The sequence below is a fragment of the Dyadobacter bucti genome, from assembly GCF_005869225.1.
GTDB lineage: Bacteria > Bacteroidota > Bacteroidia > Cytophagales > Spirosomataceae > Dyadobacter > Dyadobacter bucti.
Genome location: NZ_SWFP01000007.1, coordinates 173,015 through 228,441 on the forward strand (window position 1 = coordinate 173,015; position 55,427 = coordinate 228,441).

A 55,427-nucleotide genomic window follows, 5' to 3' on the forward strand; every position below is an offset into this window, starting at 1 on the left:
TCAAACCAAAAAACAAAAAGTTCTTTGTGCTGGGCGGGATATATTCAAATTGGAAAAACGAAAAGACATTCAGCATTGTGACAACGGATGCCAGCCCGAAAATGGAGGAAGTCCATAATGATGGGAAGCGGCAACCACTGGTATTGACCGGTGATGCTGCGCTGGCTTGGCTGGTGCCGGATCTAACAAAAGACGAAATGAAAAACTTAATGTTGTTCCAGTACCCTGATGATGATTTGATTGCTTACAGAACGGTCGATGGTATCTACAATTCAAGGCTGGATACAAATGTTCCGGCAGCTATTAAACCTTATGAAAGGCCACCATTCAACGTGTTGGATATGTTTGGAGTTAACTAATCGGTTACTCGTTTGCAGCATTTGTCCCTTTTTCGATTAACACGAAATCTTGACCTGGGTAAAACCAATAGTCGTTATGAGCCGCACAGATCCCGGAAATATAACTCTCATTCAAGCGGACTTTGATTAGCTTTTCCACCATTTCGCTAGCCTTGTCAACACCGGTAACTTGTAAGCAACGAAGCAGGAATTGTCCGAAGAAATTGACTTCGCCGGTGGCCGGAGAAGCGAAGAGGTCCCGACCACCGAATAAAAACACGTCGCCGTTAATTTCGATTTTTAACGCAGCTGATAAGTATTCGTTCTCGATAAGGTAAATATCAACGCCAATGATTTCACCGGTAGTAACAATTGAGTCTTCCATGTAGTTGAGTTATAATGCAAAACAATTATATAAATAAAGTATGCCATGCCCGAAATTCCAGAACTAAATGTTTTAAAAAACAATCTGTTGAAGAGATTCAAGGGGAAGAAGGTTGAAGAATTCCGGATCCTTTGGAAGAAAAACATCAAAACACCGGAAGAAGAATTTGCAAAAACATTTCAGGGCGCCAAATTGATGGATATAACCAGGGAAGGAAAGATACTGTTACTCCGCTTTGACAATGATCAGATCTTGGGGATACATCTACGATTGACTGGCAGGGCTTTTTTGATACCAGAAGAAGAAGACACGAAGTTCCCGATCATGATGATGCTATTCAAAAAGGATGGCTTCGGCATAAATGATTTTATGGGCCAGGCTCAACCCGAGATCAATCCTACGATTCCAGATGTCCCTGACGTGTTATCGAAAGATTTTACCCTTGACTATTTGAAGGCGATTATTGCAAAACGGAGCAACAAAGCCATAAAGACAGTATTGACGGAGCAAAAACTTCTTCGGGGAATGGGGAATGCCTATACTGATGAATCACTTTGGGCGGCAAAAATAGATCCTCGATCTATTGCTTCGAAAATTCCGGATGCAAAGTTGAAGGAGTTTTTAGACTGCCTCCATGAAGTGTACTCGGATGCCGAGAATGAAATCGATATAGCCACAGGCAAAGATTCACTGATGATAGAAAAGCGCGAGTTCATGAAAGTGCACAATAGCAAGCGCAAGCAGGATCCGGAAGGGAATGACATTGAGAAGGGAGAGGTCGCGAAAGCTAAAACGTATTGGAGCAAAGCACAGCAGCTTTATGAGTAGAAGACACGGCGTATATATTTTTTATTAAAGACTTAATGCAAACCTGATATGTTGTGAGACTGACAAAAGCTCTATCTGAAATCGAGGCAGAATATGGGGCTAAATTTCAGGATCCAAAGTCCTACGTCGCTTTCGAGTGGTTTACTGGAACGGATTACCCACCCCTACCGATTATCGCAAATGATCAAATGAAAATCATTATGATAGCGTATTGGGGATTAAGCAGTGAAACAAAATCAGAATGGGCAAATGAATGGATCTGGAGAATCCAGCTTAATCAAGTTCATTCAAATGTAGCAGTTCGCTCAAATATTGCAAATAGGTGCCTAATTTTAGTCGATGGTTTCTTTCAGAACCGGTTAGTTGATAAAAAGATTCGGAGATGCCTAGTTACAAAGGCTAACAAGACGGTTTTCGCTTGCGCAGGAATCTACGAAGACCAGACTGACCACCAAACCGGTGAAAAGATCCGGAAATTTACTATTTTGACGACCGGAGCCAACGGCTTGATGGCCATCGTCGACAATCGACAAAAACGAATGCCTATTGTATTAGATAAGGACGAAGAATCGAAATGGCTGGATCCTAAAAGCGACATAATGGACTTTTCAGACAGAAGGAAAATAGAGCTTGTTGCTGACTATGCCCCATCAGAGAAGATAGTAAAGCCTGGCTACTCGTACAATTTATTCGATTAAACACCTTTCAACAGAGATCAACTCAACACCCGAGCATTCGATAAAAAAATACCTATGATTGATTATCCACAATTTTCGATCGTCAATGCTGACAATTTAAGTTTTGACATCGATCATTCAGTATTAGATAGAGTTAAAAGAAAAGAGTTTGGCCGTTACGTTGGAATTTCAGTATTATCCAGGTTTGAAGGATTCGATAAAGGACTGTTACCCATTGTTACCAATATCAAATTGGTTGGCCTTATCGGCGAAAACCAGTTCGAGGCGGTTGATTCCTTTTACGTATCAATTTTTCAGTTTTCCGACCAGCGGAGTATCCTTTTAGGAGTTAACGAAGATTCCGTGCGTATTCTACAGAAATGCCACCAGTTAGCCCAAGCACACGCTTATTCAATATTTTCATTGCTTTGTAAAGAAAATGGCGTACCACAATCCGGTATGGAACTAACACCGGAAGAAAACTCAGTTGAAGGCATTGAGGAATTTTTAGAACAAATAGCCCTTCCGGCAGAATAAAGATATTTTATGGATTATTTCATTTCAGGCACTGTGCCGGCTCCCATCGAATTCAATCAGAACTCTTATGGTCTGTATTTACTCGGAGAGTACGGGGAATCGAGTGCGATAGGATTTAAGTCAGGCATCAATGATTTCAAAAAAGGGACATTGTCAATTAGCGTTCAAATCGAATTCTACGCGGATCGTGACGGTGACGGAATTTGGGTAGCTCGCGGCAGACAAGTGTCATTCTTCGAATTCGAGAATCCTGGTCTATTGAAGAGAGGCCCAACAAAGAAAGCTATTTCGATTTTGAAAGAGTGTACCGACTTAGCGCAGGCGTACTGTTATGCAAACTTTTCTTTTGAAGGGTCAAGGAACAAACTACCGATGATGCCCTCAATAGTACAGCCGTTTATCGAGACCGAAAAGGCAATAATGGACTTTCTAGCAAAGCACAACGAATTGAAGAAAAAGTAGGCAATAGGAACATCAGGTAGTTAAATTCTAATAGTTTTTCTCGGGTGATGTTAATGGGGTTAGTTGGTTCAGCCAAGTGCAAACTTTTCCTCTTTCGTTAATTTACTAAGAGCCTTTTTTCGGAGCTCATCACCATTGTAGGGCATGCATTCTTCGAAAGTGTCGAAGATAATAAATTCTAATCTTTCAGCCGGAATAGAACCACCATACCCGCCGGTTATATCAGCCAGCTTTGAATGGCTAAAAATTACTCTCTCGCGGCTCACCTTATACACTCTGGACTTCAAATGATCTGGAAGAGATTAAACATCCAAAGAAACAGATCTGCTGAGCGGGTGTATAGTGACAATCAGGTGATCTTTAAAAAGGTAGCGGCTTCTCTTATCCGGCAGTACGGTATCGAAGTCACCTTTGAAGATTACACAGCAGCAGCTGAAATGCTTATTTTTTCCCTGGCAGAAGATCCTGTTGTTTACTACCAAGTGATGCTGAGTACAGGACACACCCCAAGACCAGTTTCTTCCCCTGATGGTGGCGTAACAATCGTAGATGCTGATCCCTCTGAGAGAATGACCCACACCCAGGCCGAAGAGCTCATGCATAACATCTGGAAGCATAGAGGTATGGCTTTAATGCATATCAGGGAGAGGTTTGCAAGGGATTTACCTCAGGCGGAGTAGCCGAGTGAACGGATGAAATCGACCAATTTGAATGGGTTCTCAATACTTAACATTTTGTGATCGTAGCTTACCAAAATATTTCCATTGTACTCAATTGTCATGACCATTGGGATTCCAGAACTTCCTATTTTAATCTCATATTGAAGCTTTATAAATCCAAGATTTGACGTTATCCGAGGTGAATTCCGGCCTTGAAACTGGTAATTAAATATCTTCTCGCAGCTTTCCAGATCCCCTGCTAGTTCGCTAAGGGGTTTGTAGGTGGGTTTCTCGAATACAACTTCAATTGTTGGTGATTTCATTCTTTTTATAAAATAAGTGACTTGATCTCAATGAAATCATTGAACTCGATTGTAATTGGTTGCTCGGAGACATCTTTCAATATGCTTGTAAGAGTTCGAAGACTGCTGCCGTAATAGGTGTTTTGGAAATAAGGCTCCTTGCTTTCAACTGATAGCCTTTCACCGAAACCTCCAATGGTTAAATATCCATTCTCAATCTTCGCAGAGTAAGCCCCTGTAACAGGTCGGAGGGCTTTAAGGAAATTGTACAGCATATCGCTGCTACAAATGATCTGGGTTTTATTATTCATTTTCTTCCAATTTTCTGTTTATACCATGTGATAGCAGACTCCCAAGATTCCTGAGTATTATTTCCTCCGTTTTCTTTGTACCAATCACTCCATGCATGGCTGATTTCTTCTTCGCTGGGATCGATACAGGAGAGGGCGTAGGCTTTCGCAACAGACTCAACGAGTTCTAATTGTTCGTTCGTGAGTGGTGCAACATGAGCTTTCCGCTTCTCGTCGGCAAAGATCTCTATGAATTTTTTCATGGTAGTTCGATTGGTAGGTTTTCAAATATTTTTTCAAAAAATGCACTACCCTCTGCTATTCTCTCCCTATCCGCTTTCACAGCTTCCCGGGCGTAGTGGTCGGCGAAAAGTTCGGCGGCTTCTTTATAAAACCGATATATTGCATTTGGGTATCTTTGTTCCAAGTACCAGAAAGAATCAAATCCGTGCGACTTTGCCACGTCCTATTTGAAGTCGTCAAATGTTTTCTTTTTCATGTTCCGTTTGGTGAAGGGTTAAAGCCTAACTTTCTTAAAAAATTTCACCATTTCAATACAACGATCGCAAGTTATCTTCCCAATTTTATCCTCAAACTCAGCCGCTCCTTCCCCGAATCCAAATACCTCACCGCCGCATAATGTTCTGTGTGCATCTCCGAATGAATTTACTAAATGCCATTCACTCCCCCATATAGGATCTCCTTGTTCATTTGTTTCAACGGCCTCGCCATCGTCTGTTGTTAAAAATCTTACTACGTGACTCATAGGGGACGGGTTAAAATTTTGGATCTTCATGATATGTGACAACAGCACGTTTTTCTTTTTTTATTGGCTGATATTTCTCTGGCAGAAACTCTCCAAATTCCTCAATAAATCTGTATTTCAATATTGAATGATACGATTTGTTGACATTAAACTCTCCACACTTAAACATATTCCAAAACTTTCCACGACTAAAAATCGGATTGGCTTTTGCTGGCTTCTCCCAATCTTTAACCTCTGTTTTTGCTTTTAAAAGCATATCTGAAATAGCCTCGTTGCTGATCGTTTCAGATAGTTCTCTTGCTCTTGTTTTGTTCATCTGTATTATCTATTTAGTGTTTAACCCTGCATCATTGAGGCGGGGAGGATTGAACTGTTACTTCGCGTACGAAGTTTGGATTGTTGTGTGAATTGACGAACTGCAAAACCACTTTCCACACTGCTTCGATTTTAGTATCGCCTACTGACCTGAATATCAAAACTCCACCGGGATGACCAGATAGTTTTTTAATCTGAGCAACATTTGCGTAACTATGAACTACAAACGAATCCTCGCCTATTGCTTCGATCTTTTCAACTACTGACATGAGCCAGTTCCAGTCCGAATGATATTTCAATCCATTGTTTTGATACGCATGTTCCATAGCGTATAAATACGGGTCTTTCGATTCCCTGGCTTTTTCTAGGTACCGATTAAAATCGGCAAGTAGCTTATTTCCTTCAATTGTGTCCATACCTTTCTTTTGTTTAACCCTGTGATACAGGGAGGGGGTTAGTAATAAATTTGGTAGCTATATCGGTAGCAAAAACTACAATGTCAGTTAGTTCATATTCATACTTGATCCCTTCGATTATTAAAGAATATCTTTCCATAATAGTTTTTGTGGTTTGGTTTAATATCCGGAGGTGATTAAAGGTCTTGCCAGTGAGTGGGAGTGTAGTATACGTACATATTGCATGTCAGATCAGTAAACCACAAACGGCCTTGCCGTACTAATCTTTGCTCATTTCTATCGCCACGTTCATCGCTGATTTTGGTTTTAATCAAGCGACCTTCGGGTGCTGTTTGGATTGGTTGCCACTCGCATCTCTTTGCTTCTTGTGCTATTGTCTCCATAACTCAGGATTGGGGTTGATTGGTTGTCATATTTCAGTAACACGGGTATAACCATCGCTAATCAGGCATCCCATGGCTAATATTTCAATTTCATTATAGGTGAAAACAAGAGCCTTTTCGCTCTTTTTGGAAACAATCCATTCTTGATCTAGGAGGCCCAATAACTCTACCACATCTGAAACCTGGCTTACCATATCCATAAGAAATGAAACGCCATGTATTAAGTAGTACACATCGCTATTGTAAACCTTGATTGGCTTTGGCAGTTTCTTGCCGGGCACTTCTCCCATTCCATTACAGACATCACATGGGTGCTCATGCTTACACTCCCCACATTCAACATAACCTTCTCCTGAACAGGAAGAACAATCAACGGATTCGCGTTCAATTACTTCTTGGACATATTCATCCGTCATGAATTCACGCAAGAATTGAAAGTTGACTGAAACCGGACTGCATGGAATCAATTTCTCTAAAACTGGAATGAACTTGTCAGATTCTAGTCCGGTGTAATAATCAGCACAGTCCACTCGATCATGTGGCGCGCTTACGATCATGTGATAGTCTGTAACTAGATATCTTCCATGAAGAACACAAGGCTTACTTGCCCATTCGTGGGGGTTCTGGTCTACTTTAAGGAGATTCCTTAATGCTAAATCATCAATCAATGTCTCCATAACTCTTATGTTTAAACGTTTACTCTTTTTGTCTCCTCTAAAATTTAATCACGGTTCTGAGTGATTCTCGTGAGTGCAACTTTCAGATCAAGGGCGGCTCTCTTAACTGCGCCCGATTTATAAGTGCCTTCGACGTACTGATATTTCTGATCTTTTTGATTGATCACTTCGGCCTTCAAATCGAGTAAGCGGGACATAAACCTTTGCACTTCACTTTCGATTGATTCTATTTTTTCTATTTTCATTGTCTGATATGTTTAATGGTTATAGTCTTTTTGTCTCCTGGATCACTGTTCCACAATTGCGGATGAAGTCTAGTGGTACAGCTCCAACTTCGACCGATTGTACGCCTTCTTCCTTCTCACCTCGTCATTGTAAGCCGCCACGATGTCCTCAACGATCTTACACTTCACACCCGGATCATACGAACGGCGTAGTTTAGTTTCCCACCCATTTGTTTCTTTGCGCTGATACTGAGCCTGGTTCTGCCCTTCCTGACGGGTGATTATTACCCGCTCGTTATTGGAAATTGATACGTTTGTCATGATGTAACTTTTGGTTAATTAGGTAAATCGATCTGTGGATAAGCGCTTGTTCACCATCCATTTAAAACTGCTTTCGATTGATCCTTTCTTTTAATCTCGAAAGTTTTTGGTCAATAAAAACCTGAACATCTTCCTCGCCGACGATGAAGTTTGCTTGCTGGATCATGATATTCACATCAGCGACTTCCGATCTTAGATTGTTCAAGTTTTCCGGATTGTAAGGGTCGTTTCTCTCTAAATATTTGCCGATAGCCATGGCCAACTCTAAACATTCCTCTCGAACCATTTGAAGCTGTTTTTTCTCACCCCAGGTAATAATTGCCAAGTCTGTTATCTCTTTGTCGATAGTCATTGTTCTTCTTTTGATTGTGTAACTAATTCAAATCCGCATACTTCAAACTCAGCACCCTCGACCAGATCAATCCGAGCTGCTTCGCCCTCTTCGGCTGCATCTTGCACATATCATGGTGCTCTCGGCAAAGCGGGATCATGAATTTCTTCTGGTTTATCAAAATCCCCCGACCACCTGAATGATGACAATCAACTGCTTCGCTTTCACATCCTGGATACACACAAATTGAATTTTCTGCTTTCCATCCCGGAAGCTCTTTGCTGTACTTCCGATTCGCCGCGGCTACCTTTTTACTTTCTTTCCTGATCGGCTGACGTGGCTGCTTTGCTTTCTCCTTCCGTTTTGCCTGGGCCTTCAAATACTTCTCATCCGTTCTCAGCGCCTGATGCCAAGCAAGTTTACAATACCCACCACCGAACACGGGAAGAGTACAGTCAGGATGTTTGCAGGTTTTCATTGTGCAGGAACAGTCCTTTCCACAAACTGCAAATCCCCATCATGCGAGATCCTGAGCGGTATGTCGAACCGTTTGAAGTTCTTTGCGATTTCCAGCCAGAACAACTCCCTTTGACCGGCCGGAATCTCACCGCAAGCCATAGCCAGAACCAGTAGGTTGTGAAACAAATCTGTGATGCCCTCCATTTGTTCAGCTGCGGCACCGATATCTGAACCTTCTACCGATACATCCCAAACCGTCTGTTTTGCATGCTTTTCAAGCTCAGCCAGGAAACTATTGCCGGTTTGTTTAAGCTTCCTGCGGAACATGTTGGTGTGCTGCAATTGGTCGAGCATTCTGATCAGATAATGGACGGCGGCCGAAGTCGTTAGCGCTATACCCTTTTCGGTTTCAGTGAAGGGGCGGAGTTGTTGGGTTTGTTGCATGATGGATGTGTTAGTCTTCGGTTTCACTTTTCAAAACCTCCAAGAAGTCAGAGACTTTCGCGGTAATATTATCCATGAAATCATTGGCGTCTTCAAGTGTCTGACAGATATCTTTTAGCTTATCATGGACGATTAACCGCTGGGCCGTGGAGATTACAGATTCATCTTTCACCCCCGATTTCGTTGATTTCAGCAGCTCTGACATCGACCGGATCTTCCCTGAATCTTTTGCATCGATCGCGTCCTGCAGCATGATCTGGTTCGCCTTGAACATGTACCCCCACTTCTGCTCCTTGGTCAAATTCAGGTAGTCGAAGTCATTGAGAAGACTGTAAACAATTCCTCCGTAATCCTGGAATCCCGGCCCATCCGGCCCAGATCTTTCAAGCGCTAATTTGAGGGCCGAGAGTTTACTTGCAAACTCCTCCTCTACCGTCAACTCCCTGACTTCTTCCACTTGGTGGGACAATTGGGCCAGCTTTTTCATAACCGGCTTCTTCGTTTCTTCGATGTAGGCTTTGATCCACTGGACAAAGTTCGAAGGTGTGAAGATTACAGGCTGTCCCTGAGCGGTGTACTGTCCGTCCAATCCGTTTTCAAGCGCCCGGAAGATCTCCGATGATGTCAGGTTCGGGAACTTCATCAAATCTCCGTTCAGCTCACGGTTGATGACCTTTTGCTCGTCTTCGTCCTTGGGTTTGCTTCCCAATCGCGTACTAGCTTTAAGCACAATCGAAGGTATCATCCGGGCCATTTGCTCACTGGTCATCTGGCAGATCTTTGGGTTCTTATCCGCAGTCAGAGAAGCGGAAACGATTGAAATCTCCGACTGGCTCAGCTTACGAGCGACCTGCTCCGGGACAGTATTCTCAAATGCATCCCTGATCGTTAAATTGCTCATCTTCAAGTACTATTTAAAATATCCTGATAGGTCAAATACCCTCCTTCGTCCTGGATTTTCTGGTTGGCAGCCATCACTGAATCGTAGGTTTGTCCGATCTTTCCTCTGGGCTTTTCACTCTGGCTGTTCTGTTTCTCCCGAGTGATTTTTTGCTTCCAGCTTGGTAGCCAGTACAGAAAGTGCTTCTTGACGTCGGATTCGGAATGGACGACATAATTCACGGCTTTTTTATCCCTGACGAACGTGTCAATCGCGTCAAAATAATCCGATTGGCTGATTTTGTTCCCAATACATGCAGCCTCCATCAGCGTACTTGATGCCTTCAAAATTTCCTCCAACTCATCCAGAGTCGGGAGGGTCTCGCGCAACTGGGGGGGATTTTGTTTTATTTCTTCCCGGAAATCATCCCTGTTTTTTTTTATGAAATCAGGCAATGGATCATTTTCAGGTGTCGTCGTCGAATCAACTTCGTTTCGCGCTTCAGTAACTAGTTTGTTATCTACGTCTTCAGTTAATTCTTTACTTTCCTTTACTTTACTTTCTTCTTTTTTACTTTGTGGTATTTCTGTCACAGAAACTCCGGTTGATTCCTGTTTTTGTTGCTTTTTAGCTTGATTCTGCGCCATTAACTTCGCTTTATTCCGCTTCTCATAAACCGAACGAAGGTTGTTATCAAGGGTTTTGCTAAAAACTTGATCATTTTCAGAAAACAAAAGTCCCAATTTGACGCAGTAATCGATCACATCTTTTATTTCTGTCACAGAAACTCCGAAGTCCCCAGAAAGCAGCTCTAATTCCAACTCGTTGTCATTCCACCTGTTTTCCTCCGACGCAGTCAGCACTTCCAGAAACATGACCCATATTGCATAACCTGCTATTCCGAACTTTGATCTTATAGCTCTGACCTTTCGATGATTTCTCATATCGTTGTCATGGCTGAAATAATCAGCGTTATTTTTTGACGGTCTAGCCATAAAAGGTGACTTATACTAAGGGAAAGCAGACAAACGATTATAACTATACGTAACTCAAAACTGCCAGTTCAACAAGGGCTCAATGACCTGAACCGACTCGACTATCGACAATGGAATGGTCTGCGTTTTCAAACCGGCAGTCGTTCCAACAACCTTTCCGTGGTAATCCTGAATGCTCTTCTCTCCTTCGTATTCAATCTCAATCATTCCTCCGAAACTTCCGGAGCCTATGACTTCGCTTTTCAGGTTACCTTGGAAGACCAGCGGAGGGGCTGCATTGGGCGGGTTGCCTCCTTTGGTACTGACCTGAACCTTCTGCCCTACTTCAATTCGAGATGTAAACATATTTATATTTTGTTTTAGAATATCTTTAAACTATTAAAAAAATTCAATGTAATAACCGAACACGAATTAATGCACCTTATTACCTGTTAATGACTATTAATCATTCAAAAAATAGGAGTCAAATATAAATTAAATATATTCTGTTTTCAAATGTATTAATTTCTATTTTTTTCGATATCTAGCAGGATCGTTTTTTAAGACCCGGCTGCGGCTAGTACTTCTGACAGAGGCCGCAAATTCGCGGGTACCTCCTCGGCTTCCTCTTGTGAAACATGTGGGAACACTTCGAGAATTGTCGTAAGAGCGACCGATTCGACATCGTACGGGATCAGGAAGTTTCTCATGTTCTCTGTGATCCGGTCAAGGGCCTGTTGGACGCTGTCTGCGTTGACCAGCATGTTATTCACAATTCGTTTTTCTTTTCCATTGCGCTCATCGACTGAATGGTAGATAACCTTCGCTTTGAACCACTTTTCGCCTTCTTCATAGGTGAATATGTCTGCGAGTGGCATTCTCGTGATTCCGGTGACGGAAAAGTCACTTGCTCCGGTAGTGATCAGCTTGTAGGCTTTCGCCTCCGCTTCGGTGAAGGACACAGAATCTATCAGAAAGCACTCTGTGATTGTCTTTAACGCTCCGGCTTCATCCTCCTTTTGATAGCGGATGTTGGTTTTGTACCAGGTAGGCATGGTTGTGATTGGTTATGGTTAAGAAACAAATGTGTTGGTATAGGATTCGACGCTGTTAAAGTGTTGTATTAGTTATGTTCCTCAAATAGTGAGGTTTGGCAGTATCGACGAAATGGCTTATATGTAATTTCCATCCATTCCAACATCTCACCAATTCCGCATTTATTAACCATTACATTATAGAAAATCGGGTGACTTACTGCAAGCCGTTGAATACGATTGGGCTTGCCTTTCGGTTCGAGGTGTAGCCCGAAAAGACAGATAGTGCAACCCGTTTGCCTCTCGGCTGGAAGGTTCCGCATTGCGAGTGATCCGTCCAGCTGTTTCACTTCGACAGTTCTGTCATAATACACAGAGCAGAACCGGATTAAATGCAAGTCAGCGTAATCCCAAATGTCCTTTTCAGTCCAAATTGACAGCGGCCTGCAAGACTCTTTCCCTCTATCCCAAGTAATACAACCCGTTTTCATGTAGCTGACAGTTCTCTGATCAGATTCTTCAGCTAGCGTACCGACGATGGGAACGCGTCCGGTTTCCTTTTCATACCGTCTGAAAGGCTCCTTTTTAAAAATATCGCAGCATTTATCACTGACCAGAAAAGGCGCGTCCAATACTTTCAGCCAGCGATCCGGAATTTTGGACGCCTTGCTCACCGTCCCGTCTCGTTTGATTCCGGTAGTGTAAAGCCTCAATGTCGCTTCGTTTTTCGGATTGGGATTCGACAAATAACCTTTTGCCCTTCGGATCATCATAGCAATTTTCTTACTACCAATTGCCGCGCCCACTTCCTTTATCACCCTGGTAAATCCCATTTTCGGTTTCAGGATGATCACGCCATCGAACGTTTTTACATGTTCATCTATTTCAGGGAATTCTATGCCGGTTTTGCAATGCACATCAGGCGGTGACGGTTTTCCCTCAATCAGCGTCCGGTAAAGCAAACGGTATTCCATTCGAAGAAACTCACCCATCCGACCATCATGCAGGTCATCGATGATATGTTTCATAACCTGGCTATCCTTGCCGCCTGAAAACGCTTTGTAAACCCCGCGCTGCCCGAATATCTCAACGTAATCAATATATCGTTCAATAGCCCATTGAACCTTGTCCCAAAGCGGGAGCGCTTTTCGTTCATTAAGTTCTTTCCGGGATACCTTGTAATTGATCATAATGGTTCGACTCTGTTAAGGTTTATGATCTATTATTTTAAAAAGCCATTCAACCAAAAGCACCGGAGACAAGAAGATACATACAACTCCACCGGCAGCAAGCCAGATGAGCCCCAAAACGAATCTTACAAACTTTACCATGGGTTTTGAATAGTTAAAGGTTGAATACGCTCCCAGTTCCAAAAGCTCAGCGCACCTTTTGCTGGTATGGGTGCAGGAAACACAAACGGGTTCTCACATTTCCAGTAATACCGGTTTTCGCTGAAGTCTCCGAGCATTCGTTCCAGGGATTCGATTTGCATCGGTTCGTTAGTCGAGAACGTATCGGTGATATTCACACTTCCGATTACCATCCCCTGTTGGCTGCAAATTGTATGATACTCGCTGCCTGGGAAGAACTTGTCAGGGAATTCCTTTGTCAGCCAATTAAGCCAGAAAAGTCCGTCTGGTGTTATCCGGGCCGATGCGTGGATTGCGATCTCTCCTCGGTATTTGGTATTCCACGACCGGGTTTCGAATTTCTTAATGCCCAAGATGAGTAGGCCGGCATAGGGTTGTTGGATGGAGATGGCTTTCATGATTCGACGGATTCGGTTAAATTGAAATACTCCTTAACCCGCTCAATTCCGATTACATCGAGAAATTTATCATCGTCGATCCACTTTAGAATATTCTGGATTGTGAATTGATCGAGGATTTCTCCATCGCTGTGCCCTTGAATTTCCAGTCTGATTTGGCTACGACCAGCTGTCTCTATGTTCGCTTTCTCGCAATCAATTGATATTGTTCTCGGCATGATTTCTCTGTTTAACTGTTTACTTCAAAAACTCCCGAAGCCTCGGGGCCAGATGCCTTGTGAGCATGTCTGACAACATCAGATTACTTCCTAAACCCTTAACCTTTTCTTTTGAGGTCGTTAGCCAATCGGCTGCCCGAAGTATGTCGGGACATGTACTACTACTCAACGTTCGTTATTTCAGAAGGGAACACTCCCAAAATTTTCGATCACAAGCCCGGGTATTGCCACGTAAGTTTTCTTCCCGGTCATTTCCTGTACTTCCTTCTCAAATCTTCCTGCATGGCTGTTACTATCAGATAAGTGAATCAGGACAATATTGTTGACCTTCGATAAATCGTTCGCTTGAAGCAACTCTTTGCACGTTCTCAGACTCATGTGCGATTGAATGACCCGATCCCGCAAGAACTTCGGTGATACTCCGGCAGCAACTTTGTCCCGTAAGATCTGTTCGCAATAATTCGCCTCTATCATGATGTTGGTTAATCCCGGGAAAGTGTACTGACAGTAGTATGTGTCAGTCAAAAACAGCATGGTTCCTAATTCCTTGTGACGGATCAAAAATCCCAGTGGCTCGGCGGCATCGTGATTGACATCAAAAGCTTTTATAGAAAATTCACCGAAGCAGACCATGTTTCTATTTGAATTAAATGATACCGCATTATGGTGAACCCGAACACCCTCTGCATTTAATGTCCCGTCGGAGGCTGCGACTTTTATTCCTGAACTCAAAACTTCATGAACCGCTTTCGAGTGATCTTTGTGGTTGTGGGTTAGTGCGCAGCCAACAATCTTGTTCACTTTAAACCCGACTGCCTGTAATACTTGCTGAAACCTCACGCCACATTCCACCATTAATATTTCACCTGTTGACGATTCAAGAAGGTAACAGTTACCGGATGATCCGCTGTTGATTACTGTCAGCCTCATTAGAAACCAGGTCCGTCAATCGTCGCTTGCGCAGGCTCAGGCCTCCTTGAATTGTTGTTGACTGGTATCCCCTCTTGTTGCGTAACCTGGATCGTAACTGGCTCGGATCCTTGCGGCAATTGTTGTTGAGCTGATGGAATCTCTGAATATTCATCAAACTTGATTTCTTTCCTGTTGGCGCTTTGTTTGATTTCGGCCTTTACTCCTTCGCCTACCTGATCAATGTCTGAATCTTCTTTGTCGAAAAGGATGCTGTCATCCGAACTCCTGATCAAGAGCTTGCAGGCCCGGTTGATAACCGATTTTTGGGCCATCTGATCTGAGAATTTTGTATGTGCTGGCGAGTTCCCCTTTGCGGCGCCCTGCCCCCAGGCATTCAGTACCTGCTCCTTGCTCATTATTTCAACGTCACGCGTTCCATCTTCCAACTCGAATATGGCGTATACACCTTTAAAGGATGATGTTCCAAATTTTTCGAGAGATTGTGCATGCCGCAAAACCTTTCTTCTACCAGTTTCCGGGTTAACTTCCCATTCAAATTCGTCTCCTTCAAAAATAGTGTTGGCTTTGATCCATTTCAGGCTACCATACCTTTTTGCAAGGGCTATATTTCCTGTATACTCCGGATCACATGAAAGAGTATTCCCGTAGACGATAAAGTCGCATTGCTTTTTGAGTGGAGACAAGCCCCATACGACCATTTTTAATAGAGCGTTTGCAATGCTTGCCTGTGAGCAGACTTCAAGGGCCAATTTCCCATTTCTATCCTTAACCTCCTGAATGATGATCCAGGCGGCCTTCAAAGCGTTTCCCACACTGTAGTCTTTCGGAAGTTGAAGTTCACCCGATTCGGTAAAGGCTTCAATTTTGGTCATTACTGCACCGGTAATATCTTTTTCGGTCGGTTTTGCTACCGGCGCAGGTGTTTGGGGCGCCGGCGTATTTTGTGGTTGACTTGACATGATTGGTTAAAAGTTAAATGTGATTATTTATTTAAGCAGTTTGAAATTTTGATGCACCCGAGTGAACTGTCAGGGTGGCCCCTCCTTTCACAATCAGGTTGATGATCTGCGAATCCGTTTCAGGGATTTGAACTGTGGATTCCCGGTTGTCAATCCAGATTGGAGCGTTGACCGAATAGAACTCTGAGAGCGCGTTGATGATGTCAATACCCACCTGGATTTTCCCGGCTGTGTTTAAATCAGACCATGGCACGCCGTTGAAAGTGGTATCGCAGGTTTCTTCCTCACCCCCATTCACCTGCGGTTTGAACATCCGGAACCTTGCAAGTTTGAATCTGCTGTTGATACGCTCTTCAAGCATGTTCATCTTCGACTTGGTGAATGCATCAATGACAAACTCAGATCCTTCATATTCGGCGATAATCTGGGCCAGCGAACGTTCAGACTCTTTAAGCTCATCAATTCTGGCATCCGTTCTTTTTATTTGCTCCTCTCCTGCCAACTTTTGGTTTAGCTCAGCGATTTGCGAAGAAAGAGTTGCTTTCTGCGATTTAAGCCCGCTGTCCTCGGGGATAGATTCATCCGGTTTATTTGATTCCTCCAAATCTGATTGAAGGTCATTGATGCGAATGAGAAGTTGGGCATAATCCGAGTTGGACTCCAACAGCGATTTCAATTCATCCTTTTCATCCTGACGATCATTCCGAGAGGTGGCCAGTTTCTGAAACTCTTTTTTTGCTGCTTCTAGCTTGGATGTGATCTCTGATTTTTCTTCGTCTCTTTGTTGAATAAGCGTGTTATTCGATTCGATTTCCACTTTTGCCTGAATTCCTTTATTGCGGATTACTTCCAGTCTTTTGACTTTATCAGCATTGAAATTTTCTGTTAAAATCTTCCTCGACTCTTCTATGTCGTCGGATTCGTAAGCCCGTTTACATGTGGGGCAACTCATTTCCAAATCGTCGAATACCGGTTGCTTTTCATTTTCGCTCGCCCATTGATCCCGGGTAGGCTGCAACGAAGCCTCTAATTCCGCATTTTTCCTGGTGAGAATGTCTATTTTAGTTTGAACCGTGGACAATTCAAGTTCAAGCGATGATATCTCTCGGCGAATTTTGAGAGGCTGTTCATCCTGCGTCCGGTTTCTTTCACGGATTTCCTCTTTAAACCTGAACTCGATAGCGGTTAAATCAGACTTTAAACTGTAAAATTGGTTTTGCTTGCTTTGTATGAGTTGCAAGCGGCTTTCATTTGCCCTCGCTTTATCACTGATTTGCTCATCGAGTTTTGCCACCTCTCCGGTAAGCCTCTTGATTGAAGCGCGGATAGCGTCGTAATTCTCAGGTTGTGGCTTTGATCTTTCTGCCTCATCAATACGAGAGGGAATCATTTTCAGATCATCGTTAGCCTTCTTGCGTTTTGCCGCAATTTCCTTTTTGTATTCTGCGAGCGTTTTCCCCTGGTTGAGAATACTCGTAAGGTTCATAATCTCCTGCTTATTCGAAAGTGTCGAAATGGAGTCCAGCACGTCCGAATCGTTGATATGCCCAGCAATCGAAAGTAGCGCAGCCCTGCGATCTTGCCACTTCAGAGAATTGAAATAGAGCGGGTTTGTGATCAGCTTGAATACTTGCTCATCCAGAAGTGTCTCAATTTTGGACATGTATTCTTTTTGCTGCATAGGAACATCGTTCCAGTAATATAGCGTTTCATTGCCGACGAACTCGGGCTGCTCCGCTCCTTTTACTTTCTGCCACTTTTCTTGAAACACCCTTTTCAAGATCATTTCAACGCCACTTGCTATCAACACGGCCGAAACTTCGCAGGATACTTTTTCTTTTGACTTGCCGACAAAATCCAATGGCTTGATATTGAAGTCCTTCCTGTCAGCGCTGTCCTTACCGAAAAGCAGCCATGTGAATGAATCGAAGAGCGTTGTTTTTCCGGTAGCATTATCACCGTAGATGAATGTTTCATCCGAGAAATCAAATGATTTACTCTTGATCCCTTTGAAGTTTGTGAGGCTTAGGTGCCTTAATTTAATATCCATTTTTATAATGATTTGCGGTATAGATAATAATTACGTTAAATGCTATACGTCTCAAACTTTCGTGTTCTTCGCTGCGAGAAATCCGGCTGCAATCGCGCATGCAAGGCAAAAAATGAAGATTGCGACGAAGTTTGAGTAGGTGAAATGTTTGTAATAGAATGCAGTTGCCGGGCTGACCATTTCGGTCAGAAACAAATGGTTGAATTTCATGACTACAGGTGTTTTCTGATTTTAGGGATTAGAAAAGCAAAGGCGACAATCAAGACTATTGGGAGATATCCAAGCTCCTTAGTCCAAAGGGTGGGATTCTGGGCAACCCAGCTGATAATCCCGGCAGCGTATTCGTTCAGTGTGACCGCCAGCGCGAGACAGGCGAGTAAAGCTAGTTTCTCCATTTTGGGCCCCTGAATCTTTGAAAGTGAATGTATGCGTAGATTAAAAAGTTTGGCGTCACTGCGATTACCCCGAGGATGCTGACGAGTGACCAGATGAGCTTTGAAGGCGATAACCTTTCAATAATTTTCGTTTTCATTTCATATAGGAGGAGTTAAGTTGGTTTACGTTTGTGGATCCGGTTGTCGGAAAGAAACTGATCAAGGTCTTTTTTACGGTACGTGATCTTTTTCCCGTACTGGGAGAATGGGATCACGTGGTTATTTTTCAAAACATGCAGCCGGCCGGTTGAATAGCCCAGGTACAATGCAGCTTCCTTGTGAGTGAAAACATTAGGGTCTCGTTCCTGTTCGTCCACTTTCTGCTTCATTCCTTTGACATCCTTTTGAATGTTGATAAGCATTTCAGTCCACTGGCTCCAAACGGCCCTGTCGAGAATGATTACGGAATCTGACATTGTTTTTCGATTTTAACCTGTTTACGGTACTTATCCATTGCCTCAATCAAATCATCGATAGATTTGTAAAATGCTGCCCTTTCGCGGGGATCTTCTTCTGGTTCCAAAAGACTGTCAGCGAACATGCTGAACAACCTGGCTTTGTTTACTTTCTTACCACCGTCGTTGTAATACAGAAACTCGGCAACTGCTTTTTCGAGGATCTTTACCGATTTGGGATGAGTCTGCATTTTCATTTATTGGTGGGTTGATGAATTCTTTAAGCCAATCCGCTGGATGTATCGATCATTTCAAGTATTCCGTTGACTAGGTCGAGTCTTCCTGCAGGTGGGTGTTCTGGGCTTGCTTTCAAACTGTCCTGGAACATGAGCCACAGCTGCATTTTCAATTCATTTTTCTGGCCCAGGCGGAAGAGCTCAGCGATTGAAGTTAAAAGCGGGTCTTCTGGGAAGTGGTTTAGGGAAGTTGTCATGTTACTGAGCGGATAGAAACTTATGAATGAAGTACTGTTGTCCTTTACCATTGACCTTTACCGTGGGTTTCAAAAAGGCACTGGCTGATCCTTCGTGTATTACTGTCTCCTTTACCCGGAACACTTTAAGATCAATTGCCCGCTGCGTTGGCCAGTACTGGATCTCGTACTTATTTTTCTTGGTGCTCCAACGTTTGCGTCTTTCCAGATAACCGCCTACCACCATCCATTCGTACAGCCGGTGTTCACCGATCACAAATCCGTTTTGAGCAATCAGCTTTGCCAAGTCCCTCATTAAGATGTCGGTTTCGCTTGTGGAAACGGCATCGGCGAAGGCAACTTTTGGTTTGTCGGCTTCAATTTGCTTGGTGGCTTCGTTTAATTGGAGAATTGCTTTTTCCTTTTCAGTTTCGGCTTCCAGTGCCATTTGCAAAATTTCCCTCCGAGACAGCTCTTTCGATGTGACAATTTCTTTCAATCGCTTTTCGCAAGCGATAAAGTACTGGCGGGCCTGTTTTCCTTTTTCTGAACGTTGGATCATCGCGATTTCCTTGGCACAATCCAGTGTCAGTATAAAGTCATGCTTCATAACCCCTTGACTTACAGTCGTCTCTTTTTTGAGATAGTCAACATCCTTTTGGAATCCGTAATCAAACATTCGGTGAATCCAGTCAATGAAATTCGATTTGGGACCAAGAAAACTGTAAAGTTCCCGACCGTCTACAACTTGATTCCCTTTGGGAGTGCAACTCACTTTGATCAGCTCGTCCATTGTTCTTAAACAAGTTGAAGTTTGGTTTTTGTCAATTCAAGTACTTTGGCCTGAGCCTTCAAAATATCCATCATCGTCGTTGCTCGGACGTACTTTTTGCCGTTAACCGCTCGTGCATAGGTCATACGCGACACACCGCTCATTGTAACCGCTTCTGTAACTTTTCCAAGACTCTTCAACTCCTGGTGCCGCTGACGTATATTTTCCTTAAAATCGATGTCCATTTGGCTACCTTTGTTAGTATAATTTGTGTATAATTGAATTAACATGTACAAAGATATGCGAGATTTCTCGCATTTGCAAATAAATATGCAAGAAAAATCGCAAATAAAACGAAATATCTTGCAATTCCTTGAATATAAAGGGATTGGAAAATCAGAGTTTTATCGACAAACAGGGATAACACGCAGTGTGCTAGACCAAAACAACGGAATGAGCGAAGATAATCTTGCGAGATTTCTTGTAAAGTTCCCCGAGGTGAGAGCTGAGTGGCTTATACTTGGAGAAGGGGAAATGTTGAAAGCAGAAAATAATTCAGAAAATGCTGCAACCACAATAGAAAAAAAATCGAACCAAGTCGAGGTATTAAAAACCGAGTTGCTCGCCGCGAATGACTCAATCAAATTGATGCAGCGCCAGATAGTTACATACTTAGATATTATAGATGATCTTAAAAAAGAGAATAAGGAGCAGCAGGACAAATTCTCTCAATTACAGGAAACCGCATCCAAGTTGGCCGAGGAAATACAAAAGTCACAAAAGCTCAAAATGCTTAAATTATAGTGGATGATTTATCAGTTAGATATCATGAGTCCAACGAAAGGATAAAACTCATGGAACGGCAAATTTCTGGGTATCTTGATGAGATTGAAAGACTCAGAGCAAAGGTTGAGATTGAAGAAAAAGCCTATGCCGCATTAAATGGATTATTCACGAAACTCATAGATCAAAAGATGGCAAAAGGGCAGTTTGGCTCACTTTCATAATTTAGAATTCAATAAATAGCTCACAATAAACCCTAATCTATCAATGGAAACAAATGAAACTATTAAACAGATGCAACGCCAGATCTCATGTCACATGGATATTATTGAGCGACTGAAGCGCGAGAACCAGGAGCTCCGAAAGAGTAACACCAATCTAAAAAATACTCCGATGGTTTTTTCTGAAATGTAGTTTGCCCTTCTGGAATTTAGTTTGGTTGCTGTGAAACGGAAATAGAACTATATCGACTTAGATCGTAATAAAACATCAAAAACAAAATAACAATTGAATAACCCACTAGTTTAAAATCAGTTACATTATACACCGATAAGAATAATTATACTTGAAATTGTACCATTTGACATTTTCATATTTACCCCCTCTCAATACTTATACGCGCATGAAGAATTTAATCTACTTAGCAATCACTCTAACCATATTAGGTGCCGGAGGTTACTATTACTGGTCGACACAAAAGGTAAAAAAATACGAGCAAGGTGCTCAGGAGTCTGTACAAACCATGTTACTGACAGCTCAGTTAGGGGAATCGGTTATCGATCTGTACTCGACTGTTTGGAGAAACGCTATTTATAAAGAGGGTGGATATTTTAATAGGGAAAGCGAGTACTATTTAAAAGATTTCAATGAAGCATTGTCGGCTGCCCAGGCAAATTCTGTCAAGAGTACTGACATGATACTGAAAAGCACAATGCACATTGACTCGTTGGTAAAATCTCTAAATGACCCTCCGGCAAAATACCAAGCTCTCCACGTCAAACTGATTGATTTATATGGGATCTATAATGAGTATGTTTCATTAGCTATCGCCCCAAAAGGTTCGTTAACCAGCTTTAATGATAAGACCAACGAACTTTCAAGTGCCTTACTGAAGGTTAGAAAGGAAATACTGGTCCAGATGCCAGATCAAAAAATTGAGTAATCACTCCTTAAACCGATCCGTAACAGTATTGAAATCCCTGAGAACAAATAGATTTCTAAATAAAAATATTTCCTAAAATGCCAGAACCCTCTCCCAGTCTATCAGCAATAAAAGATGCCCTAAGCAAAATAAATATCGACGACTTGCAGATTCAATATGATAAAGTGACCAAAGGACAGCTTACGAAGACCAGGTTCAGCAATTTGAATCATTTTAAACAGGCCATTGATAGCATTGAGTCCTTGGGGTTAAGATTTCATTTTATCAATCTATTAAAAGAGTCAGAAGTATATCTAACTAATTATGATAGTTTCTCGGTGGAGGGATTATCTGGACAAGGAATAATAGATTCATCGTACATGCTACATAGCCAGATAGCTTCAATATTAGATTTCTTGAACCAAACGATAAAAGCCGACCCACCCGAAGCCATTCGAATCAAGATCCCAGAATCGGACGATTTCCAAGAGATGGCTGTGCATTTAAATGATTTCAAAAAAGCTATTTCGATACCGATTCTTCACCCGGATGTTAACGGGCAAGTGAAAATTTTAAGAGGAGAACCGGGCTCGGTTTTGCTAGTCGTTTGGCTTGGAACATTAAAAGCCTGTAAAATGGTCGCCGAGCTATGTTGGTCAACAATGGTGATCATTCAAAAAAAGGAGGAGATAGAACGATACAAGGAGCACACCCGCACACTAGAACTTGAAAATGATTACAAAGAGGCAATTTTAAGAGCCCAACAAAAGCAATTAGATAAGTTCACTGAAATAGAAATTACAGGGATTTTGGATAGAGAAGATATCACTCCTAATCCTGAATATATTCAAACCTTGAAGATGTCTATTAATACACTCGACCATCTATTCAGAAAAGGAGCAGAAATTCAACCAGCATTAGGTGCACCGCAAGATGTGATCAAGCAATTCCCCAAGATGGAAAAGATGTATCAAATCGAATCGAAGGTCAAGCAAATAGCTGAAATAGCAACCCCGGAGGCGGAAGTTAAAAAAACGAGAAAAAAGAAAGGAGTTAATCCTTAAACCGATCCGTCCAGGGAGGCTGAACTATCCAAAGTCCGACAAGAGCCGCGCAGCAAATGATAAGTATACATTGAGCAGGAGCGCTCAGCTTAAAAAATAAGGATGTAAGATCTTCCATAGTGTGAGAAAATTGATCTCAAAGTTAATAGGATTTTAGAATATATGTATTTCCTGGTATTATGAACATAATTGAGTTCAAGAATGAACTAAGCCGAATTAACTTCGGCCCACATAACTTCGCAATTGATAGGTACTTCGACCCGAAAAAATCAACCAATATGGTGAAGGTGTCGGGATTTAAAAATTTCCGGTGGTCATTGGACGAGTTAGAAAGAACTGGAGCATTCAACTCTATAATCAACGCGCTCAAAGGGACCACGTTGCTAACAATTGAAGACGACACCTTCTCCCTCCCAGAGGAGGTCTATTCAGTGAGTGTCCCGTACTTAAATGACCTAAATAATTCCTACAAAGCATTTGTCGAGTTTCTGGAGCACAATTTCCCTGAACCAGAGGGTGAATCAATTAGAATTAAGCTTCCAGAAACAGAAGATTTCGACGAATTAGAGAAAACCGCCAATCTTTTAAAACACGCACTTTCAACTCCGTTAAAACTGCCTGAGATTAACGGATCATTAAGGATAATCAGAGGTGAACCCGGATCGGTCTGGCTGTTGGTAGGGATAGGCGGTTTGATAGCTATGAAATTGATTGCTGAATTGTGCTGGGCTGCCGCAGTTGTTAGAAAAAAGAAACTAGAAGGGGACTTTCTTGCACAGCAAGTCAGGGAACTTGAAATGAATGTCGATCAAAAGGAAGTCGTCTTCGAGGCGCAGAAGGTTTATATTAACAAACTTATCGAGTCTGAGGGGGAGGCGCTTCTAACGAAAATGGACCTCCCAGAAGGACACATAAAGTCCATAACTCATGCAATAATTTGTTTAGAAGAAATTTTCAAAAAAGGTGGCGAGGTACATCCAAGTTTAACGACCTCTGAAAGTGTCGCAAATTTATTTCCATCTAATTCAAATTTCCACATTCTCGAGTCTCATATAAAGCAACTTGGAGACCGTACCAACTCCGAATCTAACATATAATCCACACATGGCAGAAGAAGTACCAAAGGATCAACCTACTGAACCAAAGAAAAAAAGATTCCGCAGATCAACCACACCGAAGAAGAAGCCGGTAAAGACTGCGGATCTGCCCGATTCGATTGAAATTTTTGAAAGGTTTAACCAGGTAGTCGATTACTTATTGAAGGAGAAAATAATGAAGAGTAAATATTACTTCACAAATAAGTATGGCCTGGGTGCTACGATCTTCAGTTTAAAATCAAACAGTAAAACCGCGTCCTTAGTGCCGGCCGCGTTCCTGGCGCTTTTAGTGAAAGAATTCGGGGTTTCTGCTCATTGGCTTTTGACAGGTGAGGGCCCGATGACCTACAAAACAATAAAACCTGAAGATCAGGAGGAATATACTTTCCTGAATGAGGTCAAAGAATTTGACTTAGATGCACTCATACCGCACCATGCGACGCTATGGATCAATAAACCTTTAAAGATCTATAAAAGGGAAGGCTCCAAAAATTATTTCCTTTACGATAGCGAGACCAAAAAGCTTTTTGAATTTGAGTCTGGGGAGTTCAACCCGTTGACAAGAGCAAATGAATACAAAAAAGTCTTGAAAGCGTTTCGGGAGAAATTTAAACCAATATTGGATTACAACTTTACCAGAGAAGTAACAGATTTCAATATCGATGAGTACAGGCAAGTAGCAAGTTGGATCAGGATAAAGTTTTTCACAATATATAGCAAACCAGGTCTATCTACTTTCTTTCTGTTGGATCAGAAACAAAACAGACTGTTTGAGTTTATCGCTCTCAATCATTTCAAACTTGACGACGAGAAAGAGCAGCGCAAAGTTGTTAAAGAATTCCGCTTGATGAACTTCGATAATAATTGAATTAGGACTGGATAACGGGCTCCCGAGTGGACTTTCAGTGTCTATTATTTTGAATTTTACTTTCGGAAAACAGTTTGTTAGCTAACTGATTGAACAAAATGACCCTAAGCATTTAAAAGTATTGGAAACCAAAAATCAATCAAGAAATGGTTGCTTTACTAATATTCCTTCTGGTAATCTCGATTCTCAACCTTATTTTGTCTGTCGCTGTTTTACGGGCTGTATCCATATTTTTTCGTTCAAGGCCTGCCGACACGCATTATATTCTGGCATCTGCCAAAAGGTCTAAGTACATTGAAGTTTTAGTTGATGGTTTAGAATATGGCGAAACTAAACGGATAGTTTACAATGCGCGGCCAAGAACAAGCGAGGATGACATATTCACATGGTATAATGATCTTAATAAAGATAAGCCCACAATCAAAGAATTATTGTTTGTGACAGACAGAAAATTTGTTGCTGATCCAGAAAGCAAGTCGACTATTTCTGAGCGGCCAAATCTTTACATTCATGCAAAAAAATATTACGGCACAGAGGGGGTGGATTATCCTATGGGATATGAGTTAGGCCGATGTTGGGTATCCATTCCCAAGAGCCATAAATACGGAGGCTTGGAAAAACCTTTCAGCGTCTTTGGCTTGCAGCTGGAAGCGGAATCGGACCAGGATCATATCGTCTTTAAAGGGTTGGAAAAATTTACTTATGAATATTTTTGCGACTATCTAAAAAGCCACGGAGGAATATCGAAAAGCGCCTTGGTCTATATTCATGGATACAACACGAGTTTTGACGACGCCGCAAAACGAACAGCGCAAATGGTTTATGATTTAAATTTCGGCGGTATTGGGATGTTCTATTCGTGGCCATCGCAAGAAAAGACAGTCGCCTATCCAGTCGACTCTGCAAATATCCCCTGGACGGAGATTCACTTAACAAATTTTCTACAACATTTCAGCAATATCGAAGCTATCGAGAATTTATACATTATTGCGCATAGTATGGGCACCCGACTAGTAGAAAACGCTTTGACGGCACGCAAACAGCGGGGTAACCCAAAACAAGTTATTAGGGAATTAATACTCGCCGCACCTGATATAGACGAAAGGATTTTTAAAGAGAAGATTGCTCCAATACTCCCAGGAGTTGCAGAGAGAACGACTGTCTACCGATCCGGCGACGACGTCGCGCTACTTGCCTCCCACAAGTTCAATGGTTTTGCCAGACTGGGCGATGTTCGTAATGGCATCAACACATATAAGCAGATTGATATGATCGATGCGACCGGGTTCAAAACCGACTTTCTTGGTCATAGCGACTATGCGTCTTCTCCTGAGTTATTATACGACATTAACGGGGTTCTGGCAGGCAAGCCGATTTCAGAAAGACCGCGGCTATTAAAAGAGGAACATGATCCTGTCCCTTATTGGAGAATTTACAAATAGCAGTACCATAAAGATCGATCCTGAAACACAAAAAAAGCGAGGATCTTAGTAAATGTTTCAGTGTAGTTTCAGTCAAATTTCCAAAACCACACTTAAAACGCTGATTAAATGCACGTTGAATAAAATCAAGAGTAGGACGTAGCGGGTTCGAACCGCTGACCTCCGCCCTGTCAAGGCGGCGCTCTGAACCAACTGAGCTAACATCCTTTTTCACGAAGTCGCGATATTAATTTAATTTCCATTACGATCCAATTCATACTGATAAACTTTCTGTGATGGAATTCTGGATAGCAGAATCAACCCAACCACAAAGATCAAAAGCAGTGCAAGGATACTGTTTCTCATACTGCCTGTCAAATACTCTACGGTACCGTAAATAAAAGTCCCGATCACAATGGCAAGCTTCTCGCTGACGTCATAAAAACTAAAAAATGAAGCCGTGTCCTGTGTATTTTCCGGAATAAGCTTCGAATAAGTTGCACGCGAAAGTGACTGAATGCCTCCCATTACTAAACCCACCGCGCATGCAACAATATAGAATTCCATTGCCTCAGTAGTAAAGTACGCTCCGGTACAAATAAAGATCCAGATCGTAACACCCACCATCAGCGCATAAATATTGCCTATTCTCGCAGACAGAGAGGCGAAAGCAAATGATCCTGCAATCCCTACCAGTTGAATCAATAAAACAGTTATAATAAGACTCTGCGAAGGTAATTTCAGTTCACTTGCCCCGAAAATTGTGGCTACGTACATAACAGTCCTCAACCCCATGGTATAAATAAAAAAAGCGCTGAGGAACTTCGCAAGATAGGGCTGGTCTTTTAGTTGGAAATAAACCTTTTTGAGTTCTGTAAATCCATTCAATAACCACCGGCCGTTTTTTTCACGTTTAATATGTTGCGAGGGCAGATAATGGAAAGGGATCTGCGCAAACAGTATCCACCAAAGCCCTACTGTGAAAAACGAAATCCGGGCAGGCAAAGCTTTTTCAGTGATGCCATAAAACTGCGGGAAAAGTACCATGCTCAAATTGAAAAGCAGCAGGATTACGCTGCCCAGGTAACCCATCGAAAATCCGCGCGCACTATACCTGTCATAGTTTTCTTCGGTTGCAATTTCGGGAAGATACGAATCGTAAAACACAATGCTGCCGCTCCATCCGATCAGGCTAAGCGCAAAAAGAAACACAGACAATATGAGTGTATCTTTTGTAAAAAAATACAGCAGCATGCAGCTGGTAGCGCCCAGATAACAGAAAAACTTCATAAACCTCTTCTTCTTGCCCGTGAAATCGGCAATGGCAGTACATAACGGAATGATGAGAGCTGTAATCAGGAATGAGACGGAAACCGTGTAGGAAAACAAGATGGAGCTTTTTATTTCCAGCCCGAAAAAATGAATATTGGGCGTTCCTGATATGCTCAAAGCTGTGGCGCTGAAATAAACCGGGAAAATACTGGAAACAATAACCAGCGCATGGACAGAATTAGCCCAGTCGTACATACACCAGGCATTGATGATAGAAGGATTGTTTTTTTGCATGAAAAACGAATTTGATGCAAAATAAGAAAAGCGACAGATTTCTCCGTCGCTTTCTTATTTATCAGGTGTCGTTACCACCTACTTAATGACCGGTGCAAAAACCATAATAGTTTCTTGCTCTACACCATTGACCGGCATTTTACTTTTCAACCTTAACTTGCTGTTAGATAATTCCTCTACCCCAAATTCGCCGGAGAATCCCGATATTTTAATATCGAGTATCTTACTCTCATTGATAAGATACCAGGTACCTCCGTTGATCACCTGGCTGGATCTCTGATCAATGGCTTTGGTAACATTGTTTTTGAGAAACTGTATATCCATTACTTCCTTAATAGACTGAGTCTGAGTATTGAGCTGCTTGATTGGGATGTCCGTACCTTTCAAATCTGTAACAGTGGACATCCGCCAGGGATAGTTGATCAGAATTTTATCCTTTTCAGTTGGCTCAGGAGTTACATTGTTATCTTTATCTTTACAGGAAGCCAATAACAACAACGCTGAAAAAAGGGGTAACAGAACGAATAATTTTTTCATTTTGATTCTTATTTTATGTTTCAAGGCAAACTTATTTCGGTTGTTAGCTATTTTTTAAATGACCAAAGAACAGCAGCCTTCGCGGAAAAATTAAATTAGCACATCGCAAAATTAACGAATTTGTTTCGTCAATTCTTATGAAACACCTTACAAAGATCTCAATACACACCTATTCGATTGTCGGATTTTTCCTTCTGATATGCCAATTCCAACAGGTTTTCAGCCAGGATTGTGAGCCTGCCTATACACTTACACCAGTCGCCCCGAATAATACGATTGAATGGAATAAATTCCCGGAATTCTCCCTTCCCTTTAAAATTATTTACAACGGCCCCAGGTTTGACGATACGCAATCTCTACCCCTAAGACATGGATTCAGTCATCTGGCATCGTTTAGCGGGGCGGAGCCAGGCTCACTTGATCCTAAAAACCGGGCGGCTCTCTGGTACGGAGTTGCCACTTCCAGCGGGAACCAGCCTTGGGCAGACAACATGCTCCGCAGCCCCTGGCAAAACGATACTGTGGCTTACCGCAATTATTGGGACAACTATGCAAGGATTATTTTTGATGCAGATATTATTTGTCTGGACATAGAGAGAATGCAGCGTGAAGACCGGGATATCCTCGCACTAAAATCCAATAACCAGATCCCCCAGAATTATCGTTCCCTCAATGACGCGGATTTCCTGGCTACATATAAAAGGGATATGCGCTGGTGGTACACCGAGGCCATCAACCGTTTCAAAATCCAGAAACCGAATTCCAGCGCGCTAGTATCCAGTTACAGTGATGTTCCGGTTCGTAACACCTGGTTGAATATTACTGCAAACAGTTGGCAGGACTGGACTACAAACCTGGCCCGGACCCATTATCTGACCCAGGACAATTCGGGAAAAATTGGCGGAAGCTTTTACGATGCAATGGATGTGCTTACGCCGTCGCCCTACTATTATTATGGTTATAACCACCCGATAGGAAAGGATTACCTATCATATTTGTTGTTTAATATTGAAGCAAACCGCGCTTGGAGCGATAAACCGATTATTCCATTTGTCTGGATGCGGATTCATGACAGCTACGATCCAAATACACCATTGATCGAGCCTTTTGTAGCAGAAGCCACCGCTATATTTCCATTTTTTTCCGGGGCAACCGGCCTCTGGCTTTGGGAAAATCCTTTCTTCCCCGGATCCCGGCAAGAAAATTATGCCCCTTACGAGCATTTTATATACGGACTTTACCGGCTTTCTGAATTTAAAGATATGTTTGAAGGAGCCTATCAGCTGGTTATTCCGCAATCGGCTCGTGATAATATGGAGCAGCAGAATCCTGTTTGGCGAGGTGTTGTCAAGGGGAGCAATATTTTAATTGCCGCACAAAATCCTTATGCAGAAGATAACGAAGAAACAGTTATTACCGTCTCTTATCAGAGGTGGCTCAAAACAATTACATTGAAAGGCAAAGAGATTGTCCTCTGTAAATTTGACCTGAACGACACCGTAAATTCTTCAGAACCGGTTTTATCAGATGCTTATATCTATGCAAATCCGGCACAATTTGATCTCAATGTTGTACTAACCGGCATAAATGGTTCCACTGATGTTGATTTTTCATTGCTGAATACCAAAGGTCAGGTGGTCTTAACAAAGAAGATTCAAGCTTTTGCCGGTGAAACAAGAGATCACATCGCTTTGCCACGACTCGCTTCTGGTATGTATTTTGCACGTTTTGCCAGCAATACCCGGACCATAACCAAAAAGGTTGTTGTCAATCAATAATAATTCTCATCATTCCAAGCTTTCATGAACCGTCTCAGCCAGCAAACCAGCCCATACCTTCTTCAGCATGCCAACAATCCGGTAGACTGGTATCCCTGGGGTGAAGAGGCATTGACCAAAGCAAAGACTGAAAACAAGCCCATTCTCGTCAGTATCGGATATTCTGCCTGTCACTGGTGCCATGTTATGGAGCGCGAATGTTTTGAAAAAGAAGATATTTCGGCGGTGATGAACCAGCATTTTGTCTGTATCAAAGTAGATCGCGAAGAAAGACCTGATGTCGATGCGGTTTATATGGATGCGGTTCAGGCCATGGGCGTGAGAGGCGGCTGGCCTTTGAATGTATTTTTGCTGCCTGACAGCAAACCGTTTTATGGCGTGACTTATCTCCCGCCCCAGAACTGGGTCCAGCTCCTGAAAAGTATCAACGATGCTTACAACAAACACTACAAAGAGCTGGTCGACTCCGCTGACGGATTTGTGCGGAACATGGTCGCTTCTGAAACTGAAAAATATGGTCTGGTGAACAGTGTCAACCCTCACTCGCTTGAAGAGCTTGACCTGATGTTCGAGAAACTAAAACAGCATTTCGATACCCAAAAAGGTGGAATGGACCGCGCTCCCAAGTTTCCCATGCCTTCGATCTACAAATTTTTGCTTCGATATTACGACATCAGCCAGAATCCCGAAGCTCTCGCGCACCTGGAGTTATCCCTGAACCGGATCGCGCTCGGCGGAATATACGACCACGCGGGAGGTGGGTGGGCAAGGTATTCCGTGGATGATGAATGGTTTATCCCGCACTTCGAAAAAATGCTTTATGACAACGCCCAGTTATTAAGCATTTACGCAGAGGCTTATTCACTGACACAAAACCCGCTATACTCTGCCAGGATCATGGAAACAATACACTGGCTGAAAAACGAAATGCTAAGTCCAGATGGAGGATTTTACTCCGCTTTGGATGCCGATAGCGAAGGTATTGAAGGCAAATATTATATCTGGACCGAGGAAGAATTGAAAGATACATTGAAAAACGATTTCGAATGGTTTTCCAAATTATATAATATTTCCAAACGAGGTAACTGGGAACATGGTTACAATCATTTGCACCTTACCAATTATGCCGACGAAACAGCAAAAGCAGCCGGTATTTTCGATGAGCAGTTTTCTGGACGTTATCAGGATGCACTTTACAGACTTTCGAAAAGAAGAGAAACCCGCATAAAACCCGGGCTGGATGATAAAATCCTTGCATCCTGGAATGGCTTGCTGATCAAAGGACTGACAGATTGTTACCGGGCCCTCGGCGATGATGCTATCCGTGAACTGGCTGTGCAGACTGCTGATTTTATTTTTAATAAAATGTCCGCCGACGGCAAACTATGGCATAGCTATAAAGCCGGAAAACCAACTATCACTGCCTTTCTGGAAGATTATGCTGCTGTTATCGAGGCTTATGCAGGTTTGTACCAGGTTACTTTCAACGAAGCCTGGCTGGAGCGTGCCTCCCAGCTTGCGGATTATACCATTGCCCAGTTTTACGATGAGACCGAAGGTTTTTTCTATTTTACCGATGCATCGGGGGAATCGCTGATTGCGAGAAAAAAAGAGCTTTTTGACAATGTCATCCCCGCGTCCAATTCTATTATGGCACATAATCTGTACATCCTCGGCAAGATGCTCGATCGTGAGGTGTATTTGAACCTCTCGGAAAACATGCTTTCCAAAATGAACAAAATTCTGATTGCCGATGTGCAATGGGTGACCAATTGGGCTGCGTTGTATTGCCTCAAAACGGTACCCACGGCTGAAATAGCAATTGTAGGTGAAGATGCAGATGCCATGCGAAAAGACTTCGACAGGTTTTTTATCCCCAACAAAATTGTAATGGGAACGAAGACATCTTCCGATTTGCCCCTACTGCAAAACCGCTCCGACACGGATGCGAAAACGGCAGTTTATGTATGTTATGACAAAACATGCCAGCTTCCCGTCACTACCGTGGAAGCGGCATTGGATCAGCTGGCCAGCATTTAAATCAAGGGATAGTACCGCTCCCTGATCACGTTGATGTGGTGCAGCGGATGCCCCAGAATCACAAATCCGAGGGCGAGTGGGGAAATTTCGGTTTGATTGGCCACGCCGGAACGCAAAATCATTGCGCTATCCATGTTGGCAAAAAGTGAGATCGTGGACACCCTTACCTGTTCAAATTCTTCCAGCAAATCAGGAATAGGCCTCCCGTATGCAATCGTGTTTGCAGCAAATACTGCTTCGTCATACCCAGGTAAATTTGTTCTGTCATTCCTCGAAAACCGCAGCGCCCGGTATGCCATGATCCGTTCATTGTCAACTACATGCTGGAGAATATCTTTTATAGTCCACTTTCCAGGCGCATAAATTCTGTCTCCCACTTGTTCAAGTTTCTGAATATCAGAAAAAATTTCCCTGGGAGCATATTTTCGGAATCCCTCAAAAATGTCAATATCGTCTACAAGATTAATGTAACGGTCAAAAAACGGGGGCATCGGATTAATGGCAGATTTCTTCATAAATTATATTGTTTTTGTTTATATCTATTTTCTCGGGTAATCGATTGCGCTGAATCGGGAATTGGTAATGTGGAAGATGCGACAATTAGCAACTAACGGTTACTTTATTATCCTGTACAATAACGTTTTAGTTTTGCTAACGTCTATTGCTTAATTGCATCTAATATGCTTACATTTGAGTATAAATCCTCAAAGAAATTGAAAAAAATAGCGGCGATAGGTTTGTTGATTTTATTGCTCTACAACATGTTTGGGCTGCCTTTTGCTGTTTTATTCTTTAAAAAAGACTACAAAACTGCCTCGGCCCCCCAGACCAATGACGACTATCAGGTGATGAAGTTGTTCCTGCCGTCATTACCTTATACAGGCAATTGGGAAAAAGCGGACGGCCTTGAAGGACTAATCCGGAAAAATGGTGATTTTTACAACGCCACAAATATCCTGCATGAAAACGATACGCTATATGTCACACTGAAATCCAATCAACAGGCGCGGGACCGTTTTTTTGAGCTGGCGAATGCGATGCAGATCCTCACTGATCCTGAAAATGAAATTCCTAAAAACCCTTATAGTGAGGCAATTAATTTACTAAGCAGTTTTTTTAAGTTGTATATACCGTGTCACCAGGTATTTGCTTTTGGAGCTTATCCCGATCCTCCAAAATCCGCTTACATTGTAGAAACACCTTACAAAAGTCCCCTGTCTTCTTTTCCGATCCGGCTGCATACCCCGCCACCCGAGCTTTCCTGAGATCCTTCAAGCAACTATTTTCACTCGTGCGTCAGCATGATCCTGTTTCACTGTATTCAGGATTATCAGCTGTGGAATGAGCAATATCTATTACGGTTAATAAAAGGTTTTGATTTTACTTTTCCTATATGGTCATTTCTTTACAAAAAAATTTGCGTGCCTGTTCAGCAGCCGTTCTGGCTTTGCTCGGCATCTCATCTGCGGCGTTTGCCCAGATGCCCAACGATGCGATTTACATGTCCAAAAATACAGCTTGCCTTGCTGTTTCTTACAGCCATAGCTCCTGGGACAAATACTGGGAAAATTCGCTGAAACGCGAAAATTTCAACATCGGAACACATACCACACAAGGCGTAATGCCAATGCTGGCCGTGGGAATTACTAAAAACCTCAATGTTATTGCCGCCATCCCGTACCTCTGGACGCAGGCCAGCGCAGGTAATCTCAAATGGCAACGTGGATTTCAGGATGTTTCTGGCTGGATTAAGTACCGTTTTGTGAATGTCTCTGGCTTCTCGCTCCATGCAATTGCAGGCGCTTCGCTTCCCAGTAATAACTACGTTCCGGATTTTTTACCGATGTCAATCGGGATACAGTGTAAAACGGCGACAGGCAGGCTCCTGGCGAGCTACCGGCACAAAACCGGTGTTTATCTGACCGCTTCGGGAAGCTATATATTTCGCAGTAAAATCAAGATCGACAGGGATGCCTACCAGGCCGGAGATAGACTTTACGGAACAAACGAGGTGGTTGTTCCTAATGCCTATGATGCAGCTGTTCGTGTGGGTTACCTTAAAAAAGGTATCCAGGCAGAGGGGTTTATGGAACATGGTGCCTGTGACGGAGGTGATAACATCCGCCGCAACGATATGCCTTTTCCCACCAACAATATGAAGTCTACGATAGCGGGTGTTTATGCCAAATACCAGCCAAAAAATATCGGTGTAAATGCAAGGGCAGCGTATGTACTCGACGGCAGAAATGTAGGCCAGAGTACATCTTTCTCACTAGGAGTGCTTTACCAGTTTCGTTACATCGGGAAATCTTCTGAAAAATAATATTTAGTCATTGATATGAAAACAAAACATATTTTCTCTTTGAAGGGAACAACGGCTACTACTGTGATTTTAGCGACGTTAATGATGGTTTTTTCCTGCAGCAAAACTGTCAACGATCCCGTAGCATCTATTAATATCCCTTCAAGCCTCGACGAAAATGCAGGGAACTGGAAACCGTATGTACTGGCCGCGACCAGTGAGATACCGGTAGCTGAGCCAAACGCTGCTACTTCTGCCGAATACAAAGCCGAAATCCAGAAACTGAAAGATGTTACATCCAAGATTACGGCACAGCAACGAGAGCAGGTCAATTACTGGGGAGCAGGAGCCGTTTTTCGCTGGAATGAAATAGGCCGCGAACTGGCGGCGCGCTACAATACCCCGCCTGCCTCTGACAAAGACGGAAAGTATCCATTGCCCGATGCAGCAAATCCGCTGGCAGACCCGAAGTTCCCTTTTGCGAACCCGCCTTATACTGCCCGGGCCCTTGCTTATCTCAGCGTTGCCCAATACGATGCGCTGATTACCGCCTGGAACTATAAATTCAAGTATAACCGAAAGGCGCCGTCCAAAACAGATCAATCGGTGCTCACACTTTTACCCGTAACAGACCTTCCTTCGTATCCTTCGGAAGATGCAGTGGTTGCAGAAGCCTCCGTCATTATACTGAAAGCCATGTTCCCGGGAGAAGTTCCTTTCCTGGAACAAAAACTAGCAGAGCATAAAAACAGCCGTTTATGGGCCGGTATGAATGTAGAAAGTGACATTTCCGCCGGTGCAGAACTGGGTAAGGCAGTGGGTGCAAAAGTGATGGCACGTGCCAAAACAGACGGAATGGGTACAGCCAATAACCAGGCCAAAACAGCTGAAATGATTGCCAATGCAAGGACAATAGGCACTACTGAACCCTGGGTCAGCCAGGAAGTCCCCGCCCGCCCGCCTATGCTGCCTACTTACGGCGGCGTTTTGCCATGGAATTTTGACAGGCCAACTATCGTAACATTGCGCCCAGAGGCTCCGCCTGCATTGGGAAGCGCCGAATTTCAGAAAAATATGGATGAGCTGCTGAATATCGCTAAAAACCAAACGAGGGAGCAAGCCCGCATAGCCAGCTTCTGGTCGGATGGTGTGGGAAGCTATACTCCTCCGGGGCACTGGCACCGTCGCGGGGCTAACTTGTGCCATGACAACAGTTTCAGCGAAGTACGTACTGCCAGAACACTTGCCTTGTTGGGAACAGCCATACAGGATGCAGGTATTTGCTGCTGGGATACCAAATATTACTACTATTACCCGCGCCCAAACCAAATGAGCCGGAAGGTGAAAACATCGGTAGGACTGCCGAATTTCCCGTCTTATACCTCGGGACATTCTATGTTTTCCGGTGCGGGAGCGGAGGTTCTGGCGCATATTTTCCCGTCGGAAGCTGAAAAGCTGAATGCGATGGCAGCCGAAGCATCTTTATCGCGCATTTACGGATTGATACATTACCGCTTCGATTGCGAGACCGGACTTGCAACAGGTCACAAAGTAGGTAACTACGCTGTGCAACGGGCAAAAACGGACGGTGCAGAATAAAGAATTACTTTGTATAAAGAAAAAGGCCCTTCGGATATTCTCGAAAGGCCTTTTTCTTTATTTACTAATCAGTCCGTTTTGATTTTGACTTGGATGGTTTCGCAATTTTATTGAAGTCCAGGCATTTTTTTATCCAAAAGTCGAAAGCATTCTTGGTATTGTATCCTTGCTCACTTACAAAAACATAGCCATTCATAACGCGTTTGTTATGGATCATGGGGGTAACCCCGGTCATTTCCAACACCTGTTCGAATTCCTCCGGCCCTATCCTGCACAACATATTTGAATCGCGGACGCAAATGCATAATTTGTCATCCACCATAAACGCCAGTCCCTGAAACAACATTCTTTCCTCAACCAGCGGATTGTCTATCAATGCTTCCCTTACCTTGTTAGCAAGCTTTTCGTCAAATGCCATATTGCCTGGATTTTGCAAACGATACGTACTAGCCCAGATCATTGATATTAAAAGGCAGTTTTCGCATCCTTTTCCCCGTAGCCGCAAAAACGGCATTCCCAAGGGCCGGTGCAACCGGCGGCAGGCCAGGCTCCCCTACTCCACCAGGCGCAGCACCGCTGTCAATGATATGGATATCCATCACAGGTGTTTCGTTCAGACGAAGGATATTATACTGATGAAAATTGGTTTGTTCGCAGGCGCCATTATGAAAGGTAATCCCATCTTTGATCGCAGCAGTAAGACCCATTACAATGTTCCCTTCTGTCTGCGCCTTTACATTATCCGGATTTACATAATATCCGCAGTCTATCACAGAAATGACCTTATCAATTTTGACACCTTTGTCTTTTTTGGAAACTGTAATACAACAGGCCGAAATGCTATTGAAAGACTTAAAAACAGCCATACCCTTTCCGGATCCTTCCGGCAGCTTTTCTTCCCAGTTTGCCTTCTCTGCCAGTGTTTCAAGTACTTTTTTAAACCTTTCGTCGGGAAGTATTTCCATTCTTGCCTTCAAGGGATCTTTTTTGGCAAGATGAGCCAGCTCATCGATAAAACATTCCTGCCCCCACCCAAAATTAGACGCATATACTGAGCGCCACCAGACAATCGGAATATCGGTTTTAACATTCGTCCAGCTTACCTTGGAAGCTGTTGCGAACTGGTATTTATTATTTCCCGTACTAATTTCCTCACTCAGCCACGGATCGGCCTCATCGTCCTTCAAACCTTTGAATACCTGTCCAACGATCGACTCCCCAATTGCATGATGATGAAATCCGGTGATCTTTCCATCCTCTACAAATCCCTGCATGTGACTTAGCATTCCGGGCCGATACGGCCCCTGCGAAATATCATCTTCCCGGGTCCATATCACTTTAACAGGCTTTTTAATCTCTTTTGAAATATGGCATGCTTCCAATACAAAGTCATGGTAGGCCTTCCGTCCGAATGCCCCGCCCAGTAATTTGACATTGATTTTCACCTGCTCCGGCTTGACTTTCATATACGCGCAAACATCCCGAAGCGTCCAGTCCGGTCCTTGTACCGGCGCCCATATTTCCACAGAACCGTCGTCTTTTACATGTGCTATTGCGTTCTCAGGCTCAATGGGCGCATGGGCCAGAAACGGTGTTTCATAATTTGCTTCCAGCTTATCTTTGGCCCCGGCGTATTTTACCGAAAAGTCTCCTTTTTCCTCAAAGTTGATACCCTCTTTCTTGGCTGCTTCATGGCTTTCTGCAAAATAGTTGGCGGTATTGACAGTCTTTTCAAGCTCTGCATTGTCCCATTTTACCTGCAATGCCTTTTTACCTTTCAGCGCAGCCCACCAGTTGGTCGCTACTACCGCTACCGCCTCGGAGGTCCGGTGCGGCATAGTCCGCTCGGTTTTAATGACCTGCAGTACGCCTTTTATCTTTTTTGTTTCCGTATCGTCTATGGAAACAATTTTTCCATGGATCAGGGGCGAATGCACGATGGACGCATAAACCATACCAGGGATATCAACGTCAATTCCGTACACTGCCTTTCCTGTAACGCGTTCGGGTACATCCAGCCGCTTGTTATATTTCCCGATTATTTTGAAATCCTTCGGTTCTTTCAATTTGGGCTCTTTCGGAATTTCCAGCTTGGACGCATCGTCAGCTAACTCCCCGAAAGAAAGTTTCCGCCCCGAGGCCTTATGCAAAATATAGCCGTCCTCTGAGGTACATTCCGACACCGCCACATTCCACCTTTTGGCGGCAGTTGTAGTCAGCATTTCGCGTGCAGCTGCCCCGGCTTTACGGATCGGGAGCCACAATTCTCTCACAGAACTGCTTCCGCCGGAAGTCTGGCTACCATATTTGCCACTTCCGTCACTCTGAATGATCTGTACGTTTTCGAGCTTGACGCCCAGTTCTTCCGCCAGAAGGGAAGGCACTGCCTGCGTAGAGCCTTGACCCATATCAGGCCGGGGATTGACCAGGGTTATATTCCCGGCAGTATCGATGATGATGAAAGGATTTATTTCAAGCCTTAAAATCGCAGGTGTGATTTTCTTGACGGAAGCATCCCTTGCAAAAGTCGTAACGCCCAATGCCAGACCGAACGTCGAAATCCCGGTGGCTTTCAGGAAATTGCGGCGCGATGTTTGTATTTTTTCCAAAGTCGTAAGTTGCTAATGTTGGCTGTGTTTTCTTTTTATTACATCTTACCGATTCCCGGTTGCGCAACCTTCATCTCTCCGGCCGCCCTGTGAATCGCTTTACGGATCCGGTCGTAAGTACCGCATCTGCACAAATTACCGCTCATAGCCGAGTCGATCTCGGCGTCGTCAGGATCCGGATTGGATTTTAGGAGAGCCACAGCCGTCATGATTTGCCCTGACTGGCAATAGCCGCATTGAGGCACCTGCTCTTCTATCCATGCCTTCTGAACGGCATGTAACTGCGTTTCCCCAATTCCTTCAATGGTTGTAATCTTGTCACTTTTGCCTATACTTGAAACCGGCGTCTGGCACGACCGGGCTGGCTGTCCGTTGAGGTGAACCGTGCATGCGCCGCACAATGCCATACCGCACCCGAATTTCGTTCCTTTAAGTCCGACGAAATCCCTCACAACCCAAAGTAAAGGCATATCCGGCTCGACGTCGACTTTTACCTTTTTACCGTTAACTGATAAATTATATGTTGCCATGGTGAATGGTTATAGATTATCTTGCATTTATGGAAATACTCATGTAAAATAATCTATTTTTACCCATTACGCAAACCGACCCTGAATACTGATAATGATCCGAAATGATGCTGCCGTACTTGGAATACTGATGGTCATCCTGGCTGCAATTTTTTACACAGCAACCCTACCCGGAGCCTGGAAACGTTTTTACAATGTAATCCCGCCTCTGCTCCTTTGTTACTTCATCCCTGGTTTGCTGAATTCGTTTGGTATTATCAACGGAAGTTCATCCCAGCTTTATCCGGTGGTTTCAAAGTTTTTCCTTCCCGCCTGTCTTGTTCTTTTTACCATCGGTATGGACTGGAAATCGCTTGGGCGACTAGGCCCCAAAGCGCTGGTCGCCATGCTGGTTGGCACTGCCGGGATCATGATCGGAGGCCCGCTTGCTTTATGGATGGTTGGTCTGGCAAGTCCGGCAACTGTTGCTGGCGAGGGCCCCGATGCGGTCTGGCGCGGACTGGCTACAATTGCCGGTAGCTGGATCGGTGGCGGGGCTAATCAAACTGCATTGAGAGAAGTATTTCAGCCCAGTGACCGGTTGTTTTCACAGATGGTCGCGGTGGATGTGCTCGTCGCGGAAATTTGGATGGCATTACTCATTTATGGTGCCGGAGTCTCTGAAAGATTCGATAAACTTTTGGGAGCCGACAGCAGACAGATCGAAGAGGTCAAGCTTCATATGGATGCCGAATCCAAGGCAAATGAACGCAATCCTACCGTCAGCGACTACATTTTTCTGGCAGCTGCGGGATTCGGAGCAACCGGTTTTGCACATTTTATGGGCGAAATAATCACTCCTTATTTATCCCAAAATTACCCCTGGCTCGAAAAGTATAGCCTCACTTCCACTTTTTTCTGGGTCGTTACCATCGCCACCCTCGTCGGAATTATCATGTCGGTAACGCCATTGCGTAAGTTGGAATATGTTGGTGCTTCAAAACTGGGATCTGTCTTTTTGTATGTTTTGGTAGCAACCATAGGGATGCAGATGGATCTCGGAGCAGTGGCCGATAATCCTGGCTTGTTTGCCATCGGGCTGGTCTGGATACTGATTCATGCCATTATTCTTGTCATCGCATGTAAGTGGCTCAAAATCCCGTTTTTCTTCCTGGCGGTGGGTAGTCAGGCCAATGTGGGCGGTTCTGCTTCGGCATCGGTTGTTGCGGCAGCTTTTCACCCGTCACTCGCTCCAGTCGGGGTTTTGCTGGCAATACTTGGTTATGCAATCGGAACTTACGGCGGCTACCTTACCGCGCTGATGATGCAGTGGGTCAGCAATAATTAGAAGATGTCATTATAAATCCAGCACCAGCCCGTCGTATGCCAGATGCACGTGCGGCGGCAGCTCTTTTTCGATCACCGCGTGAAGCCCGAGTTTGTGGCTGATATGCGTAAGGTAAGCCTGCGGAACATTGAGCTTATCGATCAATTCCAGCGACTGGGGTAATGTGAAGTGAGAGAGGTGCGGTTCTTTCTGAAGTGTGTCCAGTATGAGCACTTTTGAACCCTTGATTTTTTCCTGTTCTTCTTCGGAAACGAAATTCGCGTCCGTGATGTAGGTAAAATCGCCAACCCGGTAACCATAGACTGCCAGCTTGTGGTGCATGACTTCTATGGGTATAAAAGTTACGCCCTGCACATCAAATGGTTGATTTTCAATTGGGTGAAGTTCAAAATGCGGGACTCCCGGATAGCGCTTTTCGGTAAAAGCGTAAGCAAACTCTGTACGGATCTGATTGAGTACCTCCAGCCTGCCATACAATGGGATATCCTTTTGCTGGCGATGGTTAAAAGCCCGTATATCATCCAGCCCGGCCGTATGGTCTTTATGTTGGTGGGTAAAAATGGCAGCGTCCAGATCGCGGACATTGGCACGGAGCATTTGCTGTCTGAAATCCGGGCCGGTATCAATCACAAAAGATTTTCCCTGGGTTTGTATCCAGACAGAGACTCTCAGGCGCTTGTCACGCTGATCACCTGAACGGCAAACGGCACAATCGCAGGCAATAACGGGTATTCCTTGCGATGTGCCGGTTCCTAATAAAGTAATCCTCATGAAAACTATTCTGTCAAATGCGCCACCACTTCAACCAGACGGTCAAAATTGAGAGGTTTCATCAGCGCATCGTCAAAACCAGCTTCCTTAAAATCTTCCTCCGAGTAATTCTTTGCGTTGCCTGTGATGGCTACTATAGGTGTTTTCGCTTTCTTTTCGTTGCTCAATTTACGGATGCTTCTTGCACACTCCATCCCATCCATAACAGGCATATTGATATCCAGTAAAATAATGTCGAAATCTTCTTTTTCAAGAAGCTGCAATACTTGCTCTCCATTTTTCACGGAAGTGATTTCATAATGTTGAAATTCCAGAATCTTCCTTGCCAGATTTTGAATAACAGAACTGTCTTCGGCAATGAGTACTCGTTTAGTGTAGGACATATGATGGGTCAGTATTTTGTTTTAATAATTTGCCAGGTCAATTTAGGGATAATTCAACCAAGAACACAAGCCGGAAGGCCGTGAAGTTTCAAAATTATCACAAAAAAGTAAATAAACATCCTATACTTTTTCAAACCTGTATTTCGGGTGTAAGTTTGCAATTCGTTTACAATTATTGACCTGCTATGTTCAAAAATAAAGTTATCCGTTACAGTACCATTGCAATGGTAATAGCCATTTTGGCTTATTTCGTCGCAGAAAATTTCACCGGTTTTAGTGCCGGATCCGAAGGTGAAGACCTGATCGCTGCCAATCCCGAACAATATAAAACCAAACTACTGGGCGAGCGGGCTGCCAAAGATGAGCAGTTCAGAACCTCAGCCGACTCTCCGATCGCAGACAAAGAAAGTTTCCACGGCCTGCATTACTTTCAGCCTAATCTTTCGTTCCGGATCAAAGCCAATATTTCTCCCTATATGAATGACGACAAGGAGGTTGTGGTGCAATATACGGACGGCACTTCCGAGAAATATGAGAAATACGGCTATGCCAATTTTACTATAAACGGAGAAAGCCAGAAATTGCTGTTGCTTAAAAACGAGAGCATTATATCTGTCCTGTTCAAAGATGAAACCAGTGGAAATCTGACATATGGAGGCGGACGTTATCTGGATTACCCTGTTTCAGAAATAAAAAACAACACCATTATCCTGGATTTTAACAAGGCCTATAATCCCTATTGTGTATACCAGGAGTCCTATGCATGCCCGGTACCTCCGGCGGAAAACAAGCTGACCGTCGCCATTCTTGCCGGTGAGCAAATCGAGTCGGGCGTACATTAGCTTCAACTTAAATCACTAATTTTGTATTACGACCAATTTGGTAACAGACCTTAATCTTTTGAAGGGATCAATATAATGCCCGACGAAGAAAAGAAATCTGGTGCCAATTCATATTTTTTTAAAGCATCCGCATGAAGATCTCTTATAAGTGGCTTAAAGAATTAGTAGAAATTACTGAAACGCCGGAAGAAATCGGCAAATTATTGACGGCAACCGGACTGGAAGTCGAAGGAATCGAAGAAATTGAATCTATAAAAGGAGGTTTACAGGGTGTGGTGATAGGAGAAGTGCTTACCTGTGAAAAACATCCGGAAGCAGACCGTCTGAAAAATACTACCGTCGACGTTGGCCTCGAAAATCCGCTTTCTATTGTTTGCGGAGCACCCAATGTTGCTGCGGGACAAAAAGTGATAGTTGCGACAGTAGGTGCTGTATTATATCCAACCGGAAGCGACCAGCCGCTGGTTTTGAAAAAATCAAAAATAAGAGGTTCCCTCTCCGAAGGGATGATCTGCGCGGAAGATGAATTGGGACTTGGAACTTCGCATGAGGGTATCCTGGTACTCGAAACTGCTCTTCCAAACGGAACACCTGCCTCAGAATATTTCGGAATTTCGTCCGACTACCTCATTGAAATCGGTCTTACTCCCAACCGTGCTGACGCTGCATCGCATTATGGTGTAGCCCGGGATTTGAAAGCAGTTTTGAACCGTCCGGTACAATTGCCTTCGGTTGATGCTTTTGCAATCCATGACAATAGCCTTCCATTTGATGTTGAAGTAAAAAATACGGAAGCTTGCCCACGTTATACAGGCCTGACGATTTCGGGAATAAAGGTAGCGGACTCTCCTGACTGGCTGAAACAGCGGCTCGCAGTGATCGGGATCCGGTCAATCAACAACATTGTCGATATTACCAATTACATCTGCCATGAACTGGGCCAGCCGATGCATGCTTTTGATGCAGAGAAGGTTACGGGCAATAAAGTGATTGTTACCACCGTAGAGGCAGGCACTCCTTTTGTAACCCTCGATGGGCAGGAAAGAAAACTATCGGAGAACGATCTCATGATTTGTAATGCCGGTACTAACGGAAAACCAGAGGGCATGTGCATCGCAGGCGTTTTCGGAGGGATTGCTTCCGGTGTTACCAATGATACCACCACTATTTTTCTTGAATCGGCTTATTTTTCGCCGGTTTGGGTCCGCAGAACTGCCCAGCGGTTTTCATTGAAAACGGATTCTTCATTCCGTTTTGAACGGGGAACAGATCCCAATATGCCGTTATATGCGCTCAAGAGAGCTGCCCTGCTGATACAGGAAATCGCAGGTGGAAAAGTATCTTCTGAAATTACAGATATTTATCCTGCTCCCGTGAAGGATTTCCAGGTTCCGATGAGTTATGCCCATATTAACAGGCTGCTTGGAAAATCGTTGGATAAAGAGCTGATCAAGAATATTCTTACATCTCTTGATATCCAAATTGAGAATGAAACGGACGAAACATTCACAGCTATTGTGCCTCCATATCGTGTTGACGTTCAGAGAGAAGCAGATGTAATCGAAGAAATCCTGCGAATTTACGGTTTTGGACAAGTTGAATTGTCAGAATCTCTGAGCTCTGATTTCCTTTCGGATTTCCCTGTCAATGACCCTGAGAAACTCAAAATGCGCGCAGCTGAATTGCTGGCTGCAAACGGGTTCAATGAAATGATCAATAATTCGCTTACCAAACCTGAGTTTCAGGCATTGCTGGGCGAAAGTGCATTGGGTAATCCGGTAAAAATCCTCAATTATCTGAGCGAAGATTTGTCGGTGATGCGCCAGACAATGATTTTTTCCGGTCTGGAGGTAATTGCCTACAACAGCAACCGGCGCCAGCGTGATCTCAAACTTTTTGAATTTGGTAAAACTTATCATGAGGTAAACGGGAAATATGTAGAAAAGGAAAGGTTATCCGTTTTCCTGACAGGCAACATCCAGGAAGAAAGCTGGATCGCAAAGTCGAAGCCGGTAGAATTTCATGACATGGCCGGTTTTGTGAGCAAAGTTCTTTCCGCGATGAAAATCAGGGAAGTTGAAAAGCAAGCTGCCGACGCCGGTATTTTCAAGCACGGGCTTACCTTAATATATAATAAGAAACCGGTTGTTTCTTTCGGTTTGCTAAACACTGCATTGACCAAAAAACTGGACATTAAAGCACCTGTTTTCTTTGCAGATTTTGACTGGGAGTATCTGTTGAAACAATATGATTCGGCGGTTCAATACAAAGAGGTTTCCAAATTCCCGGAAGTTCGCAGGGATCTTTCCCTGGTTGTGGACAAGAAGACCACTTTTGAAGCGCTCCGGCAAACCGCTTTTAAAACAGAAAGGCAGTTGCTGCGGTCAGTGAACGTATTTGATGTGTACGAAGGTGCGAACCTGGAAGGCAAGAAATCCTATTCCATCAGTTTCACATTACAGGACGACCAGCAAACATTAACCGATAAAGTGATCGACAAATCGATGCAACGTTTGATTGCGGCTTACGAAAAAGAATTTGAGGCATTGATCAGAAAGTAGAGAAACATGGATAGGAGCATCACACGCATCATTGAGCACAGGCTGTCTGATCTTGAGAAAAAACTCGAGATACTGATCAACACAAAAGAGAAATTAACCTGGTCAATTTCAGAACTACAGCGCGAAAATGCGGAGCTCCGTTTATCCAATATCAAACTCAAGGAAGAAGCGAAAGAAATAAAGAAAAAATACACTACTTTGGAAAAAGACTTTAATAAGTCTAAAAGTTTCGCTAAAATTGTCACTAGTAAACTGACGCCAACCAACGGAATAGCCGAACTGAAAGACTCAGTTGAAAGATATATACAAGAGATCGATAAGTGCATTGAAATGCTTGAAGATACCTTATGAAAAAAAATAGCATACCTAATCCAGACGTTTCTGTCTTTATAAAACTGCTGGACAGAGGTTTCAAACTGAGCGTTCCGGCGGATCAGGAGAAATTCTACAGGGATGGGTATGAGGTCTTCATGCAACGTGTGCAACAGCATAAATTAAAAGGGAAAGTATACGGTGACATCGAAGCAATTGCCCTTACTTCCATCGAGTGCCTCGTGGCATTGCAGAGGAACCAGGAGCAAATGGATGATTTGGTAGCAACTTTTAAGCACAGAGTGGAAAAGCTGGATGAGACAATTGCCAGTGCTATTGAAAATTGATGTTCATTATCTGAGAAAACTTTTAATTTAATTCGTCTTCCTGTTATCCTTCAAATGTACTGTTCGGCATTTTGACGAGGGTGTAGTCGGTCATACCAACTATATATAACCTGTACCGAAATGTCAAATTCATTAGTTTTCATTCTTGTCCTGTCCGATATCATTGCCATTGGCGTAGGTATTTTCGCAGGCAAATACATCTTCCAACGATCTTTTGACCAAAAAGAAAAAGAGGCTCAGGAACGTGCTACTGAAATTCTCCGCAATGCGGAAAGCGCCGCTGAAAACATCAAAAAAGACCGTATTCTCGAAGCCAAAGAGAAATATCTGAGGCTGAAGTCAGAATTTGAGGACGACGCCAATAAAAAGCGTGTTATCCTCCAGACCAACGAACAGAAACTTAAGCAGCGTGAACAAAGCCTGAACCAGACGATCGAGCAGAACAAACGCCGCGAGAACGAGCTGGAAACGCTCAAAAATAATCTTAATCTACAACTGGAAACCGCCGCCAAGCGTCGTGAAGAAGCCGAAAAATCACTTCAGCAGCAGGTTGCTCAGCTTGAAAAAATCGCAAACCTCACGGCCGACCAGGCACGCGAGCAATTGGTTGATGCCTTGAAAGCAGAGGCTGACACAAGAGCAGGCTCCTATGTAAAAAGTGCAATGGAAGAGGCCCGCCTGACTGCGACGAAGGAGGCCAAAAAGATAGTTATAGAAACCATTCAGCGCACTGCCGCCGAACATGCAATCGAAAACTGCGTGTCTGTTTTCAACATCGAAAACGATGATATCAAAGGTAAAATAATAGGTCGCGAGGGAAGAAACATACGGGCGCTCGAAGCTGCTACGGGTGTGGAGATTATTGTAGACGATACGCCCGAAGCCATTGTAATTTCCGGATTCGATCCGGTTCGAAGGGAAATTGCCAGGCTTTCATTACACAGATTGGTACAGGATGGCAGGATCCACCCAGCCCGTATTGAGGAAGTTGTTGCCAAAACCCGCAAGAATATCGATGACGAAATTGTGGAAATCGGTGAGCGCACTGTGATCGATATGGGCATCCACGGTCTGCATCCCGAATTGGTAAAAATGATCGGCCGCATGCGTTTCCGCTCTTCGTACGGACAAAACCTGTTACAACATTCGAGAGAAGTAGCCAAATTATGCGCTACAATGGCTTCTGAACTCGGATTGAACACCAAGCTTGCAAAAAGGGCCGGATTACTGCATGATATTGGGAAGGTATGGCCGGAAGAATCAGATCTCCCGCACGCTATCCTGGGCATGGAACTTGCTAAAAAATATAAAGAGAACCCTGAAGTCTGCAACGCCATCGGCGCCCACCATGATGAGATTGAAATGACGAGCATATTGTCACCGATCATTCAGGTTTGCGATGCAATTTCAGGCTCACGTCCTGGGGCACGCCGTGAAATGATGGAATCTTACATCCAGAGGCTGCGAGATCTTGAAAACATGGCGTTGTCGTTTGACGGCGTCGAAAAATGTTACGCGATCCAGGCGGGCAGAGAACTGAGGGTTATCATAGATGCCGATAATGTATCGGACGAAAAAGCTGGCATGCTTTCTTTTGATATTTCCCAGAAGATCGAAAAAGAAATGCAGTATCCGGGACAGATCAAGATCACTGTAATCCGGGAAATGCGTTCAGTCGCATACGCGCGTTAATTAATAGCCCAAATACATGAATTACTCACAGCTTACCAGTTCAGAACTTTTGGGTATCCAAACGCTTGGTGAACTTAAAAAAGCAGGTTACAAGTTACGTTCCATCAAACAGGAATTACGTGATAATCTGATCTCAAAAATTAAAAATAAAGAGAACATTTTTCCGGGAATATGGGGTTATGAAGAAACTGTAATCCCTGATGTTGAGCGGGCGATCCTCTCCATGCATAACATCAACTTTCTTGGATTAAGGGGACAAGCAAAGACCCGCATTGCCCGGATGATGGTAACCCTGCTGGATGAATACGTTCCCTACGTGGAGGATTCTGAACTGCATGATGATCCGCTGGAACCTCTTTCGAGATTCTCTAAAGACATGGTCACGGAATATGGAGATCATACAAAGATTGCCTGGCTGCACAGAAATGAGCGCTATACCGAAAAACTGGCCACTCCAGACGTTTCCGTAGCTGACCTTATCGGAGATGTAGACCCGATCAAAGCTGCAACATTGAAACTACCTTATTCTGATGAAAGGGTAATCCATTTCGGACTTATACCGCGTTCGCACAGAGGAATTTTTGTGATCAATGAGCTCCCTGACCTTCAGGCAAGAATCCAGGTTGCACTATTCAATATACTGCAGGAAGGTGATATTCAGATCCGCGGGTTTAAGTTGCGGCTACCTTTGGATATTCAGTTTGTATTTACCGCAAATCCCGAGGATTATACCAACCGGGGTAGTATTGTGACGCCGCTGAAAGACCGGATTGAAAGCCAGATTGTTACCCACTATCCTAAAACCATTGAGACCGGAAAGAAAATAACAGAACAGGAAGCGGTAGTTAAAGAAGAGCAAAAGGAATTGGTTATCGTCAATGAACTTTCCAAGACTTTGATCGAGCAGATTGCTTTTGAAGCCAGGGAAAGCGAATATGTAGACAGCAAGAGTGGTGTTTCTGCACGCTTGACAATATCTGCTTACGAAAGCCTTTTAAGTACTGCGGAAAGGCGTGCGCTGATCAATGGCGAAGAATCTACATATGTGCGCATTTCGGATCTGTACGGCGTTGTTTCTTCGATTTGCGGAAAAGTAGAACTTGTTTACGAAGGCGAGGTTGAAGGCCCCGTCATTGTTGCTCAAAATCTGATAGGAAAAGCTATCCGCACGCAATTTCTTAACTTTTTCCCGGATCCTGAAAAAAGCAAAAAAAGCAAGATCAATCCTTACGCCAAGGTAATCGAATGGTTCGGTTCGGGGAATGAAATGGAAATGCCAGGTGACATGACCGACCGCGAGTATATGGCCCGCCTGAAGACCATCGACGGGTTGGATGATTTTGTTGATATGCTGAGCGCGTATTCCAGTGATGCCGAAAAACTCTTTATGATGGAATTTGCACTGCACGGTATGGCTGAGTTTTCATTAATAGGCAAACAATCGCTGGATCAGGGAATGAAGTTTCAGGACCTGGTTAGCAGCATGTTCTCCGGTCCGGGTGATGAAGATTACGATTTTGATGAGGACGATGATGATAGAAAGCCTTTTTAACAGCAATTACATATCATAAAAAAATGCCCGGAAAAAACACCGGGCATTTTTTTATGATATTGAAGAACTCACTTTAAAGCGGAGCACCTTCGTCAGCGACATTAGGTTCACTGGTGTCGATCAGAGAATCGGGCTCATTATTGACTTTTGCACGAACTTTCGCCTCCAGTTCATCCATCAATTCAGGATTGTCCTTAATAAGCGCTTTTACTGCATCACGGCCCTGTCCAAGACGGTTTCCGTCATAACTGAACCAAGAACCTGCCTTCTTTACAATATCTAGTTCTACGGCAAGGTCAATGATCTCTCCTACTTTTGAGATTCCCTCTCCGTACATGATGTCGAATTCAACCACCTTAAAAGGAGGAGCGACTTTATTTTTAACCACCTTAACCCTGGTACGGTTTCCCAGGATCGCGTCAGCGCTCTCTTTGATCTGCCCCACGCGGCGGATATCCAGACGAACCGAAGCATAATATTTCAATGCATTACCACCAGTTGTCGTTTCAGGATTTCCAAACATTACGCCGATTTTCTCACGAAGCTGGTTGATGAAGATACAGCAGCATCCTGTTTTGTTAATTACACCGGTCAGCTTTCGCAAAGCCTGCGACATCAACCTGGCCTGCAGACCCATTTTACTGTCTCCCATTTCACCTTCGAGCTCCGCACGCGGAACAAGTGCGGCTACTGAGTCGATCACAATAATATCTACGGCACCGCTACTGATCAGATGTTCGGCGATTTCAAGTGCCTGCTCACCGCTGTCCGGCTGTGAAATCAATAGATTACTTGTATCTATCCCTAATTTCTCGGCATAAGAACGGTCAAAAGCATGCTCAGCGTCAATAAATGCGGCAAGTCCGCCTTTCTTCTGCGCCTCGGCGATGCAGTGCATTGATAAAGTCGTTTTACCCGAAGATTCAGGACCATATATTTCGACAACACGACCGCGGGGAACACCTCCTACACCTAATGCCAGATCCAGCCCCAAAGAACCCGTAGAAATCACGGGAATATCCAAAACCTTGGTATCGCTCAGGCGCATTACTGTACCTTTCCCATAAGCCTTGTCCAATTTTTCCAGAGTGGTCTGTAATGCTTTTAGTTTGTTGTCTTTATCTGTGCTAGTTTGTGCCATAAATGGTAACAAGAATTTAGTTTGTACATAAAAATAGCGGCCTTTGCTTCACAAAAACCGCTGTGTAACTGGTCTTTTCTGAGGTGTAAATTTATCAAATCCTGCTCACAAAAGCAACCAAATTTTCCTTTAAAAATATAATTTTCAGTGACGTTCAGCGCAATCAAAAATCAGCATTGTTCGATGCGTCACACATTAATTATCAAGTGGTTATAATGGCTTATTCTACGGTTTTGCAGGCGCCATTTTCAGCTCGTATACCGAGTCCTTTTTACCCAGATACTGGTCTGCCTCGCGCTGCGACCATTTGTCTTTCAGCACCTCGTAAATGTTCGGATAAGCATCATAAGGGATCGGATCAAAGGTTACCTTTTCCGGTAGCACCTTTTTGGTCATTAAATTGACTTTCAAAGCCCTCCCGATTCTCCCCGCTTCTATGAATGAACAGGATATCAGCATTAAAAATAGTACAATATGGACTGGTGACCTCCGCACTGCCGCCCAAACTTCTTTCCCTGACCTGGCAGCAAACGGGTAAAACAGATATATTCCGACAATCAGCAGATAAGGCATCAACCCTCGAAACAGGAAATCGTTCACCTTTCCCATCCGATAAACCGGAAATACCAGGATAAAAAACAATATTAGCAGATATGGAAAAGGCGGCAACACGTGAGAAGTGAGGTGCCTGAAAACCATATAGGCAAAAAAGAAAATAACCAGATTAAGCCCAATGTTAATCATATACTCAACTACACGTGCCGACATGCTGTCGGAAAATTGCCAGACGAAACCTGAAATGGGTGCTTCCTCGTGGGAAAGAAAGAACAGTAACACCGGGGCACACACTAATACAGGCAGCACCACAGTTTTCCCGACGAAAATCCAGTCAAGTTTCAGGCCTTTCAAAATCCATTTGCGGATAATCACAATTGCAGCCAGAAGCCCGCTTGTAAACGCAGGGAACACCGCCCACCAGAATGTAAGGGCCACCGGCAAAACAATATGTTCAAGCTCCATTTTATTTCTCAGGAGATATACGAACATTCCGCCAATGATGAGTGTAGGGATAACCTGATTGGGCACCCACAGGAGATTTTCGAAATTCGACCATGACTCGAGACCGAAATCTCCCATTTCGTACATTGTACCCGTGATTTTATAAAAAACCGTTTTGAGAACGTGAGGCGTATCCCCTATTGCCATCGCCAGCAATACGTATATGATCTTTTTATTCAACACAATGTACACCCAGGCCATTCCAAGAAAAAAGCCCAGTGCGGTCCAGATAAAAATGATCGGCTCATTGATACTGCCCAGAAACTTTGAGATCAGCGCCGGAACAACATAATAACCATAATAATAGGAGATAACCGGACCGTCGAGCGGTATCCTGATTGGCCAGTCATACATGAAAAGCTCATAAAATTTGGTATTGTGGCACCAGTAATCGAACGTCTGGTAGGCGAGCCCTGCAACGCCCGAGACAAACGTGACCAACAAGGCAGTCAATCCTAAAACCAGCAGGTCTCTGCCGTTTAAAACAGTCCCTGAAACAAAATCCTTGCTTCTGAGTACATCTGCGAAAATGACCAGCAACACCGCAATACCCGGGATTGCAACAGGCAAATTCATCCAGAAAAAAAAGAAAATTAAATTGGGCAGAAGCAGGTAGCCCAGACTGATACTTCTTAGGAGTTTAATATTCATCAATTCAAAATGCTGATAGATACACAAATGTACCCCTTTGTCGATGTTAATCTAAAAATTGAACCCCTGGTTTATATCCGAAGGAGTTATCCCGGAGCAAATATCTCTTACGTTTGATCAGAAATCCACTGATTACCACAAAGAGTATCTGCTTTTATATAAATTTGTCAAAAGTAAAATCCAGTCGCTTGTCCGGCCATTTTTTACACACTTGTTTTCTCCAATATTGATTACTGTTCTGTGATAAAAAAAATATCTTTTGCCATTATCCTCTTATTGGCAGTTGCCGGAATTTATTACAGAGATCTTATCAGTTACGGCTGGATGCAGGCAAGCGGCCAAGTAAAAATGCTGCTCAATGTCGTAGATGTAGACGATGTGATGCAGGATCCCACATTTCCCGATTCCCTGAAAGCCCGCATCCGACTGATTGAGGAGATTAAGCAGTTTGGCGTGGATTCATTGGGTTTGACCCCTTCCGAAAACTACACTACCTTTTACGACCAGCACGAAAAACCTCTGATTTGGCTCATTACCGCCTCTCCAAGATATGAAATAAAGCCTTACAAATGGTCATTCCCGATCATCGGTGAATTTCCTTACAAGGGATTTTTTGATTCCACGCGCGCCGTTACCGAAGAGAAAGAATTGATAAAAAAGGGACTCGATACCGATATTGGCGACGTTTCGGCATGGTCAACACTGGGTTATCTCAAAGATCCGATCTTGTCCAGTATGCTAAAAAGAAAAGAAGGCAGCCTTGCAAATCTGATACTGCATGAACTCACGCATGGTACACTTTTTGTTAAAAATGACCTGGAACTCAATGAAAATCTCGCCAGTTTTGTAGGCGACCAGGGTGCAATCCGGTTTCTAAAACAGAAATACGGTCTGGAGTCGCCTGAATTACGTACCTACGAGTATTCCAAAAAGTATAACGACGCCTATTCGAAGCACATGCTCAGGGGCATAGCCAGGCTGGACAGCCTTTATGATTCTTTCGGGCCGGACCAGAAGCCCGATGTAAGGAAGGATAAATTGAAAAAAAATATGATTTTAAGTATACTTAACGATACTGACACACTTCTTTCGGGTAAGCGCACGTTTACAAACAAAAATCGATGGCCCGATAACAAGCTCCCAAACAATGCCTACTTTATTAGTTATCAGACCTATAAATCCAGGCAGAATATTTTTCTGAATGAATTCGAAAATAAGTTTGGGGGAAATTTTAAGAGATATCTGGCATATCTGAAAGAAAAATACCCCTCCCTGTAATATCAATCTTTTAGCATGAAGAAATCACACATATCAGTTTTAGCCATTTCGATCTTAGTACTATTCTTTTCTTTCCGGCAATTTGAACAAAACCGAGTAATACCCAACTCTAGCTTCGGAATAGGTGAAAGAGTTGATTACAGAGTACATTACGGTTTTATCAATGCAGCAGAGGCCAAAGTTGAAATAGCAAAATCTGTCTCCATCATCAATAACAGGCCATGTTTTAAGGTAAATGTAACAGGACGGACAGTGGGGGCCTTCGACCTGATCTCACGTGTACGGGACACCTGGCGCTCATATATAGACACTTCCGCTATCTTACCGCATGTCTTTGAAAGACAGATCCAGGAAAACAGGTACAGAAAAGATGAAAAGATTGTTTTCAACCATGCCAAAGACCAGGCAGTTTCCAGCGTAAAGAATGAGACCAAGACCTACAATGTCCCAAACGACATTCACGATATCATCAGCGGTTATTTTTTTCTGAGAACATTGGATTTCGAGAAAATAGCAGAAGGCGCAATTATAGAGGTTCCTACGTTTTTTGGGGGTGATGTTTATAAACTACGTGTCCGGTACGTTGGGAAAGATGTGATCAAAACCAAGTTCGGAAAAGCCCGCGTGATCCGCCTGAACCCGTTAATGCCCAATAATAAGTTTTTCAAAGATGAGGGTTCGATGAGGCTTTGGGTTTCTGATGATTCTAACAAAATACCCCTGAAAGTACAGGTTGACCTTGCGATCGGATCGCTTGAGATGGATGTAAAATCGTATAAGGGGCTACGAAAGGATATTACCTGGTTTTAAGAAAAATGCCCTTTTCATTTCCTGGATCTGTTTTAGCGGAAAGGGAAGGCCATTTTTCCGGATACTGAAATAATCGGTCTTTTCACTGCCAAAACTGCCGTAGAATGCGGCAATCGGCTCTATGTCAGGGCTTTCAAAATCAAAAATCAACGACTTTTCGGCATGAAGTCTAAAATAATGATCCAGCACGGCTGTTCTTGCATTTCCGGATCTCCCTTCATCGTCTGCCGAGTTAAAAATATAAATTACCTTTTCACCGCTTTTAACCAGCAGTACTCCGGCGTGAACCCTTCCATGATGGCATGCGTACCAAAGTTCTGCATTACCTCTCCGTGACAGGCAGCTGAAAATATCCTGCAACGTTCTGTAAGCGTTTGCGTTGACGCCTCCCGGAATCTTCCCCGCATGATTTACTTCAAATAGCCTGATCAGCGGTCCGATATCGAGTCTTTCCTGAATAACCCAGCTGAGTCGCCTGCTGCGATCAAGGTTTTTCTTGCGGTCTTTTGAATATTTATTAACGATATCATCGTATCCTTTGCCCAGCCTGAGCCAGTATGTCCGCTTTTGGACAAATTCAAACTCAGTGAAATCCGATCTCAGCTTTTCCAGTAATCCGAAATTTTCGGGGTTGAACTGGTAGCACGAAATGTAGGAAAAATGCCCCCATAATGACCTCATGAATGCTTCAACCTGGTCGGATGTGAGCACATCAATTGAAAACAAACCTAAAAACTGACAAAATAATGGCTGGTATACTACGGTCTTACCAAAGCGCTTTTTAACGGGCAGCGGCATTACAACCACAAAGTTCTGCACCGACGGCCAAACAATGGCTTTCCAGTCTTCACAGACTATATCCAGGTAAAAGCTGTAAGCATAGATTACAGATTGCTGAGATCGCCGGATATGGGTATCCCAGCGCTGATTTGAAATTTGCGAACGATTAATGAGGACAGGGGTCATCGGAGCAGGGTTAGAAGTGAATCTATTACCCTTTAGACGCCTTTTTTATTTAAAGTAACTGCGGAGCTTTTGTAATGTTTCTTCCACGTCCGGCGTTTCGCCCATTAAAAGATTGATGCTCTGGACAGAATGGATCACTGTACTGTGGTCGCGGCCTCCAAAATGATAGCCTATGGATTTGAGCGGAAGGTCCGTATATTCCTTGGCAAGATACATGGCAAGCTGGCGAGGATAAACCACTTCTTTTTTGCGGCTTTTGCTTTTCAGATCGGCAATGGTTACCTGAAAATAGTCAGCTATTACCTCCTGGATCGTATCTATCGTCACTTCCTTATCGGCATTCATGACGATATTCCGCAGCGTATTTTTTGCGAGTTCCACATCGATTTCCCGGCGGGTCAGCGATGCCTGGGCCATCAGCGAGACAATTACACCTTCAAGCTCACGAACATTGGAATTGACACTATGCGCGATATATTCGATCACATCATAATCGATAGATATCCCTTCGGACTGGATTTTCTTCTGGATAATCGCAATACGTGTTTCAAAGTCAGGAGTCTGAAGATCAGCTGTAAGCCCCCATTTGAACCTGGACAATAAACGGTCCTGCAATCCCTGCAATTCCCGGGGCGGACGGTCACTTGTCATGATGATCTGCTTGCCAAGCTGGTGCAGGTGATTGAATATATGGAAA

Annotated in this window: 69 protein-coding genes and 1 tRNA gene (2 of these 70 running past the window's edge); 27 read left to right on the top strand and 43 right to left on the bottom strand. The window is 43.6% G+C overall.

Features of this window, described 5'->3' with window-relative positions; all coding sequences use genetic code 11:
• Positions 1–359, top strand: the 3' end of a protein-coding gene (locus tag FBF61_RS22485) for an SOS response-associated peptidase (protein ID WP_138481621.1). 364 nt of this gene lie to the left of the window's left edge; 359 of the gene's 723 nt are visible here — the last part of the coding sequence; the start codon falls outside the window, past its left edge; its stop codon occupies positions 357–359.
• A 4-nt stretch (positions 360–363) separates the two neighbouring features.
• On the opposite strand, the gene FBF61_RS22490 is transcribed toward FBF61_RS22485, so the two are convergent.
• The gene (locus FBF61_RS22490) at positions 364–723 is read right to left on the bottom strand and encodes a hypothetical protein (RefSeq protein WP_138481623.1); all 360 of its coding nucleotides are present in this window, start codon (positions 721–723) and stop codon (positions 364–366) included.
• 45 nt (positions 724–768) lie between these two features.
• Between FBF61_RS22490 and FBF61_RS22495 the strand changes: the two genes are divergently transcribed.
• From FBF61_RS22495 to FBF61_RS22515, 5 genes are all read left to right on the top strand, one after another.
• Complete coding sequence (locus tag FBF61_RS22495) at positions 769–1,551, top strand: DNA-formamidopyrimidine glycosylase family protein (protein ID WP_138481625.1); 783 nt, start codon at positions 769–771, stop codon at positions 1,549–1,551.
• Between the two features lie 53 nt (positions 1,552–1,604).
• Positions 1,605–2,249 (top strand): SOS response-associated peptidase family protein, encoded by a 645-nt coding sequence (locus FBF61_RS22500; RefSeq protein ID WP_138481627.1) that lies wholly within the window; start codon positions 1,605–1,607, stop codon positions 2,247–2,249.
• Between the two features lie 54 nt (positions 2,250–2,303).
• Positions 2,304–2,765, top strand: coding sequence for a hypothetical protein (locus FBF61_RS22505; protein ID WP_138481629.1), 462 nt, complete (start codon positions 2,304–2,306; stop codon positions 2,763–2,765).
• Positions 2,766–2,774: 9 nt separating this feature from the next.
• Positions 2,775–3,227, top strand: coding sequence for a hypothetical protein (locus tag FBF61_RS22510; RefSeq protein ID WP_138481631.1), 453 nt, complete (start codon positions 2,775–2,777; stop codon positions 3,225–3,227).
• A 236-nt stretch (positions 3,228–3,463) separates the two neighbouring features.
• Positions 3,464–3,907 carry a hypothetical protein gene (locus FBF61_RS22515; protein ID WP_138481633.1) on the top strand — a complete coding sequence of 148 codons (444 nt, stop codon included), beginning with the start codon at positions 3,464–3,466 and terminating at the stop codon, positions 3,905–3,907.
• On the opposite strand, the gene FBF61_RS22520 is transcribed toward FBF61_RS22515, so the two are convergent.
• The 29 genes from FBF61_RS22520 to FBF61_RS22655 all read right to left on the bottom strand — a co-directional run bounded on the left by FBF61_RS22520 (position 3,895) and on the right by FBF61_RS22655 (position 19,948).
• On the bottom strand, positions 3,895–4,209 hold the full coding sequence (locus FBF61_RS22520; RefSeq protein WP_138481635.1) for a hypothetical protein: 315 nt from the start codon (positions 4,207–4,209) through the stop codon (positions 3,895–3,897). The genes FBF61_RS22515 and FBF61_RS22520 overlap by 13 nt on opposite strands.
• Positions 4,210–4,214: 5 nt before the next feature.
• Positions 4,215–4,499 (bottom strand): hypothetical protein, encoded by a 285-nt coding sequence (locus FBF61_RS22525; protein ID WP_138481637.1) that lies wholly within the window; start codon positions 4,497–4,499, stop codon positions 4,215–4,217.
• Positions 4,496–4,741, bottom strand: a complete 246-nt coding sequence (locus FBF61_RS22530) for a hypothetical protein (protein WP_138481639.1) — start codon at positions 4,739–4,741, stop codon at positions 4,496–4,498. The genes FBF61_RS22525 and FBF61_RS22530 overlap by 4 nt, the downstream gene beginning before the upstream one ends.
• Before the next feature lie 254 nt (positions 4,742–4,995).
• Positions 4,996–5,244 (bottom strand): hypothetical protein, encoded by a 249-nt coding sequence (locus tag FBF61_RS22535; RefSeq protein WP_138481641.1) that lies wholly within the window; start codon positions 5,242–5,244, stop codon positions 4,996–4,998.
• A 10-nt stretch (positions 5,245–5,254) separates the two neighbouring features.
• Entirely contained in the window at positions 5,255–5,560 is a 306-nt protein-coding gene (locus FBF61_RS22540; RefSeq protein ID WP_138481643.1) for a hypothetical protein, read from the bottom strand.
• Between the two features lie 31 nt (positions 5,561–5,591).
• On the bottom strand, positions 5,592–5,975 hold the full coding sequence (locus FBF61_RS22545) for a hypothetical protein (RefSeq protein ID WP_138481645.1): 384 nt from the start codon (positions 5,973–5,975) through the stop codon (positions 5,592–5,594).
• A gap of 409 nt (positions 5,976–6,384) precedes the next feature.
• Entirely contained in the window at positions 6,385–7,035 is a 651-nt protein-coding gene (locus tag FBF61_RS22550) for a hypothetical protein (protein WP_138481647.1), read from the bottom strand.
• 44 nt (positions 7,036–7,079) lie between these two features.
• Positions 7,080–7,280 (bottom strand): hypothetical protein, encoded by a 201-nt coding sequence (locus FBF61_RS22555; protein ID WP_138481649.1) that lies wholly within the window; start codon positions 7,278–7,280, stop codon positions 7,080–7,082.
• Between the two features lie 69 nt (positions 7,281–7,349).
• Positions 7,350–7,580 (bottom strand): hypothetical protein, encoded by a 231-nt coding sequence (locus tag FBF61_RS22560; protein WP_138481651.1) that lies wholly within the window; start codon positions 7,578–7,580, stop codon positions 7,350–7,352.
• 61 nt (positions 7,581–7,641) lie between these two features.
• On the bottom strand, positions 7,642–7,932 hold the full coding sequence (locus tag FBF61_RS22565) for a nucleoside triphosphate pyrophosphohydrolase family protein (protein ID WP_138481653.1): 291 nt from the start codon (positions 7,930–7,932) through the stop codon (positions 7,642–7,644).
• 22 nt (positions 7,933–7,954) lie between these two features.
• The gene (locus FBF61_RS22570; RefSeq protein ID WP_138481655.1) at positions 7,955–8,389 is read right to left on the bottom strand and encodes a hypothetical protein; all 435 of its coding nucleotides are present in this window, start codon (positions 8,387–8,389) and stop codon (positions 7,955–7,957) included.
• Entirely contained in the window at positions 8,386–8,814 is a 429-nt protein-coding gene (locus FBF61_RS22575; protein ID WP_138481657.1) for a hypothetical protein, read from the bottom strand. The genes FBF61_RS22570 and FBF61_RS22575 overlap by 4 nt, the downstream gene beginning before the upstream one ends.
• A 10-nt stretch (positions 8,815–8,824) precedes the next feature.
• Positions 8,825–9,715: a hypothetical protein gene (locus FBF61_RS22580; RefSeq protein WP_138481659.1), complete on the bottom strand. Its 891-nt coding sequence runs from the start codon at positions 9,713–9,715 to the stop codon at positions 8,825–8,827.
• Between the two features lie 2 nt (positions 9,716–9,717).
• Positions 9,718–10,689, bottom strand: coding sequence for a DUF4373 domain-containing protein (locus FBF61_RS22585; RefSeq protein ID WP_138481661.1), 972 nt, complete (start codon positions 10,687–10,689; stop codon positions 9,718–9,720).
• 54 nt (positions 10,690–10,743) lie between these two features.
• Complete coding sequence (locus tag FBF61_RS22590; RefSeq protein WP_138481663.1) at positions 10,744–11,034, bottom strand: hypothetical protein; 291 nt, start codon at positions 11,032–11,034, stop codon at positions 10,744–10,746.
• A gap of 194 nt (positions 11,035–11,228) precedes the next feature.
• Complete coding sequence (locus tag FBF61_RS22595; RefSeq protein ID WP_138481665.1) at positions 11,229–11,723, bottom strand: DUF4494 domain-containing protein; 495 nt, start codon at positions 11,721–11,723, stop codon at positions 11,229–11,231.
• Between the two features lie 68 nt (positions 11,724–11,791).
• Positions 11,792–12,892 carry a phosphoadenosine phosphosulfate reductase domain-containing protein gene (locus tag FBF61_RS22600; RefSeq protein WP_138481667.1) on the bottom strand — a complete coding sequence of 367 codons (1,101 nt, stop codon included), beginning with the start codon at positions 12,890–12,892 and terminating at the stop codon, positions 11,792–11,794.
• Between the two features lie 134 nt (positions 12,893–13,026).
• Positions 13,027–13,470 carry an ASCH domain-containing protein gene (locus FBF61_RS22605; RefSeq protein WP_138481669.1) on the bottom strand — a complete coding sequence of 148 codons (444 nt, stop codon included), beginning with the start codon at positions 13,468–13,470 and terminating at the stop codon, positions 13,027–13,029.
• The gene (locus tag FBF61_RS22610; protein ID WP_138481671.1) at positions 13,467–13,688 is read right to left on the bottom strand and encodes a hypothetical protein; all 222 of its coding nucleotides are present in this window, start codon (positions 13,686–13,688) and stop codon (positions 13,467–13,469) included. The genes FBF61_RS22605 and FBF61_RS22610 overlap by 4 nt, the downstream gene beginning before the upstream one ends.
• Before the next feature lie 180 nt (positions 13,689–13,868).
• Positions 13,869–14,618: an MBL fold metallo-hydrolase gene (locus tag FBF61_RS22615; protein WP_138481673.1), complete on the bottom strand. Its 750-nt coding sequence runs from the start codon at positions 14,616–14,618 to the stop codon at positions 13,869–13,871.
• A complete protein-coding gene (locus FBF61_RS22620; protein ID WP_138481676.1) occupies positions 14,618–15,580 on the bottom strand; it encodes a recombinase RecT in 963 nt (320 codons plus the stop codon). The genes FBF61_RS22615 and FBF61_RS22620 overlap by 1 nt, the downstream gene beginning before the upstream one ends.
• A gap of 31 nt (positions 15,581–15,611) precedes the next feature.
• Positions 15,612–17,630, bottom strand: a complete 2,019-nt coding sequence (locus tag FBF61_RS22625; RefSeq protein WP_138481678.1) for an AAA family ATPase — start codon at positions 17,628–17,630, stop codon at positions 15,612–15,614.
• A 51-nt stretch (positions 17,631–17,681) separates the two neighbouring features.
• Entirely contained in the window at positions 17,682–17,840 is a 159-nt protein-coding gene (locus FBF61_RS34690; RefSeq protein ID WP_166444589.1) for a hypothetical protein, read from the bottom strand.
• Between the two features lie 2 nt (positions 17,841–17,842).
• Positions 17,843–18,025 (bottom strand): hypothetical protein, encoded by a 183-nt coding sequence (locus FBF61_RS22630; protein WP_138481681.1) that lies wholly within the window; start codon positions 18,023–18,025, stop codon positions 17,843–17,845.
• A 152-nt stretch (positions 18,026–18,177) separates the two neighbouring features.
• Positions 18,178–18,480 (bottom strand): helix-turn-helix domain-containing protein, encoded by a 303-nt coding sequence (locus tag FBF61_RS22635; protein WP_138481683.1) that lies wholly within the window; start codon positions 18,478–18,480, stop codon positions 18,178–18,180.
• Entirely contained in the window at positions 18,465–18,716 is a 252-nt protein-coding gene (locus FBF61_RS22640) for a hypothetical protein (RefSeq protein WP_138481685.1), read from the bottom strand. Before FBF61_RS22640 ends, FBF61_RS22635 begins: the two co-directional genes overlap by 16 nt.
• 23 nt (positions 18,717–18,739) lie before the next feature.
• Positions 18,740–18,952, bottom strand: coding sequence for a hypothetical protein (locus tag FBF61_RS22645; protein WP_138481687.1), 213 nt, complete (start codon positions 18,950–18,952; stop codon positions 18,740–18,742).
• A gap of 1 nt (position 18,953) precedes the next feature.
• Positions 18,954–19,724, bottom strand: coding sequence for a phage antirepressor KilAC domain-containing protein (locus tag FBF61_RS22650; RefSeq protein WP_138481689.1), 771 nt, complete (start codon positions 19,722–19,724; stop codon positions 18,954–18,956).
• A gap of 5 nt (positions 19,725–19,729) precedes the next feature.
• Complete coding sequence (locus tag FBF61_RS22655; RefSeq protein ID WP_138481691.1) at positions 19,730–19,948, bottom strand: hypothetical protein; 219 nt, start codon at positions 19,946–19,948, stop codon at positions 19,730–19,732.
• A 55-nt stretch (positions 19,949–20,003) separates the two neighbouring features.
• On the opposite strand from FBF61_RS22655, the gene FBF61_RS22660 reads away from it, so the two are divergent.
• The 7 genes from FBF61_RS22660 (at position 20,004) to FBF61_RS22685 (ending at position 26,098) form a co-directional block, all read left to right on the top strand.
• Positions 20,004–20,507: a hypothetical protein gene (locus FBF61_RS22660; protein ID WP_138481693.1), complete on the top strand. Its 504-nt coding sequence runs from the start codon at positions 20,004–20,006 to the stop codon at positions 20,505–20,507.
• Between the two features lie 50 nt (positions 20,508–20,557).
• Positions 20,558–20,710 (top strand): hypothetical protein, encoded by a 153-nt coding sequence (locus tag FBF61_RS34695; protein ID WP_166444590.1) that lies wholly within the window; start codon positions 20,558–20,560, stop codon positions 20,708–20,710.
• 398 nt (positions 20,711–21,108) lie between these two features.
• On the top strand, positions 21,109–21,648 hold the full coding sequence (locus FBF61_RS22665; protein ID WP_138481695.1) for a hypothetical protein: 540 nt from the start codon (positions 21,109–21,111) through the stop codon (positions 21,646–21,648).
• Positions 21,649–21,725: 77 nt separating this feature from the next.
• Positions 21,726–22,691 (top strand): hypothetical protein, encoded by a 966-nt coding sequence (locus FBF61_RS22670; protein ID WP_138481697.1) that lies wholly within the window; start codon positions 21,726–21,728, stop codon positions 22,689–22,691.
• A 179-nt stretch (positions 22,692–22,870) separates the two neighbouring features.
• Entirely contained in the window at positions 22,871–23,788 is a 918-nt protein-coding gene (locus FBF61_RS22675; protein ID WP_138481699.1) for a hypothetical protein, read from the top strand.
• A gap of 7 nt (positions 23,789–23,795) precedes the next feature.
• Complete coding sequence (locus FBF61_RS22680; protein ID WP_138481701.1) at positions 23,796–24,656, top strand: helix-turn-helix domain-containing protein; 861 nt, start codon at positions 23,796–23,798, stop codon at positions 24,654–24,656.
• A gap of 146 nt (positions 24,657–24,802) precedes the next feature.
• The gene (locus FBF61_RS22685) at positions 24,803–26,098 is read left to right on the top strand and encodes an alpha/beta hydrolase (RefSeq protein WP_138481703.1); all 1,296 of its coding nucleotides are present in this window, start codon (positions 24,803–24,805) and stop codon (positions 26,096–26,098) included.
• Positions 26,099–26,230: 132 nt separating this feature from the next.
• Here the strand turns inward: FBF61_RS22685 and FBF61_RS22690 are convergent.
• The 3 genes from FBF61_RS22690 to FBF61_RS22700 form a co-directional block, all read right to left on the bottom strand.
• Positions 26,231–26,305 (bottom strand) — tRNA-Val (locus FBF61_RS22690).
• A 24-nt stretch (positions 26,306–26,329) separates the two neighbouring features.
• Positions 26,330–27,643, bottom strand: a complete 1,314-nt coding sequence (locus FBF61_RS22695) for an MFS transporter (RefSeq protein ID WP_138481705.1) — start codon at positions 27,641–27,643, stop codon at positions 26,330–26,332.
• A 78-nt stretch (positions 27,644–27,721) separates the two neighbouring features.
• Complete coding sequence (locus FBF61_RS22700) at positions 27,722–28,180, bottom strand: hypothetical protein (RefSeq protein WP_138481706.1); 459 nt, start codon at positions 28,178–28,180, stop codon at positions 27,722–27,724.
• A gap of 137 nt (positions 28,181–28,317) precedes the next feature.
• Between FBF61_RS22700 and FBF61_RS22705 the strand changes: the two genes are divergently transcribed.
• Together FBF61_RS22705 and FBF61_RS22710 are read left to right on the top strand one after the other, a co-directional pair.
• Positions 28,318–29,958, top strand: a complete 1,641-nt coding sequence (locus FBF61_RS22705) for a T9SS type A sorting domain-containing protein (RefSeq protein ID WP_138481708.1) — start codon at positions 28,318–28,320, stop codon at positions 29,956–29,958.
• Positions 29,959–29,982: 24 nt separating this feature from the next.
• Positions 29,983–31,998: a thioredoxin domain-containing protein gene (locus FBF61_RS22710; protein ID WP_138481710.1), complete on the top strand. Its 2,016-nt coding sequence runs from the start codon at positions 29,983–29,985 to the stop codon at positions 31,996–31,998.
• Here the strand turns inward: FBF61_RS22710 and FBF61_RS22715 are convergent.
• Positions 31,995–32,513: a DinB family protein gene (locus FBF61_RS22715; protein ID WP_138481712.1), complete on the bottom strand. Its 519-nt coding sequence runs from the start codon at positions 32,511–32,513 to the stop codon at positions 31,995–31,997. The two genes, FBF61_RS22710 and FBF61_RS22715, sit on opposite strands and share 4 nt — an antisense overlap.
• A gap of 198 nt (positions 32,514–32,711) precedes the next feature.
• On the opposite strand from FBF61_RS22715, the gene FBF61_RS22720 reads away from it, so the two are divergent.
• The 3 genes from FBF61_RS22720 to FBF61_RS22730 all read left to right on the top strand — a co-directional run bounded on the left by FBF61_RS22720 (position 32,712) and on the right by FBF61_RS22730 (position 35,899).
• Positions 32,712–33,263, top strand: coding sequence for a hypothetical protein (locus FBF61_RS22720; protein ID WP_229215177.1), 552 nt, complete (start codon positions 32,712–32,714; stop codon positions 33,261–33,263).
• A 128-nt stretch (positions 33,264–33,391) separates the two neighbouring features.
• On the top strand, positions 33,392–34,321 hold the full coding sequence (locus FBF61_RS22725; RefSeq protein ID WP_138481716.1) for a hypothetical protein: 930 nt from the start codon (positions 33,392–33,394) through the stop codon (positions 34,319–34,321).
• Between the two features lie 15 nt (positions 34,322–34,336).
• Positions 34,337–35,899: a phosphatase PAP2 family protein gene (locus tag FBF61_RS22730; RefSeq protein ID WP_138481718.1), complete on the top strand. Its 1,563-nt coding sequence runs from the start codon at positions 34,337–34,339 to the stop codon at positions 35,897–35,899.
• 64 nt (positions 35,900–35,963) lie between these two features.
• Here FBF61_RS22730 and FBF61_RS22735 read toward each other — a convergent pair whose 3' ends face one another.
• The 3 genes from FBF61_RS22735 to FBF61_RS22745 are packed head-to-tail and all read right to left on the bottom strand — an operon-like array spanning position 35,964 to position 39,038.
• Positions 35,964–36,317, bottom strand: a complete 354-nt coding sequence (locus FBF61_RS22735) for a TfoX/Sxy family protein (protein ID WP_138481720.1) — start codon at positions 36,315–36,317, stop codon at positions 35,964–35,966.
• A 28-nt stretch (positions 36,318–36,345) separates the two neighbouring features.
• Positions 36,346–38,508 carry a xanthine dehydrogenase family protein molybdopterin-binding subunit gene (locus FBF61_RS22740; RefSeq protein ID WP_138481722.1) on the bottom strand — a complete coding sequence of 721 codons (2,163 nt, stop codon included), beginning with the start codon at positions 38,506–38,508 and terminating at the stop codon, positions 36,346–36,348.
• A gap of 38 nt (positions 38,509–38,546) precedes the next feature.
• A complete protein-coding gene (locus tag FBF61_RS22745) occupies positions 38,547–39,038 on the bottom strand; it encodes a (2Fe-2S)-binding protein (protein ID WP_138481724.1) in 492 nt (163 codons plus the stop codon).
• Between the two features lie 94 nt (positions 39,039–39,132).
• Here FBF61_RS22745 and FBF61_RS22750 point away from each other — a divergent pair, with 94 nt between their 5' ends.
• The gene (locus FBF61_RS22750; RefSeq protein ID WP_138481726.1) at positions 39,133–40,365 is read left to right on the top strand and encodes a DUF819 family protein; all 1,233 of its coding nucleotides are present in this window, start codon (positions 39,133–39,135) and stop codon (positions 40,363–40,365) included.
• A 9-nt stretch (positions 40,366–40,374) separates the two neighbouring features.
• On the opposite strand, the gene FBF61_RS22755 is transcribed toward FBF61_RS22750, so the two are convergent.
• Entirely contained in the window at positions 40,375–41,136 is a 762-nt protein-coding gene (locus FBF61_RS22755) for an MBL fold metallo-hydrolase (protein ID WP_138481728.1), read from the bottom strand.
• A gap of 5 nt (positions 41,137–41,141) precedes the next feature.
• A complete protein-coding gene (locus FBF61_RS22760; protein WP_138481730.1) occupies positions 41,142–41,519 on the bottom strand; it encodes a response regulator in 378 nt (125 codons plus the stop codon).
• 185 nt (positions 41,520–41,704) lie between these two features.
• Here FBF61_RS22760 and FBF61_RS22765 point away from each other — a divergent pair, with 185 nt between their 5' ends.
• From FBF61_RS22765 to FBF61_RS22790, 6 genes are all read left to right on the top strand, one after another.
• Positions 41,705–42,361: a DUF1684 domain-containing protein gene (locus FBF61_RS22765; protein ID WP_138481732.1), complete on the top strand. Its 657-nt coding sequence runs from the start codon at positions 41,705–41,707 to the stop codon at positions 42,359–42,361.
• Between the two features lie 131 nt (positions 42,362–42,492).
• On the top strand, positions 42,493–44,922 hold the full coding sequence (gene pheT, locus FBF61_RS22770) for a phenylalanine--tRNA ligase subunit beta (RefSeq protein WP_138481734.1): 2,430 nt from the start codon (positions 42,493–42,495) through the stop codon (positions 44,920–44,922).
• A 6-nt stretch (positions 44,923–44,928) separates the two neighbouring features.
• Positions 44,929–45,273, top strand: coding sequence for a hypothetical protein (locus FBF61_RS22775; RefSeq protein WP_138481736.1), 345 nt, complete (start codon positions 44,929–44,931; stop codon positions 45,271–45,273).
• Complete coding sequence (gene zapA, locus FBF61_RS22780; protein WP_138481738.1) at positions 45,270–45,581, top strand: cell division protein ZapA; 312 nt, start codon at positions 45,270–45,272, stop codon at positions 45,579–45,581. Before FBF61_RS22775 ends, zapA begins: the two co-directional genes overlap by 4 nt.
• Before the next feature lie 120 nt (positions 45,582–45,701).
• Positions 45,702–47,273, top strand: coding sequence for a ribonuclease Y (gene rny, locus FBF61_RS22785; RefSeq protein WP_138481740.1), 1,572 nt, complete (start codon positions 45,702–45,704; stop codon positions 47,271–47,273).
• A 16-nt stretch (positions 47,274–47,289) separates the two neighbouring features.
• On the top strand, positions 47,290–48,825 hold the full coding sequence (locus FBF61_RS22790; protein WP_138481742.1) for a P-loop NTPase family protein: 1,536 nt from the start codon (positions 47,290–47,292) through the stop codon (positions 48,823–48,825).
• A gap of 73 nt (positions 48,826–48,898) precedes the next feature.
• Here FBF61_RS22790 and recA read toward each other — a convergent pair whose 3' ends face one another.
• Positions 48,899–49,966 (bottom strand): recombinase RecA, encoded by a 1,068-nt coding sequence (recA, locus tag FBF61_RS22795; RefSeq protein ID WP_138481744.1) that lies wholly within the window; start codon positions 49,964–49,966, stop codon positions 48,899–48,901.
• Positions 49,967–50,191: 225 nt separating this feature from the next.
• On the bottom strand, positions 50,192–51,676 hold the full coding sequence (locus FBF61_RS22800) for a hypothetical protein (RefSeq protein WP_138481746.1): 1,485 nt from the start codon (positions 51,674–51,676) through the stop codon (positions 50,192–50,194).
• 240 nt (positions 51,677–51,916) lie between these two features.
• Here FBF61_RS22800 and FBF61_RS22805 point away from each other — a divergent pair, with 240 nt between their 5' ends.
• Positions 51,917–52,954, top strand: coding sequence for an aminopeptidase (locus FBF61_RS22805; protein ID WP_166444591.1), 1,038 nt, complete (start codon positions 51,917–51,919; stop codon positions 52,952–52,954).
• 15 nt (positions 52,955–52,969) lie between these two features.
• Complete coding sequence (locus FBF61_RS22810; RefSeq protein ID WP_138481748.1) at positions 52,970–53,764, top strand: DUF3108 domain-containing protein; 795 nt, start codon at positions 52,970–52,972, stop codon at positions 53,762–53,764.
• On the opposite strand, the gene FBF61_RS22815 is transcribed toward FBF61_RS22810, so the two are convergent.
• Positions 53,738–54,730, bottom strand: a complete 993-nt coding sequence (locus FBF61_RS22815) for a GNAT family N-acetyltransferase (protein ID WP_138481750.1) — start codon at positions 54,728–54,730, stop codon at positions 53,738–53,740. The two genes, FBF61_RS22810 and FBF61_RS22815, sit on opposite strands and share 27 nt — an antisense overlap.
• Positions 54,731–54,775: 45 nt before the next feature.
• Positions 54,776–55,427, bottom strand: the 3' portion of a protein-coding gene (gene dnaA, locus FBF61_RS22820) for a chromosomal replication initiator protein DnaA (RefSeq protein ID WP_166444592.1). It continues 776 nt past the right edge of the window; the window shows 652 of its 1,428 coding nt (coding positions 777–1,428); its start codon lies off the right edge, out of view — the gene reads right to left on this strand; it ends in the stop codon at positions 54,776–54,778.

Bases quoted from the DNA above. Each gene is read 5' to 3' on its own strand.
- FBF61_RS22570 (WP_138481655.1), bottom strand. From the start codon at position 8,389: ATGAAAACCTGCAAACATCCTGACTGTACTCTTCCCGTGTTCGGTGGT.
- rny (WP_138481740.1), top strand. From the start codon at position 45,702: ATGTCAAATTCATTAGTTTTCATTCTTGTCCTGTCCGATATCATTGCC.
- FBF61_RS22585 (WP_138481661.1), bottom strand. From the start codon at position 10,689: ATGGCTAGACCGTCAAAAAATAACGCTGATTATTTCAGCCATGACAAC.
- FBF61_RS22560 (WP_138481651.1), bottom strand. From the start codon at position 7,580: ATGACAAACGTATCAATTTCCAATAACGAGCGGGTAATAATCACCCGT.
- FBF61_RS22700 (WP_138481706.1), bottom strand. From the start codon at position 28,180: ATGAAAAAATTATTCGTTCTGTTACCCCTTTTTTCAGCGTTGTTGTTA.
- FBF61_RS22765 (WP_138481732.1), top strand. From the start codon at position 41,705: ATGTTCAAAAATAAAGTTATCCGTTACAGTACCATTGCAATGGTAATA.
- FBF61_RS34695 (WP_166444590.1), top strand. From the start codon at position 20,558: ATGGAACGGCAAATTTCTGGGTATCTTGATGAGATTGAAAGACTCAGA.
- FBF61_RS22730 (WP_138481718.1), top strand. From the start codon at position 34,337: ATGAAAACAAAACATATTTTCTCTTTGAAGGGAACAACGGCTACTACT.
- FBF61_RS22620 (WP_138481676.1), bottom strand. From the start codon at position 15,580: ATGTCAAGTCAACCACAAAATACGCCGGCGCCCCAAACACCTGCGCCG.
- FBF61_RS22600 (WP_138481667.1), bottom strand. From the start codon at position 12,892: ATGATCAATTACAAGGTATCCCGGAAAGAACTTAATGAACGAAAAGCG.
- FBF61_RS22725 (WP_138481716.1), top strand. From the start codon at position 33,392: ATGGTCATTTCTTTACAAAAAAATTTGCGTGCCTGTTCAGCAGCCGTT.
- FBF61_RS22540 (WP_138481643.1), bottom strand. From the start codon at position 5,560: ATGAACAAAACAAGAGCAAGAGAACTATCTGAAACGATCAGCAACGAG.
- FBF61_RS22495 (WP_138481625.1), top strand. From the start codon at position 769: ATGCCCGAAATTCCAGAACTAAATGTTTTAAAAAACAATCTGTTGAAG.
- FBF61_RS22490 (WP_138481623.1), bottom strand. From the start codon at position 723: ATGGAAGACTCAATTGTTACTACCGGTGAAATCATTGGCGTTGATATT.
- FBF61_RS22575 (WP_138481657.1), bottom strand. From the start codon at position 8,814: ATGCAACAAACCCAACAACTCCGCCCCTTCACTGAAACCGAAAAGGGT.
- FBF61_RS22645 (WP_138481687.1), bottom strand. From the start codon at position 18,952: ATGACAACTTCCCTAAACCACTTCCCAGAAGACCCGCTTTTAACTTCA.
- FBF61_RS22735 (WP_138481720.1), bottom strand. From the start codon at position 36,317: ATGGCATTTGACGAAAAGCTTGCTAACAAGGTAAGGGAAGCATTGATA.
- FBF61_RS22635 (WP_138481683.1), bottom strand. From the start codon at position 18,480: ATGTCAGATTCCGTAATCATTCTCGACAGGGCCGTTTGGAGCCAGTGG.
- FBF61_RS22670 (WP_138481697.1), top strand. From the start codon at position 21,726: ATGCCAGAACCCTCTCCCAGTCTATCAGCAATAAAAGATGCCCTAAGC.
- FBF61_RS22610 (WP_138481671.1), bottom strand. From the start codon at position 13,688: ATGCCGAGAACAATATCAATTGATTGCGAGAAAGCGAACATAGAGACA.
- FBF61_RS22800 (WP_138481746.1), bottom strand. From the start codon at position 51,676: ATGAATATTAAACTCCTAAGAAGTATCAGTCTGGGCTACCTGCTTCTG.
- FBF61_RS22595 (WP_138481665.1), bottom strand. From the start codon at position 11,723: ATGCCTACCTGGTACAAAACCAACATCCGCTATCAAAAGGAGGATGAA.
- FBF61_RS22535 (WP_138481641.1), bottom strand. From the start codon at position 5,244: ATGAGTCACGTAGTAAGATTTTTAACAACAGACGATGGCGAGGCCGTT.
- FBF61_RS22760 (WP_138481730.1), bottom strand. From the start codon at position 41,519: ATGTCCTACACTAAACGAGTACTCATTGCCGAAGACAGTTCTGTTATT.
- FBF61_RS22565 (WP_138481653.1), bottom strand. From the start codon at position 7,932: ATGACTATCGACAAAGAGATAACAGACTTGGCAATTATTACCTGGGGT.
- FBF61_RS22545 (WP_138481645.1), bottom strand. From the start codon at position 5,975: ATGGACACAATTGAAGGAAATAAGCTACTTGCCGATTTTAATCGGTAC.
- FBF61_RS22615 (WP_138481673.1), bottom strand. From the start codon at position 14,618: ATGAGGCTGACAGTAATCAACAGCGGATCATCCGGTAACTGTTACCTT.
- FBF61_RS22810 (WP_138481748.1), top strand. From the start codon at position 52,970: ATGAAGAAATCACACATATCAGTTTTAGCCATTTCGATCTTAGTACTA.
- FBF61_RS22715 (WP_138481712.1), bottom strand. From the start codon at position 32,513: ATGAAGAAATCTGCCATTAATCCGATGCCCCCGTTTTTTGACCGTTAC.
- FBF61_RS22815 (WP_138481750.1), bottom strand. From the start codon at position 54,730: ATGACCCCTGTCCTCATTAATCGTTCGCAAATTTCAAATCAGCGCTGG.
- pheT (WP_138481734.1), top strand. From the start codon at position 42,493: ATGAAGATCTCTTATAAGTGGCTTAAAGAATTAGTAGAAATTACTGAA.
- FBF61_RS22555 (WP_138481649.1), bottom strand. From the start codon at position 7,280: ATGAAAATAGAAAAAATAGAATCAATCGAAAGTGAAGTGCAAAGGTTT.
- FBF61_RS22640 (WP_138481685.1), bottom strand. From the start codon at position 18,716: ATGAAAATGCAGACTCATCCCAAATCGGTAAAGATCCTCGAAAAAGCA.
- FBF61_RS22680 (WP_138481701.1), top strand. From the start codon at position 23,796: ATGGCAGAAGAAGTACCAAAGGATCAACCTACTGAACCAAAGAAAAAA.
- FBF61_RS22675 (WP_138481699.1), top strand. From the start codon at position 22,871: ATGAACATAATTGAGTTCAAGAATGAACTAAGCCGAATTAACTTCGGC.
- FBF61_RS22755 (WP_138481728.1), bottom strand. From the start codon at position 41,136: ATGAGGATTACTTTATTAGGAACCGGCACATCGCAAGGAATACCCGTT.
- FBF61_RS22790 (WP_138481742.1), top strand. From the start codon at position 47,290: ATGAATTACTCACAGCTTACCAGTTCAGAACTTTTGGGTATCCAAACG.
- FBF61_RS22510 (WP_138481631.1), top strand. From the start codon at position 2,775: ATGGATTATTTCATTTCAGGCACTGTGCCGGCTCCCATCGAATTCAAT.
- FBF61_RS22655 (WP_138481691.1), bottom strand. From the start codon at position 19,948: ATGGACATCGATTTTAAGGAAAATATACGTCAGCGGCACCAGGAGTTG.
- FBF61_RS22625 (WP_138481678.1), bottom strand. From the start codon at position 17,630: ATGGATATTAAATTAAGGCACCTAAGCCTCACAAACTTCAAAGGGATC.
- FBF61_RS22515 (WP_138481633.1), top strand. From the start codon at position 3,464: ATGGCTAAAAATTACTCTCTCGCGGCTCACCTTATACACTCTGGACTT.
- FBF61_RS22590 (WP_138481663.1), bottom strand. From the start codon at position 11,034: ATGTTTACATCTCGAATTGAAGTAGGGCAGAAGGTTCAGGTCAGTACC.
- FBF61_RS22580 (WP_138481659.1), bottom strand. From the start codon at position 9,715: ATGAGCAATTTAACGATCAGGGATGCATTTGAGAATACTGTCCCGGAG.
- FBF61_RS22530 (WP_138481639.1), bottom strand. From the start codon at position 4,741: ATGAAAAAATTCATAGAGATCTTTGCCGACGAGAAGCGGAAAGCTCAT.
- FBF61_RS22650 (WP_138481689.1), bottom strand. From the start codon at position 19,724: ATGGACGAGCTGATCAAAGTGAGTTGCACTCCCAAAGGGAATCAAGTT.
- FBF61_RS22630 (WP_138481681.1), bottom strand. From the start codon at position 18,025: ATGGAGAAACTAGCTTTACTCGCCTGTCTCGCGCTGGCGGTCACACTG.
- FBF61_RS34690 (WP_166444589.1), bottom strand. From the start codon at position 17,840: ATGAAATTCAACCATTTGTTTCTGACCGAAATGGTCAGCCCGGCAACT.
- FBF61_RS22685 (WP_138481703.1), top strand. From the start codon at position 24,803: ATGGTTGCTTTACTAATATTCCTTCTGGTAATCTCGATTCTCAACCTT.
- FBF61_RS22525 (WP_138481637.1), bottom strand. From the start codon at position 4,499: ATGAATAATAAAACCCAGATCATTTGTAGCAGCGATATGCTGTACAAT.
- FBF61_RS22605 (WP_138481669.1), bottom strand. From the start codon at position 13,470: ATGAAAGCCATCTCCATCCAACAACCCTATGCCGGCCTACTCATCTTG.
- FBF61_RS22550 (WP_138481647.1), bottom strand. From the start codon at position 7,035: ATGGAGACATTGATTGATGATTTAGCATTAAGGAATCTCCTTAAAGTA.
- FBF61_RS22745 (WP_138481724.1), bottom strand. From the start codon at position 39,038: ATGGCAACATATAATTTATCAGTTAACGGTAAAAAGGTAAAAGTCGAC.
- zapA (WP_138481738.1), top strand. From the start codon at position 45,270: ATGAAAAAAAATAGCATACCTAATCCAGACGTTTCTGTCTTTATAAAA.
- FBF61_RS22775 (WP_138481736.1), top strand. From the start codon at position 44,929: ATGGATAGGAGCATCACACGCATCATTGAGCACAGGCTGTCTGATCTT.
- recA (WP_138481744.1), bottom strand. From the start codon at position 49,966: ATGGCACAAACTAGCACAGATAAAGACAACAAACTAAAAGCATTACAG.
- FBF61_RS22665 (WP_138481695.1), top strand. From the start codon at position 21,109: ATGAAGAATTTAATCTACTTAGCAATCACTCTAACCATATTAGGTGCC.
- FBF61_RS22695 (WP_138481705.1), bottom strand. From the start codon at position 27,643: ATGCAAAAAAACAATCCTTCTATCATCAATGCCTGGTGTATGTACGAC.
- FBF61_RS22750 (WP_138481726.1), top strand. From the start codon at position 39,133: ATGATCCGAAATGATGCTGCCGTACTTGGAATACTGATGGTCATCCTG.
- FBF61_RS22660 (WP_138481693.1), top strand. From the start codon at position 20,004: ATGCGAGATTTCTCGCATTTGCAAATAAATATGCAAGAAAAATCGCAA.
- FBF61_RS22705 (WP_138481708.1), top strand. From the start codon at position 28,318: ATGAAACACCTTACAAAGATCTCAATACACACCTATTCGATTGTCGGA.
- FBF61_RS22505 (WP_138481629.1), top strand. From the start codon at position 2,304: ATGATTGATTATCCACAATTTTCGATCGTCAATGCTGACAATTTAAGT.
- FBF61_RS22520 (WP_138481635.1), bottom strand. From the start codon at position 4,209: ATGAAATCACCAACAATTGAAGTTGTATTCGAGAAACCCACCTACAAA.
- FBF61_RS22710 (WP_138481710.1), top strand. From the start codon at position 29,983: ATGAACCGTCTCAGCCAGCAAACCAGCCCATACCTTCTTCAGCATGCC.